This window comes from Shimia sp., from assembly GCF_965227725.1.
GTDB lineage: Bacteria > Pseudomonadota > Alphaproteobacteria > Rhodobacterales > Rhodobacteraceae > Shimia.
In genome coordinates this window covers 958,050-1,013,443 of the sequence record NZ_CBDDGH010000005.1, presented here as the reverse complement: position 1 = coordinate 1,013,443, position 55,394 = coordinate 958,050, and the positions used below count along the sequence as shown (strand labels likewise).

Sequence of the window (55,394 nt, the reverse complement as noted above, 5' to 3'; positions counted from 1 at the left end):
GTGTCTTTGTAGTCGATCTTCGGCGCGTTCTCACCCGAGAAAGGGCAGACTTTGCGACGGCGGAAAAATGGTTTTGCAGCCATAACTTAATGTCCTCTCTTAAGGTGATTAGGAGCGGCGCTCGCGGCGGTCGCCACGCTCGTCACGTTTCTGCATCTGAACCGAAGGACCTTCAGCGTGCTCATCAACCTTGATGGTCAGAACGCGCATCACGTCGTCATGCAGGCGCATCAGGCGTTCCATTTCCTGAACCGCTGCGGCAGGCGCGTCGGATTTCAGGAAGGCGTAGTGGCCTTTGCGGTTTTTGTTGATTTTGTAGGCCATGGTTTTCACGCCCCAGTACTCGCTCTCTACAACGGACCCGCCGTTGTCAGAAAGAACTGTACCGAAGTGTTCAACGAGGCTTTCTGCTTGCGCGTTGGACAGGTCCTGGCGCGAGATGAAAACATGCTCATAAAGCGGCATGTGCTCTCCATTCATTTTACAGGCGCATTTCAAAGAGCGGGGCATCTTGGCCTTTCGCACCCCACCCACGAGAGACTGCGCGGTTCAAGCTTTTGCGAAAGGATGGCGCTGTATAGCCGAATTCGGCGAAGGCGCAAGGGGAGAAATGGCTCTTTGGACCAAGTTTTCTTGGGGCTCAGAGAGGGCTTAGCGATGATTTAACCAAAAGCACAGGGATTTCGTTAATCCGCCCCATTCTCGCCTGAATTCACCCGGAAGTTTAGCGCAAAGGCGGGACAAACCGCAGAAACTGTCGCCGCAAAGGCGCATAGGAGACCGGGACAATGATGGCGATGACACAAATCGCAAATGAAGCACGCTCTCGCGTGGCTATGGTGGAAGGCAAGCGGCCTTCGCTTTCCGTACGCACAAGCGCTGTCGTGTTCGGCTTTGCTTTCATTTGGGCGGGTATCGGGCTTTGGCTGGTGCCGGGGCTGGATCTGACACCGATGATCCTGCTGTCAAAGATGGGCATTTCCATTCTGCTGGTGACCGCTGGAGTCGGGCTGACCCAGATTGCCACGCAAAAACCGCGTCAGGAGTTGCATTTTGATCAGCGTAACCGCCAGCTTCTGGTTTTTGAGGGATTGCCGCGTCGTCGCAAACATGTGGCGCAGGCCATCAACTACGAAGACATCGGGCGCGTTGATGTGAGTGACACACGCTTGACGGTGCTGGGCGCTGATGGGGGCGAAATTGTGGGGCTTCCGTTGGATGGGCCGCATGCCCGTTTGGACGCCATTGCGCAGCTGCGCAGCCAGACCATGTTGCCGCTTTAAGGGCAGCGGGTCGCGCGCCAATCCAGAATGTTAAGAGAGTGACTTGAGGTCGGCAGCCCGATGGGCTGGCGGCCTTTTTAATTTGTGCTGGCTTTGAAGGCTTGCAGGTGTGGCCCCGATCCCGATCAGGCGGAGGGGGGCTTTTGGTTTGCGGTTTCGTTTTTCTTCTTCTTTTCCTGATCATGGTGCCACTTGATGGCGTAGAACATACCAATGCCTAACACGATGATCTTAAAGGGAAAGAATACCAAAGGGAAAAGATCTACCCAACCCAGTTCCATTGCATATTTCCAATCTGTTTCAGGACGCTCTTTGCTTGAGAGGCGCTATCTCATGGCGGCGGCACTCAACATCCGCCACATTGACGCAGGCCCCACGGCAGGCTTGTGCGCTGCCTCATATAGGGAGGATGATCTGCCACCTCAACCGGACGCGGGCAGGGCGTTTGCAAGCGCTATATAAGGGGAGCCTTGACTTCGTGTGCGCGTTCCCTGTGCGGGTTTTAACGGCAGCGCGAGGTAAGTCGATGAAATGCGTCAAATTCAAACAACCTGAAGTGATATGGCTAGGCTGAAATTCGCTCACACTGGAAGCCTCTTATTTTATTGGGGAATGGCGCGTTTTGTGCGGTCATGCGGGGGTGTCTTCACGGAAATGTTCACAAAAGCACAGTGGTTGTGGGTTTACGTAGAATTGCGATTGGGAGAAGTCTCGGCACATTGCTAGTATCACATCGTTATTGATCCATTTTGGAGAGACCCCATGAAACGCACCCTTTTTGCCGCTGGCCTCGCATTGGCCGCCGTCACCGCAACCTCCGCTGTTGCCGCGCCTGAGAAATACGTGCTCGACGCATCGCACAGCCAGATCCTGTTCTCTTACAACCACCTGGGGTATTCCACGACCTGGGGCATGTTCTCCGGCTTTGAAGGTGAGATCATGTTTGACAAGGAAGATCCGTCTGCAAGCTCCGTGTCTGTGTCCATGCCTGTGAAATCCATGTTCACCGGTTGGGAAAAGCGTGACGCGCACTTCATGAGCGGTGATTTCTTTGATGCGGCGGATGATGAGCTGGTGAGCTTCTCCTCGACCGGCATCGAAGTGACCGGCGACAACACCGCCCTGATCACCGGTGATCTGACCCTGAACGGTGTGACCAAATCCGTGGTACTGGACGCGCAACTGAATGCAGCCAGTGAGCACCCAATGGCGAAAAAGCCATGGGCGGGTTTCAATGCGACCACCACGCTGAAGCGCACCGACTATGACGTGGGCAACTTCGCGCCGTTTGTGAGCGACGAAGTGGAAGTGCAGATTTCTGTTGAGGCGATGAAAGCGGAATAAACGCTTCCTACGCGAGAGTTTGAGAGGGCTGCCTGAGAGGGCGGCCCTTTTTTGTGTCTTTTAGGGCATTGTCGGAAGGTTCTGCAGTGCCTGAAGCTGATCACATAGGCCAGCCCCTGACCCTGGGTGGGGGTGAAGCCCCCTCCCGTGGGGAGGGCCCGTAGAGATGAACTGAGGCTGGTCGGCTGCGCCGCCCACGAGAGGATTGAGGTTTCGAGAACCTTGCGGCCAAGGTGGCGCTCTTACGTGCTGAGGGGGCAAGGTTTGTGCGTTGCGTTACAGAGCGAGAAACTACGCTGCTTTTGAGACGCAAAAAAAGGCCGCCCGGATTGGGCGGCCTTTGTGGTTGTGACGTGCGAGAAACTTACTGCCCGCGCGTTGCGGTCAGGTTGACGGTGACGGCGACGCCAAAGCCCAGCGAGCTTTCGTCGGTCATCGTATCCCCTACGTGAAAGCTGCGGCGATCAAGCTCCAGCGCGCCGGTCATTTCTGCGGAGTCGCCATCCAGTGTGAGCGTGAAGGGCAGGGTGGTTGGCACCTCATGTCCGCTGAGCGCCAATGTTCCTTCGGCGATGTAGCCTGTTTCGGCAGCCAGCAAGTCGGCGGTGAAGATCGCGGTGGGGTGCTCTGAGGCATTCAGATAATCCGCGCCAAGGGCCTGATCGGTGACTGACCCAAGGGTGAGCGAGCCGATGGCAATGGTCACAGTCACACTGCCGTGCGTGCCCTCGGTCGCGGTTTCGTCAAAGGCGATCTCGGCGGTCCAGTCAGCGAAGCTACCGATCACTTCGCTGCCAAATTGCTGCACAGCGATGCCGAGCGTGCCGGATTGCACCTGCCATTCGGAGGCCACTTCGGCGAGTTCCGCAGCGGGTTCGGCCCCTTCGGCTGGTGCAAAGATCCCAGAGAACGCGCCAACATAAAGCGCTGCGGCCCAGACGGTTGCGGCGCCAAGGAAAGGCAGGGTGTGGCCGGGCTGTTGGGCGGGCGTGTCCGACAGATCCGGGGTGCCGGGCAGCATGCGCTGGAGCGTTTTGTCTTTGTCCACGATGGCGTGTTTCAATGCGCCGCCAATATGGGCCAGCAGGGTCAGCACCAAGAGGAGCATGAAGACATAGTGCAAGGCTCCCAGAGTTTCGGCCAGCACAGGATCTTTGGGGATAAAGAACAGGGATTGCCCAAAGGGCCACCAGATCGGGGCAAAGCCGGTGGTCGCTGCGTGGTGCATCCAGCCGGTCAGAGGCACAAGCACCATTGCGCCATAGAGCACCCAATGCGCGGTCTCCGCGGCCAGCGCCTCAAGCCTGTGATCGCCGTTGAGCAATTTGGGGCGCGGCTGGGTGAAGGCCCAGAGAATACGCAGGACCGCCACCAAAAACGCGGTGAGGCCGATGGTTTTATGCAAAGAGAAGAGCGTGGCCTTAAAGGCGAGCTGCGCGCTGTCCTCATAGGGGGCCTGATGGGCGAAGTAGCCAACCGCCAGCGCACTGACGATCAGGAGGGCGGTGAGCCAGTGAAATGTCTTGGCGACACTGCCATAGCGGGCAGCGGTGTTGGAGCGCGACATGTAAAAACCTCTTATATACGTTGGCTCTAGAGTGGCGGTTGTGGGGCTGTGGCGCAACCGGCGCTCATGCACAAGTGAGGTGCGCGTCTGCGCAGTGCGGCGTGGGTTAACGCTCTATTGACGTTGCGTGGGGCTTTTCTGCGGGGTATGTCGGTTCAAATACCTTTGAGGAGAGCCAGAATGAGCCGTGCATTTGTATTTCCGGGCCAAGGGGCCCAGACCATTGGAATGGGCAAGGCGCTGGCCGAAGCCTATCCAGAGGCACAAGCGATTTTCAACGAGGTGGATGACGCGCTCGGGGACAACCTGAGCAAGCTCATCTGGGAAGGGGATCAGGAGACGCTGACCCTGACGCAGAATGCGCAGCCTGCCTTGATGGCGACCTCGCTGGCGGCGATGACGGCGCTTTATGTAGAGGGCATTGCGGTGACCGATGCGTCCTGTGTTGCTGGTCACAGCCTTGGCGAATATTCCGCACTGGCGGCGGCAGGTGCCATCAGCGTGGGCGACACCGCGCGCCTTCTTCGGACCCGTGGTCAGGCGATGCAGGCAGCGGTGCCTGTGGGTGAAGGCGCAATGGCGGCGATCCTCGGCCTTGATTTTGCAGCGGTGCAAGAAGTGGCTGAAGCGGCGGCTGAAGGAGAGGTCTGTCAGGCGGCCAATGACAACGACCCAACACAGGTTGTGGTGTCCGGTGCCAAGGCCGCTGTTGAGCGGGCGGCGGAGATTGCCAAGGAAAAAGGCGCACGCCGTGCGGTGATGCTGCCGGTCAGCGCACCGTTCCATTGCGCGCTGATGCAGCCGGCAGCCGATGTGATGGCTGAGGCGCTGGCAAATGTAGAGATCAAAGCGCCGGCGGTGCCGCTGTTTGCAAACGTGCGCGCGGCAGCGGTGCGCGATCCCGATGAAATCCGCAAGCTGCTGGTGGAGCAGGTGACCGGCTCTGTGCGCTGGCGCGAATCGGTGATCAATATGGCCGCGGATGGTGTGACGGAATTCTGGGAAATCGGCGCAGGTAAGGCGCTTTCGGGCATGATCCGCAAGATTGACCGCAACAATGCGGTGCGCGCGGTGGGGACGCCTGATGATGTGCTGGCGGCTGTGGCCAGCCTCAAATGATCCAACCCAAGCTGAAACGGCGTTTTCTGGCTGGGGCGGCGGCGCTTGGCGTCGCCGTTGTGACGGGCTGCACGCATTTGCAGGTGGCCTACCTCAATTCCTATGACAGCATTGCGTTTGAGCCTTCAGGGGATGACCTTTTGGTGTCAGGCACGCTCAATCAGTTCAGCCTTGCGTCGTTTGAGCAGGCGATTGCCGAAAATCCGGAGACCACGCGCCTTGTGCTGATGTATGTGCCCGGATCGGTGGACGATGAGACCAACCTGAAGCTCGGCAACCGGGTGCGTGATCTGGGTCTGGACACGCATCTGACTGCGGACAGCGAAGTGCATTCCGGCGGGACGGATCTGTTTCTGGCAGGTGTGGAGCGCTCCATGGAAGAGGGCGCGATCATCGGGGTGCACAGCTGGGCCGAAGGCAATCGCGCGGGGGCGGACTTTCCAAAGGATGACCCTGTTCACGAAAGCTATGTGAGCTATACCGCACGCATGTTGGGCAGTGCAGATTTCTATTGGTTCACGCTTGACGCGGCACCTGTAGAAGACACTTACATTATGACACCGGCAGACATTGCCAAATACGGGCTTTTGACCAAGCCTGTGGTGAAAAACTGAGAGAGACAGAACTATGTTTGATCTGACTGGAAAAACCGCGCTGGTGACCGGCGCATCGGGTGGCATCGGCGGCGCGATTGCCAAGGCGCTGCATGACGCGGGCGCAACCGTGGGCCTGTCTGGCACACGTGTGGAGCCGCTTGAGGCGCTGGCAGCTGAGCTGGGAGAGCGCGCGCATGTGCTGCCGTGCAACCTGAGCGACTCAGAGGCGGTGGATGCGCTGCCAAAGCAGGCCATCGAGGCGATGGGCAGCGTGGATATTCTGGTGAACAACGCGGGCATCACCCGTGACCAGATTTTCATGCGCATGTCTGACGAAGAATGGCAGAGCGTGATCGACGTGAACCTGACCAGCGCGATGCGCCTGTGCCGCGGTGTGATGCGTCCGATGATGAAATCCCGCTGGGGCCGGATCATCAACATCAGCTCTATTGTTGGTGCGACCGGCAACCCGGGGCAGGCGAACTATGCCGCCTCCAAGGCCGGGCTCGTTGGTCTGACCAAATCCATTGCTTATGAGGTGGCGAGTCGCGGAATCACAGCCAATGCTGTGGCGCCGGGCTTTATTGCGACAGCGATGACCGACAAGCTGACCGACGATCAGAAAGACAAGATCAACGGGCAGATTCCGGCGGCGCGCATGGGCACCTCCGAGGAAATCGCTGCGGCTGTGCTGTATTTGGCAAGTGCTGAAGCAGGTTATGTGACAGGCACCACCTTGCATGTGAACGGTGGCATGGCCATGTTGTGACCGTGCGCGGCCCGCGAAAACGGGCTGCAGCTGTCGCTGGGGAAAGCGTTTGCCTTGTGAGGTGGATGTGTTATAGGCGGCGAGTATTTTCCGGGTGCCCCCTAATTATGCAGAGGGCGGACGGAGACCTTCCGGGACGACCGGACCAGAACCGTCCCGGTTGGGGCACAAATCAGACCCATCTAAAATGATGGGAATTCAAACGGGCCAACACGCCCAAGACGAATGAGGAATTGACATGAGCGACGTCGCAGACCGCGTGAAAAAGATCGTTGTAGAGCACCTGGGTGTGGAAGAGGACAAAGTCGTTGAAGCAGCGTCCTTCATCGACGATCTGGGCGCAGACAGCCTCGACACCGTGGAACTGGTGATGGCTTTTGAAGAAGAGTTCGGCATCGAGATCCCGGACGACGCAGCCGAAACCATCCAGACCTTCGGCGACGCGGTCAAATTCATCTCCGAAGCTTCCTAAGCTCTTCGAGATAACTTTTGTGAAACGGCGCTTCCCTCAGGGAGGCGCCGTTTTGCTGTCGTGTCTGCGAGTTTGCGCGACGTTTTTTTTGCCTTGCTGTGTTCTTTGGGTGGTAAACTGGCCTCATAAAGTTTGCTGGAGGAGATTTCCGCAATGATGATTTACCCCACAATGGAACTTCTGGACGGTCGCTGCGTGACCTTGGACAAAGGCGATCTGGACAGCCCGCAGATTTGGCATGTGGACCCGGTGGAAACGGCCAAAGGGTTTGCCGCATCCGGCGCAGAATGGATGCATTTGACGGATTTCAACGCGGTTCAGGGCAGTGATCAAAATGCCGAGCTAGTTGAAGAAATTATTCGCGGGGCCGGGCTGCCTGTGCAATTGGGCGGCGGTATGCGCTCCCGTGAGCAGGTGGAGCACTGGATCGAGAAAGGCGCGGGCCGGATCGTGCTGGGCACCATGGCGGCCTATGACCCCAATACGGCGATTGAACTGGCGCATGCCCATCCGGACCAGATCGTGCTGGCGGTGGATGTCTGGCAGGGGCAGGTGATGACGGAAGGCTGGCGCAAGGCAGGGGCCTTTGACCCGATTGCCTATGTGAACGCCTTCTCCGAAGCGCCTTTCGCCGGCATCGTTGTGACCGATATCGATAGCGACATGACCGATGTTGAGGCGCAGCTTGGTCTGATCTCTGGCATCGCAGAGCAAAGCCGCTGGCCAGTGACCGCAAGCGGCGTGGTGCGCGGCGCGGATGATATCTCCCGCCTGAAGTATGATCCGAACATCCAGGGCGTTTTGATTGGGCGCGCCTTGTTCCACAAGTCGCTGACTGTGGAAGAGGCCCTTGAAGTGGCCAAGCCAGAACCGGAGGCGGTGGCGGAGTTCCTGTAACACCCGTTTCTGTCTCTGAGCACTTTGCGTTTTTACGGATTGCGCTGCCCGACCGCTCCCTTCCTCCCCTCTGTGGTCTCAACAGCAGCGCAATTCGGCCCTTCGGGGTAAACGCAAAGTGCCTTAAGCGTGCGATATCAGCAAAAGCCAGCGCACGCGCTCTTGCACGCCACAGGCAATCCAAGCTATTTGGGTGGGCAAATTGCCAAAGGCTAGGAGAGCAATGAAATGCGTCGAGTAGTAGTCACCGGTCTCGGTCTGGTCACCCCGCTGGCGTCGGGCGTGGAAGAAAGCTGGACACGTATTCTGGACGGTCAGTCCGGTGCGGGCACCATCACCCGTTTTGATCCTGAGCGTGTGACCACCAAATACGCCTGCGAAGTGCCCTATGGCGATGGCAGCGACGGCACCTTCAATCCTGATGATTGGATGGCTCCGAAAGAGCGCCGCAAGGTGGATGATTTTATTCTCTATGGTCTGGCCGCTTCGCAGATGGCTGTGGAAGATTCCGGCTGGAAACCAGAAGACACCGAGGCGCTGGAGCGCACCGGTGTGATGATTGGCTCCGGCATCGGTGGCCTGCAGTCGATTGAGCAGACCACTCTGCTGCTAAACGAAAAAGGCCCGCGCCGTGTGTCTCCGTTCTTTATTCCCGGCGCGCTGATCAACCTGATCTCCGGTCAGGTGAGCATCAAATACGGCTTTAAAGGCCCCAACCATGCGGTTGTGACGGCCTGTTCGACCGGCGCGCACGCCATTGGTGACGCGGCCCGTCTGATTGCTTCTGACGATGCGGATGTGATGGTTGCCGGTGGCGCCGAAGCGGCGATCTGTGAGATCGGCATTGCGGGCTTTAACGCCTGTAAGGCGCTCTCCACCAAATATGAAGATGACCCCAAGAAAGCCTCGCGCCCCTATGATGCGGACCGCGATGGTTTTGTGATGGGCGAAGGTGCTGGCATTGTGGTGCTGGAAGAATATGAGCACGCCAAGGCGCGCGGTGCGAAAATCTATGCCGAGGTGCTGGGCTATGGCCTGTCTGGTGACGCCTACCACATCACCGCACCTTCTGAGACTGGCGAAGGTGGCGAACGCTCCATGCGTGCCGCGCTGAAGAAAGCGGGTCTTGAGCCGAAAGATCTGGATTACATCAACGCGCATGGCACCTCGACCATGGCCGACACCATCGAGCTTGGCGCAGTTGAGCGCCTGATGGGCGAGCACGCGGGCAAGGTGACCATGTCGTCGACCAAATCCATGACCGGCCACTTGCTCGGCGCTGCGGGCGCGATTGAAGCGATCTTCTCGATCCTTGCGATCCGCGATCAGGTGGCACCGCCCACCATCAACCTCGACAGCCAAGCGGTTGAGACGCCTGTGGATCTGGCACCGAACCAGAAGCGTGAGCGCGAAATCAATGTGGCGCTGTCCAACAGCTTCGGCTTTGGTGGCACCAACGCATCGGTGATCTTCGGGAAGGTCGGCTGATGTGGCGCGCTGTCGCGTCTAACGCGCTGACGCTTTTGATTGTGGCGCTGTTCCTTCTGGGCGGCGTCATTCTCTTTGGGCAGTCCACTTACCGGGCCACGGGTCCGCTCACAGAGCCTGTGTGCCTGCGGGTGCAGAGCGGTTCGAACATGAGCCGTGTCTCGCAAGACCTTGAAAAAAGAGGCGCAATTGCCAACGGGATGCTGTTCCGTCTGGGGGCGGATTACTCCGACAAGGCCGACCAGCTGAAAGCCGGTGCATTTCTGGTGCCTGCTGGCGCGTCGATGGAAGAGATCGTTGACATCGTCACGCGCGGCGGGGCGAGCACCTGCGGCACCGAGATTGTCTATCGCGTTGGCGTGAGACGCAAGGTTGTGCAGGTGCGTGAGCTGGACCCAGCCACCGGCAGATTTGTGGAAGTGGCCTCCTTCAACCCTGCAGAAGAGACCGCGCCGTCTGAGTTCACCCGCGTGCGCGCGGAGTCGGACACACGCTACCGTATTGCCGTGGCCGAAGGTGTGACCAGCTGGCAGGTGATGGATTCTCTGAACAACATCGATCTGCTGACAGGCGAGATTGAGCGCCCTCTTGAGGGGAGCCTTGCACCAGACAGCTATGAGGTGCGTGTCGGGGACACTCGGGAAAGCGTGATTGCACGGATGCAGAAGGCGCAAGAGGTGCTGGTGGCAGCTGCGTGGGAAAGCCGCGCAGAGGGTGTGCCGCTGGATAGTGCCGAGGAGCTTTTGATCCTTGCCTCCATCATTGAAAAAGAGACTGGTGTGCCCGAAGAGCGCCGTCAGGTGGCCAGCGTGTTTGCCAACCGTCTGGACCGCGGCATGCGCCTGCAGACTGACCCGACGGTGATCTATGGTGTGACCGAGGGTGTTGGTGTGCTGGGCCGTGGATTGCGCCAAAGCGAACTGCGCCGCGAAACCCCTTGGAATACCTATGTGATCCAAGGGTTGCCACCCACACCGATTGCAAACCCGGGACGTGCAAGTCTTGAGGCTGCTGCCAATCCGGATCAGACGCCCTACATCTTCTTTGTGGCGGATGGGACCGGCGGACACGCTTTTGCGACGACCTTGTCGGAGCACAATCAGAACGTCGCCAAGTGGCGCCAGATCGAGGCCGAACGAGCCAACCAGTAAGGCCTGACACAGACAAAACCAAAAACGCGGCTCCCGATTGGGGCCGCGTTTTTTGTTTTTATGGCTCCGCAGGACCCAGAGAGAAATTTAGCAAATGTCCTCTGGGCGCATTTCCATCTCCACTTCGATGGGCGCTGGTTTCTGAAAGGTATTGGTGATGGCATCTGCCGCCGGACCTGCCTGCACAGTGATGAGCAGCAGCGCAGCGGCGAGCGCCAGTTTTCCGCGCCATGACAGCTTGGAAAGAAAAGTCGTACCCATGACTTGGTCCCTCAAAATGACACTTTGAGCACCCCACCTCACAAACCTCTACAAATCGATAAGGTCCGGAATGTGGCGCATTGCCCGGCATCAGGAAACACAGCGTTTCCGGGTTTGCAAAGCGGATGCGCAACGGTCTGCGCACGCTGCGTTAAGTGTCTGCAAAGGCGTGAAATATTGACTTGAGGCACGGTGCTTCATAGCGTTTGGGCCATGCTGGACCACCTCTGGTTGGCGGCTTTCTGCCGAAAGCGCGGGCCGGATGAGGACTTATGCGGAGGGGATCACTGCGCATGAGAGGCGATGAGCACCAATGACACATTATTTTCCGCCCCCGGGCGCGCGCACGCTTGATCCTGAATTGGGCGTGCTTCGGAAGACTTTGTCCGATCTTAACCAAGATCTGCTGCGTGTGCATAACGCGCTGCGCGCAGAGGATTGGGCACAGTTTGACGAGGCAACGCAGGTCTATGGGCATCTGCGGCAGTGCATCCGGTTGGCCTTATTGATGGAGGCAGACTTTGAAGAACGCGATGCAAAACAGGGCTATGCCGCCCGAAGCAGCCCCCTTGACCTCGATGCGGCACGAACTTCGATCCGGTGCCGCCTGGATCGCCTCCGAACCTGCCGAGGTTCAGGCGGCTTTTCTGGACAGTCTGAGTGAGGGGGAGCTGTTGGCGCTCCCCTTTTTGTTTGATTTCTGGGCGCTGCCGCATCAGCTGCCGCCCGAAGGCGACTGGAAGACCTGGGTGATCCTGGGAGGGCGCGGGGCAGGCAAAACGCGCGCGGGGGCTGAATGGGTGCGCAGCATGGTTGAAGGCGCGCGGCCGCAGGATCTGGGGCAGGCGCGGCGGGTGGCTCTGGTCGGGGAGACCATCGATCAGGTGCGCGAAGTGATGATTTTTGGCGAAAGCGGGCTGATTGCCTGTGCGCCGCCGGATCGGCGGCCTGTTTGGGAGGCGGCGCGGCGCAGGCTTGTCTGGCCCAATGGGGCGATTGCGCAGGCGTTTTCTGCGCATGATCCGGAGAGCCTGCGCGGACCGCAATTTGATGCGGCCTGGGTGGATGAGCTGGCAAAGTGGCGCAACGCGCAGGCGACGTGGGACATGTTGCAGTTTGCGCTACGGCTTGGCGAAAACCCGCAGCAGGTGGTGACAACAACGCCGCGCAATGTGGGTGTGCTCAAGAAACTGCTGAAGGTGGACAGCACGGTGCAGACCAGCGCGCCGACTGAGGCCAACAGGGCGTATCTGGCAGAGAGTTTCCTGCGAGAAGTCGAGGCGCGTTATGCCGGTACGCGGCTGGGACGGCAGGAGCTGGCCGGAGAGCTGCTGGAGGACATGGACGGCGCGCTCTGGACGCATAGCCAGCTGGAGGGCCTCAGATGCGAGGCACTGCCGGAGATGGACCGGATTGTGGTGGCGGTGGATCCGCCGGTGAGCGGCCATGCGGGATCTGATGAATGCGGGATCATTGTGGTGGGGGTCTGCACCAAGGGGCCAGTGCAAGAGTGGCGGGCCTGTGTGCTCGATGACGTGAGCGTGCGGGCCGCCAGCCCGGATGCCTGGGCGCGGGTGGCGCTGACGGCGATGGAAAGCTGGGGTGCAGACCGGCTGGTGGCAGAGGTCAATCAGGGCGGGGATCTGGTGCAAGCGGTCATCAATCAGTTTGACCCGTTGGTGCCTTACAAAGCGGTGCGCGCCAGCCGCGGAAAGGCTGCGCGGGCTGAGCCTGTGGCGGCGCTTTATGAACAAGCGCGTGTGACCCATATGGCCGGGCTTGAGGCGCTCGAAGATCAGATGTGTGAAATGACCACGCAGGGTTTCGTGGGGCAAGGCAGCCCGGATCGCGTGGATGCGCTGGTCTGGGCCTTGCACGAGTTGATCATTGCGCCATCGGCACATTGGCGGCGGCCGCGACTGCGTGAGCTGTGAGCTGCGCAACACCGACCGTGCGATCAGGAAGTCGCAAGTTAAGACAAATTTTAGATACCTGTCAGGGTCAAAGCGCGAAACGTCAAACGCCTGGCGGGATGCGACAGCGCAAGAGCCTTCAGAATGGGAGCGTCATAAATGCTAGGAAAGATCTTTCAGCGTGGCACAGAGCCAAAGGCTCCCGTGACAGCGACGCCTGAGAAGAAGGCAAGCGCCACGGGGCCGGTTGTGGCCTGGCACGGTGCGGGGCGTGTGGCCTGGAGCCCGCGCGATACGGTATCGCTCACGCGCACAGGCTTTGCGGGCAATCCGGTGGGATTTCGCTGTGTCCGGATGATTGCCGAGGCCGCAGCGGCCTTGCCTGTGGTCTTGCAGGACAGCCGCGCACGCTTTGACGATCATCCCATTCTGGCGCTTTTGGCGCGGCCCAATGGCGGGCAGGGACATGCAGAGTTGTTTGAGGCGCTTTACGGGCAGTTGCTGCTTTCGGGCAATGGCTATGTCGAAGCGGTTTCCGGTGCGGCGGAGGCGCCTGCAGAGCTGCATGTGCTGCGCTCTGACCGCATGAGTGTGATGCCGGGCAATGACGGCTGGCCGATTGCCTATGAGTACGCGGTGGGCGCGCGCAAACATCGGTTTGCGGTGGGGGATGTCTCTCCGATTTGCCATATCAAGATGTTTCACCCTCAGGACGATCACTATGGGTTGTCGCCATGCAGCCGGCGGCGATGGCGATGGATGTGCACAACAGCGCCTCGCGCTGGTCCAAAGCCTTGCTCGACAATGCGGCGCGACCTTCTGGCGCGATTGTCTACAAGGGGCATGAGGGGCAGGGCAGTCTGAGCAATGATCAATATGACCGGCTGGTGAGCGAAATGGAGAGCCACCATCAGGGCGCGCGTAATGCGGGGCGGCCGATGCTGCTGGAAGGTGGGTTGGATTGGAAACCCATGGGGTTTTCACCAAGCGACATGGAGTTTCAGAAAACCAAAGAGGCAGCGGCGCGGGAGATTGCCCTGGCCTTTGGCGTGCCGCCGATGCTGCTTGGTATCCCCGGAGACGCGACCTATGCGAATTATCAGGAGGCGAACCGCGCTTTCTACCGCCTGACGGTGTTGCCTCTGGCGAGCCGGGTCACGGCAGCGGTGGGGACTTGGCTGACGCAACATACCGGCGAGGCTTTGCAGCTCAAACCAGACCTCGATCAGGTGCCGGCCTTGGCACCGGAGCGAGAGGCGCATTGGACCCGCATCGCGGGGGCGGATTTTCTGAGCGAGGCGGAGAAACGCGCGATGCTGGGTCTGCCCGCACGCGCGGCTGAGGATGCCGATGCATGAGCCGCGCTACGGGTTTGAGCATTTTGACTGTGCGCCGGGACTGCGGCTTGAGGCGCATGAGCGGGTGGCGAAATTGCAGTTTGATAGTTTGAACCGCCGTTTGGACAAGATTGAGCAGCTGATGGAGCGCTTGGAGCGGCGGCTCTGGTTGACGGTATACGGCGTGGTTGGCGTGATCCTGTCTCAGGCCGTCCAGTCGCTGATGAGCGTGACGCCGTGAGGCGCGTTTGGCGAAGTGAGAGGGAAGCGGATGCAGCAACAGATGGAACTTGAAACCAAATTCGCGCGCGTTGGAAAGGGGCTGACGGTGGAAGACGGCAATGTGATTGCCGGATACGCCAGCCTGTTTGATGCGCCAGACCAGGGTGGCGATGTGGTGCAACGCGGTGCCTACGCCAAGTCGTTGAAGGCGCTCTCAAAAAGCGGACGTCAGGTGAAGATGCTGTGGCAGCACGATCCGCGTGAGCCGATTGGCATCTGGGATGAGGTGCGTGAGGACGGCAAGGGGCTGTGGGTCAAGGGGCGACTGCTGGAGAGCGTGGCCAAAGGCCGTGAAGCGATGGCTTTGATTGCGGCCGGTGCGATTGACGGATTGTCGATTGGCTACCGCACGCAGAAGGCGGCGAAGAGTGCAAAAGGCCAAAGGCTTTTGCAGGAGCTTGAGCTTTGGGAGGTGTCATTGGTGACGTTTCCGATGCTGCCAAGCGCGCGGCTGACCGCGAAGGAGGACGGCGCGATGCCTGCATTGCGGGCGATGGTGGCTGCGTTTGAAGACGCCAGCCGTGTGATGACAGCGCGTTAGAGCGCGCGAAACAACAGAAGCGAGAACAGGAAGATGTCGAAAACCGAGACCGAGTCTCGGATCGGAGAAGATGTGTCTTCGATCCAGGATGTGACCGATGCGGTGGAGAAATTCACCAGCGATCTGAGTGCCTTCACAGGTGACATTCAAGCAGAATTGAAACAGCAGAAAGAGCGATTGACCATGTTAGAGCGCAAATCCATTTCCGCGGCGCGGCCGCATCTGGCCGCAGCCACCGACTTTGACGCGCCCCATCAGAAGGCTTTTGACGCCTATTTGCGCACTGGGGAAGATGACGGGCTGCGCGGGCTTGAGCTTGAGGGAAAGGCGATGTCCTCAAGTGTGAACAGCGATGGCGGCTATCTGGTGGATCCGCAAACCGCAGAGACCATCAAATCCGTGCTCAACAGCACCGCGAGTATTCGCGCGATTGCCAATGTGGTGACGGTTGAGGCGGGCTCTTACGATGTGCTGATTGACAGCTCTGATGTGGGCGCGGGCTGGGCGGATGAGACCAGCGCGACCGCTGAAACCGGCACGCCCAATATCGAGCGCATCGCCATTCCGCTGCATGAGCTTTCCGCCCTGCCCAAGGCCTCACAGCGTCTGTTGGATGACAGTGCTTTTGACATTGAAGGCTGGCTTGCGGGTCGGATCGCCGACAAGTTTGCCCGCGCGGAAGCGGCGGCCTTCATCAACGGGGACGGCGTGGACAAACCCACCGGGATCATGACCCATCCCACCGTTGCCGAAGCAAGCTGGAGCTGGGGCAACATCGGTTATGTTGCCACGGGTGCGGACGGGGATTTCAACGGTGCGGATGCGCTGGTGGAATTGGTCTATGCGCTTGGGGCGCAGTATCGCGCCAATGGCAGTTTCGTGATGAATTCCAAGACCGCCGGAGCGGTGCGCAAGTTGAAAGACGCGGACGGGCGCTTCCTGTGGTCAGACGGGTTGGCGGCGGGGGAGCCGGCGCGATTGCTCGGCTATCCGGTGCTGATTGCCGAAGATATGCCTGACATTGCCAGCGGCGCAGATGCCATTGCCTTTGGAGATTTTGCGGCGGGCTACACTGTGGCGGAGCGGCCTGATCTGCGCGTGCTGCGCGATCCCTTCAGCGCAAAACCGCATGTGCTTTTCTATGCCACCAAACGCATTGGCGGAGACGTGAGCGATTTTGCGGCGATCAAATTTTTGCGGTTTGCCTTGTCGTAATTCCCGGGTGGGCGCGGGGGTGATCCTCCAAGCCCCGGGCGCGCGTCGGACTGCGTCACGTTGTCTGGCTTACCCCCTCCGTTGAAGCGACGTGAGGACGCGCGCCCTTCTGACCGTTGGCGAGAATTTTGGAGTTATTCCATGATGTTAATCGAAGAAGCTTCGGTGCCTGTTTCGGTGTTGCCGGTGGCTGCATTCAAGGAGCATTTGCGGCTTGGCAGCGGCTTTGCGGAAGACGGTTTGCAGGACGGCGTGCTGGAGAGCTTTCTGAGCGCGGCGATGAGCGCTGTGGAAGCGCGCACCGGCAAAATCCTGATCCGGCGGACCTTTGGCTGGACGGTTTATGGCTGGCGCGATGGGGTGGCGCAGGGGCTTCCGGTGGCGCCGGTCACGCAAATCCTTGAAGTGACGCTGACAGATGCGCAGGGCGTCGCGGTGACGGTCGCTTCAAGTGCCTACCAGCTTGTGCAGGATGCGCACCGCCCATCAGTGCGCGGTGTGGCCGGCGCCTTGCCCGGGATCCCTACCAACGGCAGCGTGACCCTGCGCTTTGAGGCGGGGCTTGGCGCAACCTGGGAGGAGATCCCTGCAGACTTGCGGCAGGCGGTTCTGCTGTTGGCTGCGCATTACTATGAGTTCCGGCAGGAAACCACGCTGAGTGAAGGCTGTATGCCGTTTGGTGTGACCAGTTTGCTGGAGCGCTATCGTTCGGTTCGCTTGGGTCTGGGGGCAGACCAATGAGCCCGGCGGTGAAAGCGGTGACGCTGTCTCGCAAGCTGGTTCTGGAGCGGCCCTTGGCGGCACCGGACGGCGCTGGCGGATTTGCCCGCACATGGGAAGCTCTTGGAACGGTCTGGGCCGATGTGCGCCTGCGCAGCGGGCGGGAGCGTGATGGCGGGGACATGTCGCTGAGCAGCGTGCGTTACAAGATCACGCTGCGCGGGGCGCCGGTCGGGTCGCAGATGCGCCCGACGCCGGACTGCCGGTTTCGCGACGGGGCCAGGATTTTCACAATCGAGGCCGTGGCGGAGTCGGATGGTCTTGGGCGCTACCTGATTTGCCACGCCACCGAGGAGGAGGCGCAATGAGCTACGGAGCAGGCGCAGCGCTTCAGGCGGCGGTGTATCAGGCGCTCCAGGCGGATGTGGTTCTGGATGGGCTGGTGAATGGCGCGATCTATGACGCGATGCCTGTCGGTCAGGTTCCGGAGCTGTTTGTCTCGCTGGGCGCAGAGACCGTGCGGGACCGCTCTGATCAGTTGAGCGGCGGCGCAGAGCATCGTTTTGTTGTCTCCGTTATCTGCGAGGCGACAGGATTTGCGCGCGCCAAGACCGTAGGGGCGGCGATCAGCGATATTTTGACTGGCAATCGGCTGCCCTTGGCGCGTGGGCGTGTGGTGTTTCTCGTCTTTGATCGCGCAACGGCCAGACGGGACACGCAGAAAAACCTGCGTCGGCTTGATCTGCGGTTTCGGGCGCGGGTTGAGGACGATCAAAGCTAAGTTTCGGAGAGAGATGATGGGTGCACAGAGCGGCAAAGATCTGTTGATCAAGGTGGATCTGACCGGGAGTGGTCAGTTTGAGAGCGTGGCGGGGCTGCGCGCGACGCGGATCAGTTTTAACGCGGAAAGCGTGGATGTGACCTCGCTTGAAAGCCAGGGTGGCTGGCGGGAGTTGTTGGCAGGGGCCGGGGTGAAATCGGCCGCGCTGAGTGGATCAGGCGTGTTCAAAGACGCCACCACGGATGAGCGCGCGCGCCAGATCTTTTTTGATGGGGAAACACCGAATTTTCAGGTGGTTATTCCGGATTTCGGCATTGTGGAGGGGGCGTTTCAGATCACCTCCATTGAGTATGCGGGCAACCATGACGGCGAAGCGACCTATGAGATGGCAATGGCCAGCGCCGGGGCGCTGAGCTTTGCGGCGGCGTAACGATGGCTAATCCGTTTGCAGGTGAAGTGACGCTGACGATGAACGGGCAGCGGCATGTGCTCAAGCTCACATTGGGGGCGCTGGCGGAGCTGGAGGCGCAGCTTGGCGAAGACACGCTGGTGGCCTTGATTGCGCGGTTTGAAAACGGTGCCTTTGCGAGCCGGGATGTGCTGGCGCTGATCCTAGCCGGGCTGCGCGGTGGCGGATGGGCCGGAGTGAAAGACGAGCTGATGCAGGCGGATATTGCAGGTGGGCCGATGGAGGCGGCGCGGGTGGCCGCGCAGTTGTTGGTCGGCGCTTTTGGTGCGCCGGAGGTTCATGGCGCGCGTGAGACTGATGGCGCGGTTTGACTGGCCAGCACTGATGCGCGCCGGCATTGGCGGATTGCGTCTGACACCCGTGGAGTTCTGGGCGCTCTCGCCAGCGGAATTGTCACTGTTGTTGGGAGAAGGGCGCGGCCAGAGCGCGCTCACTCGCGCAGGCTTTGACGCCTTATTGCGCGCCTATCCAGACAGAAATGAGGAGCCAGAAGATGGATGATTTTGACGCCTTTGACGGACAGATTGAGGCGTTGGAAGGCAGCCTCGGCGATGCGGCGGCGATGGTGGCCGGCTTTGATGGGGCGCTGCGACGGATGCAGCAGTCTTTGAGCGCGACAGGTCAGGATGCGGCGAGCCTTGAAAAGAGCATGAACCGCGGGCTTCGCAAAGCCTTTGATGGTCTCGTGTTTGATGGCGCCAAGCTCTCAGACGCGCTGAGCAATCTGGCGCAGAGCATGGTGAATGCAGCGTATCGCAGTGCGGCGCGACCGGTTCAGGATCAGCTTGGGCAGGTCATCACCAGTGGTGTCGGCAGTTTTCTGGGGGATCTGTTGCCGTTTGCGGATGGGGCAGGTTTCACACAGGGGCGCGTGATGCCCTTCGCCAATGGGGGCGTTGTGAGCGGGCCGGTGAGCTTTCCCATGCGTGGCGGGCGCGGCTTGATGGGGGAAGCGGGCCCCGAAGCAATTTTGCCACTGTCGCGCGGGCCGGATGGAAAGCTTGGCGTGCGCAGCGCGCAGGGCGCGGCACCGGTGCAGGTGGTGGTGAATGTCTCAACGCCGGATGCCGAGAGTTTTCAGCGCTCCAAAGGGCAGATCGCGACGCAGATAAGCCGGGCTTTGGCTCGGGCGCAACGCAACAGATAGGAGGGCACGATGAGTTTTCATGAGGTGCAATTTCCCACGACGTTGAGTTTTGGCTCGGTGGGTGGGCCGCAGCGTCGCACGGAGGTGGTGACGCTGGTGAATGGGTTTGAGGAGCGCAACACGCCTTGGGCGCATTCGCGGCGCAGCTATGATGCTGGGTTGGCGATGCGTTCTGTGGATGATCTGGGGACGTTGATTGCGTTTTTTGAAGCGCGGCAAGGGCAGCTCAACGGGTTTCGCTGGAAAGACTGGTCGGACTACAAATCATGCCCAGTGTCTCAGGATGTACGGTTTGACGATCAGGTGATTGGATCAGGAGATGGCGGTAATGCGCTGTATCAGCTGACTAAAACCTATGTGTCTGGCGCGCAGAGCTATGCGCGGCCGATCCATAAACCGGTAGAGGGCACTGTGCGGGTCGGCGTGGACGGTGCTGCGCTTGTGGAAGGTGACGACTTCACAGTGAACAGCGAGACGGGCGAGATCACATTGATCTCCCCTCCTGCTGTCGGCTCTGAGGTCACCGCAGGGTTTGAGTTTGATGTGCCGGTGCGTTTTGACACGGATCAGATCCAGACCAGCGTTGCGAGTTTCAAGGCCGGGGATGTGCCCAATGTGCCGATTGTTGAGGTGCGGGTCTGATGGCATTTCAAACAGAGCTGTTAGCGCATCTTCAAAGCGGGGCCACAACGGTTGCGCGCGCCTGGGGGATTGAGCGGAGTGACGGTGTTCGGCTGGGGTTTACAGATCATGACCGGGATCTGAGCTTTGAAGGCTTTGCCTTCCGCGCCTCCACGGGATTGACGGCAAGCGCTCTTGAGCAAGGCACCGGGCTGGCTGTGGACAACAGTGAGGCGGTTGGGGTGCTCAGCGATGCTTCCGTGCGCTCCGAAGATATCGCAGCGGGGCGTCTGGATGGGGCGGAGATCACCTGTTGGTTGGTGAACTGGGCGATGCCCACTGAGCGCAGTGTGATGTTTCGCGGCTCCATCGGGGAGATGCGACAGGCCGGTGGCGCTTTTGTGGCCGAGCTGCGCGGGTTGTCAGAACGGCTGAATATGCCGCGTGGGCGCGTCTATCAAAGGGCATGTACCGCCGTGTTGGGGGATGCGTCCTGCGGGGTAGATGTGACTGACCCTGCGATGGTGACTGAGCTGGTGGTGGAAGAGTTGCGCGACCGTAGCGTGTTTCGGTTCAGCACTCTGTCTGGGTTTGATCCGGGGTGGTTCACACATGGCCAGCTGCGCGTGCTGAGCGGGGCGGCAGACGGGCTAACGGGGTTGATCAAGCGCGATACCTTTGAGGGTGGCTGGCGCGTGGTTGAGCTGTGGGAGCCGATGCCGATTGCGCTGTCTTCCGGTGATCAGCTGCGTCTGATTGCGGGCTGCGACAAGCGGTTTTCAACCTGCGGGGCGAAATTTAGCAACAGGCTGAACTTTCAAGGGTTTCCCGACATTCCCGGAGAAGACTGGATCACCAGCTATCCCACCAAGAGTGGCAGCAACACCGGAGGCAGTTTGCGATGAACACAGCAGACGGGGCACAGGTGGTGGAAATCGCCCGGCGTTGGATCGGGACGCCCTATCGCCATCAAGCAAGCCTGATGGGCGCAGGCACCGATTGTCTGGGGCTTATTCGCGGCGTGTGGCGCAGGCTTTACGGCCAAGAGGCCGCTTTGGTGCCGCCTTACACAAAGGATTGGGCGGAAGCGCGGAATGAGGAAGTGCTCTGGCAGGCGGCGGCAACTTATTTGCTGCCTAAGTTGCTCGCTGAGGAGGCTGTGGGAGATGTGCTGTTGTTTCGTATGAAATCGGGCGCTGTGGCCAAGCATCTTGGCATCGCAGGGCGCGTGGGGGCGGAGGCCAGCGTGATCCATGCCTATGGTGGACATGCGGTGGTAGAAAATGCGCTGAGCCTGCCTTGGCGTCGACGTATCGTTGGGCGTTTCGCGTTTCCTGCACCCGAGAAGGATCTTGCAAAGACAGCAGCCAGTAAGGAGTGCAGCACATGGCGACGGTGATTTTGGCTGCGGCAGGCGCGGCTGTTGGAGGATCGCTTGGTGGGACGGTTGCCGGGATCACGACGGCGGCGGTTGGCCGTTTTGCGGGCGCAACAGTTGGCAAGCTGATTGATCAGAGCCTGCTGGGAGGCGGGGCCGATGTGGTGGAAACCGGCAAAGTCGAACGTTTTCGCCTGACTGGATCTGCAGAAGGCGCAGCACAGGCGCGTGTTTTTGGGCGGGTGCGCCTGCCAGGGCAGGTGATCTGGACAACACGTTTTCTGGAAACCGTCACTGAGACAGAGGCGAGCGGCGGCAAGGGACGCCCCAGCCAGCCCAAGACGCGCAGTTACAGCTATTCGGTGTCTCTGGCGATCGCCCTGTGTGAGGGAGAGATTGCCCGCGTGGGGCGGATTTGGGCGGATGGTATTGAGCTCTCCCCAGAAGATATCACCTTTCGTGTGCACAGCGGCAGCGCCGATCAACTGCCCGACCCCAAGATTGAGGCGGTGGAAGGCGCAGGCATGGTGCCGGCTTATCGGGGGACCGCTTATGTGGTGATTGAAGACCTTGAGCTGGCACCCTTTGGCAATCGTGTGCCGCAGTTCAGCTTTGAGGTTGTGAGACCGACGCCAAAGTCTGTGCCGTCACATGCCTCAGACTATGCCGAGACCGTGCGTGCTGTCGCCTTGATGCCGGGGACAGGTGAGTACGCCTTGGCCAAGTCTCAAGTCTATTTGCAGAGCGAAACCGGTGAAACGCGGGCGGCGAACGAAAACACACCGGCGGGAAAGACAGATTTTTGCGCGTCAGTGGAAGCGCTGACCGAAGAGTTGCCAAACTGTAAGGCCACATCGCTGATCGTCAGTTGGTTTGGCAATGACCTCCGTGCGGCAGAGTGTGAGCTGAGGCCCAAGGTCGAGCAGAGTGACGTGGATGGCGAGAAAATGCCATGGCGTGTTGCAGGCGTTCCTCGGGCGCAGGCGCAGGCAGTGGCGCGCGTCGCGGGGCGACCGGTTTATGGGGGAACGCCTGCGGATGCAGCGGTGATTGAGGCGATACGCCATTTGCAGAGCGCTGGGCAGGACGTGATGTTTTACCCGTTCATTCTGATGGAGCAGCTGGAGGGCAATGGGCGCAGCGATCCCTGGAGTGATGCCATAGACCAGCCGGTGTTGCCTTGGCGGGGGCGTATCACGCTTTCCAAAGCTCCGGGGCAGCTTGGAACGACAGATGGCACAAGTGCGGCGGATGCGGAAGTCGCAGCGTTCTTTGGCACAGCGCAAGCTTCAGACTTTCAAGTGTCGAGCGATGGCGTGAGCTATAGTGGGCCGGAGGAGTGGTCTTATCGGCGGTTTATACTGCACAATGCCGCGCTATGTGCCGCGGCGGGAGGCGTGGATGCCTTTTGCATCGGCTCGGAAATGCGCGCCCTGACCCAGATTAGTGGGGCCAGTGGATTTCCGGCTGTTGAGCAGTTGATCGCCCTTGCGGCGGAGGCGCGTATCCTGCTCGGATCAAACGTCAAAATTGGCTACGCGGCGGATTGGTCAGAGTATTTTGGCTACCACCCGCAGGATGGCAGCGGGGATGTGTACTTTCATCTAGACCCCCTCTGGGCGGATGCGGAGATCGATTTTGTCGGGATCGACAACTATATGCCGCTGTCAGATTGGCGTTATGAGGCGGACCATAGTGATGGGGAGCGCTGGGATGCGGTTCACAATCTCTCCTATCTGAAGACACAGATTGCGGGTGGGGAAGGGTATGACTGGTATTACCCGTCGCGCGCGGCGCGGGATGTGCAAAGCCGCAGTCCGATTGAGGATGGGGCCTTTGGCGAACCTTGGGTCTATCGCTACAAAGACATCAGGAATTGGTGGTCCAACCCGCATCATGAGCGCATCGGAGGCCAGCGTCAGACCACTCAGACAGCATGGGTGCCAGCTTCAAAGCCAGTCTGGTTTACGGAGATAGGCTGCGCGGCAATCGATTTGGGTACAAATCAGCCCAATAAGTTTCTGGATGAAAAATCCTCTGAATCCGCTTTGCCGTTTTACTCCAGAGGGTTGCGGGACGACCTTATGCAGCAGTCTTATATGCAGGCACTGCATGAGTATTGGAAGCAGCCAGCCAACAATCCGGTCTCTGAGGCATATGGCGGGCCTATGGTTGATACCCAGCGCATGTTTGCCTGGGCATGGGATGCACGTCCGTTTCCCGCCTTTCCCAATGAACGGGAGATTTGGACGGATGGTGGGAACTATGCCAAGGGGCATTGGCTCAATGGGCGGGCCACAAACCGCACCTTGGCATCGGTTGTTGAGGAAATCTGTATTGCTGCTGACGTTGAGCACTATGATGTTTCGCAGCTCTACGGTGTTGTGCGTGGCTATGTGCAGAGTGACGTGGCAGATGGGCGCGCCGCTTTGCAGCCTTTGATGTTGCGCCATGGTTTTGATGCGCTGGAACGCGATGGCGTCTTGTGTTTCGTGATGCGGGGCTTGCGTGGCGAAACAGTGTTGAACACAGATGATTTGGCGCTTTCGAGTGACATCGATGGGGATTGGGAGCTGAGCCGCGCGCCCGATGCGGAAATGGCGGGCCGTGTGCGGTTGAACTTCACCTTGGCAGAGCGGGACTTTGATGCAGCTTCAGAGGAAGCCATTTTGCATGATGAAGCCACCTTTGCGGTGGCTCAAAGCGAGGTGACGGAGGTTTTGACGCGTAGTGAGGGACGGCAGACCGCTGAGCGCTGGCTCGCAGAGTCCCGCGTCGCCAGAGACCGCGTGAAGCTGGCTCTGCCTCCGAGCCGGATGGAGCTTGGCGCGGGGGATGTGGTCGCGCTAGGCCAAGATGGCATGGAGCAACAGAGCTTTCGGCTTGATCGCGTGACGCAGCAAGGGGCGCAGGTTCTGGAAGGGGCACGCATCGCGCCTTCTATCTATGTCCCCTCAGAGACGGAAAGTGATCCGCCCAGAGGCAGTGGGTTTGTGCCGCCGGTGCCAGTGCAGTCGCTTTTTCTGGATGTGCCTTTGATGACGGGGGACGAAGTGCCTCATGCGCTTCATATCGCCTGCACCGGCAAACCGTGGCCGGGCAGTGTGGTGGTTTATTCCAGTGATACGGACGAGGGCTACGCGCTCAATCAGCTTCTGGACACGCCTGCCTTCGTTGGGATTACCAAATCGCCGCTACTGTCTGCTGATGCAGGGCTGTGGGACCGCAGCGCTGGGCTGGAGGTCGAGATGATCCAAGGTACGCTTCAAAGCCTCCCGCGCCTTGAGCTGCTGAATGGTGGCAATCTCGCCTACATCGGCGATGGCACATCCGGGGGCTGGGAGGCTTTTCAGTTCCAGACTGCTGAGCTGATCGGGGAGCGCCGATACAGGTTATCAGGTCGCCTCAGAGGGCAGCTTGGGACAGAAGGCGATGTTTCAGCATCCTGGCCGGAAGGAAGTTGGCTTGTGGTCATGTCTCCGGCGGTGACACAGATTGATTTGCCGCGCCAATACCGGGGTGCCGAGCGCAATTACCGTATCGGCCCCGCGCAGCGCGCGTTGTTTGATCCGACATACACCCACTATGTGGAAGCCTTTGAGGGGATTGGTCTTCGCCCCTATGCCCCTGCGCATCTCAAGGCGCAAAGGGACGCCGCAGGTGACCTCACAGTGAGCTGGATCAGACGTGCCCGACTTGACGGAGACAGTTGGGAGGGGCTGGATGTGCCTTTGGGAGAAGAGAGCGAAGCCTACTTGATCAAAGTCTTTGTTGGAGAGGTCCAGATGCGGGAGGAACAGGTGCAGACACCGAGCTGGATGTATTCTCTAGTGGATCAGCAGGCAGACGGCATTGGCGCTGGTGGGCGCATTGAGGTGGCACAGATCTCAGCCATTTTTGGTGCGGGCAGCGCAGCGCAAATCGCTGTTTAGCCTTAATCACGAGAAAATGAGGTGTTCCATTCCATTTGGTTTTATGTGCATTCACACCTTTGAATTTGGCGCTTGTTGATTACCTAGTGTAGTCTGACAGGGACAGAAAGGTGTGACCATGGCTGAGATGCAACCAAAAGTAACCGAGCTGGACCCGGTTTGGCAGCAGATCACGCGTGAAGCCCAAGAGGCCGTGCGTGAAGAACCTCTGATGGGTGGTTTGGTACACGCTTGTGTATTGCACCATCACTCCATTGAACGCGCGCTGAGCTATCGCTTTGCGGCGAAACTCTCGTCCAATGAGATGTCGATGGTGATCCTGCGCGAGATTGCGGATGAAGCTTTTGCCGCGGATCCTGCTCTCGCAGCGTCTGCGCGTGCGGATCTTATGGCGATTTATGAGCGTGACCCAGCTTGCCACCGTTTGCTGCAGCCGATTCTTTATTTCAAGGGCTATCAGGCGGTGCAGGCCTACCGTATCGGCCATTGGCTCTGGGAGCAGGGGCGCTATGACCTGTCCTACTTTATCCAGATGCGCACCAGCGAGATTTTTGGCATCGACATTCATCCGGCTGCCAAGATCGGCAAAGGCATCATGATTGACCATGCCCATTCCATTGTGATCGGCGAAACCGCTGTGGTGGGAGACAATGTCTCCATGCTGCATTCGGTGACGCTGGGCGGGACCGGCAAAGAGGAAGAAGACCGTCATCCCAAGATTGGCGACGGCGTTCTGATCGGCGCAGGTGCCAAGGTGCTTGGCAACATTCGCGTGGGCCATTGTAGCCGTATCGCTGCGGGTTCTGTGGTGCTTCAGGAAGTGCCGCCATGCAAAACCGTCGCGGGTGTTCCTGCGAAAGTGGTTGGTGAGGCTGGGTGTGACCAGCCTGCGGTCAGCATGGATCAAGTGCTGTCCGAAGAAGGTAAGATCAAGGTTTAACCTTAGAGAAGTTTCCCAGGGCGGCTTGTGATTTCTTTTGCGAAATCAAGCCGCTCTGCTTTGTTCGTGATCTTCGTTTGCAGCCTTTTTGGAAGGCACAAATTCAAACGCATCCACCAATGATCCAAACTGTACCTGTGTGGAACGGGTCGATTTGAAAGGTTGGTGCGCAGTAGGGGCTGGCTCTGCGATCATCGCCGCGCTGCTCTCTGATGTACTCTCTAGATCTGTTGAAACCTTCGCCACGACGGCTTGAAGTTTCGAAATTTGATCATGGAGGTCTGCGATCTGGCCTGACAGCTCTTGGTTCCGTTTGGCGTAAATCCGGTATGCCGAGGCAAATCCGATCATGCAGGCAACTGGGGCGATACCTGCGCCAAAGGTTCCCAATGGCAAAAGATGCGACCAAAAGGGGGACGCGCTGGGCAGTGGGATGAATGCTGACAGCGCGGCGGCTGCCGCTCCTGCGAGAGAAACCGCGCCGGCCACAGAAGTCAGCACTGCGCTTCTGGACGCGCGCTTGTGGGGCGCTATGGCTCTTGAAAATCGTGTTTCTGACACAAGTCTCTCCTGACGCTTGGCCCAACCCATGTGATGCGTAGCGACGTTATATGGAGGGTCTTATCAGATGTTTAAACTTGTGCCGGTTTACAAGTCGGCCCAGCGGAGAACCGCGTGAAGAGAGCCGCTCTCAGCGTTATTCCGCTGGAATACGGGCTCATTCGAAGGTGAGAGGGGCAAAAGTGCCACCTCACCTCCAACAAAGCGACGCTCAGGCGAGCATCGCCATTGGATTTTCGAGATTGTCGACGATGGATTGCAACAACTGCGCGCCCAAAGCGCCGTCGATCACGCGGTGGTCGACAGACAGGGTGACAGACATCACGGTGGCCACGCTGATTTGTCCGTCTTCATCAAAAACCGGTTTCTTCGCACCGGCTCCAACGGCGAGGATTGCGCCATGAGGCGGGTTGATCACGGCGTCAAAGTTGTCGATTCCAAACATGCCGAGGTTGGAAATCGCAAAACTGCCGCCTTGGTACTCATGTGGGGCCAGTTTGCGGTCTCGGGCACGGGCGGCGAGGTCTTTCATCTCGGCTGATAGGGCGGACAATGACTTCATTTCCGCGTCTTTGAGCACCGGGGTGAACAGGCCACCTTCGATGGCGACCGCAACGGCCACATCGGAGGGTTTGAGTTTCAAAATCCGGTCGCTCGCCCATACGGCATTGGCATCCGGCACCTCTTGCAGGGCCAATGCACAGGCTTTGATGATAAAATCATTGACCGAGAGCTTTGCGCCGCGTTTTTCCAACTGTTTGTTCAATTGGCTGCGGAAGGCCAGAAGTGCGTCCAGCTTGATGTCGCGCCGCAGGTAGAAATGCGGAATCGACTGTTTGGCCTCCGTCAGGCGGGCGGCGATGGTTTTGCGCATGCCATCAAGCGCGACTTCTTCAAAATCGCGGTCTGCGTACATGCGCAGGACGGTATCTGCTTCGGGGCCGCTGGCCATTGGGGCGGTTTTTGCAGCTGGGGCGGCTGAAACGCTTGCCGGCGCTTTGGCTGCGGCTGGTGCGGCGCTTGCGCCTTCTACATCAGCTTTTACGATCCGACCGCGCGGGCCGGAGCCTTTGAGTGTGGCCAAATCAATGCCTTTGTCGGCCGCTATCCTGCGCGCGAGCGGGGAGGCAAAGATACGGTTGCCATCGGAGCTGACAGGAGCGGAAGGCGCAGGGGCGCTGGAAGCGGGCGTTTTTTGGGCCTTGGGTGCCTCTGCAGGCGCTGCAGCCGGCGCAGCGGCAGGTGCGGCGCTGCCAATGTCATCGGCACTTTCGCCATCTTCGAGCAAAATGGCGATGACGGCGTTAACCTGGACCCCTTCAGAGCCTTCCGGAACCAGAATTTTGCCAACAACACCGTCTTCGACGGCTTCAAACTCCATTGTGGCTTTGTCGGTCTCGATTTCCGCGAGCAAATCACCGGAGGAGACCGTGTCCCCTTCTTTCACAAGCCATTTGGCCAAAGTGCCTTCTTCCATCGTGGGGGAAAGCGCGGGCATGAGGATTTCTATGGGCATCTGCGTCTCTCCTCAGCGATAAGTCACTTGTTTCACTGCCGCGATGACCTCATCGGTGGTCGTCAGCGCCAGTTTTTCGAGGTTTGCGGCGTAAGGCATGGGCACGTCTTTGCCTGTGCAGTTGATCACCGGGGCGTCCAGATAATCAAAGGCGCGCTGCATGATGGTGGCCGAGAGGTGGTTGCCGATAGAGCCCACCGGCCAGCCTTCTTCAACGGTCACACAGCGGTTGGTTTTCATCACCGAGGCAATCACCGTGTCATAATCAATCGGGCGCAGGGTGCGCAGGTCGATCACTTCGGCGGAAATGCCGTCTTCAGCCAGCTTCTCAGCCGCCTCAAGCGCATATTGCATGCCGATGCCGAAGCTCACGATGGTCACATCAGAGCCTTCACGCCAGATGCGCGCCTTGCCAAAAGGAATGGTGAAGTCCTCGATGTCAGGCACGTCAAAGCTGCGGCCATACATGATCTCGTTTTCCAGGAAAATCACCGGGTTCGGATCGCGGATGGCGGATTTCAGCAGGCCTTTGGCGTCTGAGGCCGAATAAGGCATCGCCACCTTCAAGCCCGGAATTTGGGCATACCATGCGGCATAATCCTGGCTGTGTTGCGCGCCAACACGGGCAGCGGCGCCATTGGGGCCGCGGAAGACCATGGGGGCGCCCATCTGACCGCCGGACATATAGAGCGTTTTGGCCGCCGAATTGATAATTTGGTCAATGGCTTGCATCGCAAAGTTGAATGTCATGAATTCAACAATCGGCTTCAGCCCACCAAAGGCGGCACCGACCGCAATACCGGCAAACCCATGCTCGGTGATTGGCGTGTCAATCACCCGTTTGCTGCCAAATTCATCCAAGAGACCCTGGCTGACCTTATAGGCGCCCTGATATTCGGCCACCTCTTCGCCCATGAGGTAGACATCGCCGTCGGCGCGCATCTCTTCGGCCATGGCGTCGCGCAGGGCCTCGCGCACGGTCTGAGACTTCATGGGGGTGCCTTCGGGCCAATCGGGGCTCAGATCAGGCGTGGGGGCCTCAGGCGCTGCCACAGTGGCAGGTGCGGCGCTGCTGGCCTCTGAGGCATCAACTGCGGGTGCAGTGGCCTCAGCAGGAGCTGCGGCGGCTTCCAGCGTGCTGACGTCTTCGCCGTCTTCGGCAAGGATGGCGATGGCGGTGTTGACCGCGACACCTTCGGTGCCCTCAGCCACCAGAATTTTGCCAATGACGCCTTCGTCAACGGCTTCAAATTCCATGGTGGCTTTGTCGGTTTCAATCTCGGCCAAGATGTCGCCGGATTGTACCGTGTCGCCTTCCTTGACCAGCCATTTGGCCAAGGTGCCCTCTTCCATGGTGGGCGACAGGGCTGGCATGAGAATTTCAGTAGCCATGATAAATGTCCTCTCGTCCGGGGCTTAGGCGTAAATGTCTGTCCAGAGCTCGGCCTCATCAGGCAGCGGGCTCTCTTTGGCAAAATCAGCGGAGGCGTTGACGATGGCTTTGATCTCTTTGTCGATCGCCTTCAGATCATCCTCGCTGGCGTGGTTGCCGGTCAGCAGCATTTGACGCACGTTTTCAATGGGATCACGTTCCTCGCGCATCTTCTGCACCTCTTCGCGGGTGCGGTATTTGGCAGGGTCAGACATGGAGTGGCCGCGATAGCGGTAGGTCTTCACCTCAAGGATGTAAGGCCCTTTGCCCGCGCGGCAGTGTTTGATCGCGCGTTCGCCCGCGTCTTTCACCGCAAGCACATCCATGCCGTCGACCATTTCGCCCTGGAATGCCAAAGGCTTCGCCGCGCTTGTAAATGTCGTGCGATGAGGTGGAGCGGGCCTGAGCGGTGCCCATGGCGTATTGGTTGTTTTCGATCACAAAGACCACGGGCAGATCCCAGAGGGCGGCCATGTTGAAGGTCTCATAGACCTGGCCCTGGTTGGCGGCGCCGTCCCCGAAGTAGGTGAAGGTCACGCGGCCGTTGTCTTTGTATTTGTCGGCAAAGGCGAGGCCTGCGCCAAGCGGCACCTGTGCGCCGACGATGCCATGGCCTCCGTAGAAATGTTTTTCCTTGGAAAACATATGCATGGAGCCGCCTTTGCCTTTGGAATAGCCGCCCTCACGCCCGGTGAGTTCGGCCATCACGCCATTGGCGTCCATGCCGCAGGCCAGCATGTGGCCGTGATCGCGGTAGGAGGTGATGCGTTTGTCGCCTTCCTCCGTGGCGGCCTCCAGCCCCACCACAACGGCTTCCTGACCGATGTAGAGATGGCAGAATCCGCCAATCAAACCCATGCCGTAAAGCTGACCGGCTTTCTCTTCAAAGCGCCGGATCAGAAGCATGTCGCGATAATATTGTGTGAGCTCTTCACCCGAGACGTTGGGCTTTTTCGCCGCACGTTTCGCCGCCATCGTGGTTCCTCCCAAGTGCTAAATGGTTTAACTTTAAACCATACTTGGGAAAATGGTAGCGGAAGCCCGAAGCGGTGGCGAGCGAAAAAAGCGTTTGGTTTTCAGGAAGCTGTGCAGCGGGGCCGGGAGCCGTATTCTTGAGCAGCGGACTGCTGGACTAAGTCTTTGAAGTCAGAGAGATTTGCCTAAGCTTTTTAAGCTCTCCCTGTAGGCGCGGCACTCAGCGGATCACCACTTCGTCGGCGCGGATCATGCCCAGCACGTCACGCACCTGTTGGTCCAGAAGGTCCAGATCCAGATAGCTGTCTGACAGGCGGCGGGTGAGGTTTTCCATATAAGCAACCTCCGCCTGAGCGAGGGCTAGCTCTGCCTCAAGCTGTTGCTTCTCCGCGAGGATTTCGACACGGCGGAACAGGCCGTAGTCGCCCTGCACGGCGGCAAAGGTAAAGTAGATCGCCAGCGCAAACGCCAAACCAAAAAACACAACAGCACCAAGAGCTGGGCGGGGGGATGTACCTGTCATTTTTGCCTCTAATGCGCCTTTTGCGGCGTCTTTGGACCAATGTAGCTTAGGTGATTCTTGCTGTGAAACTCTTAAGACAATGTCAGAAAAAATTGCCGCAAGGCGTTGTTTTTATACCTCTGTGGGCGGGATGACAACGTTTGGCAGCATAAAACATCAGGGGTTAATATCGGCCAAACGCGGCGCACGTTACTCAAATTTAGTTAAAAAACAGTATATTAAGGCGCAGCTGATTTTGCACCTCAAAAATGTCGAAGAATTTTTATTTTGAAACGGGGGGCGTTAACTTTTGGCGGATTTTGCGGAATCGGCGAAAATTCGATGTTCGGTATCACGTCGGTATCCCTACGGTATCGCGTAGGTGCGATTTTTCGGCGGTTTGTGGCGGCGCTGATCGCGGACACAAGGGGCGTTGCGCAAAGGGTCTCTTAGGGAACTGAGATCGCCCTCCATCCCGCAGAATCGCGGCTGGGAAGAGGTGGCATGAAAAAAGGCGCTCCAATGAGGAGCGCCTTGGAATCTTGATAGGCCTGCGGCCCTTAGCCTGCGATGGAGGCCTGATAGATGGTCTCAATAGAGTCCGCGATGGTGCCGTTGAACTCTTCTTCGGTCTGCTGGGCAGAGAGGCCTTCGGTCAGGGCGCGGGAGAAGCTTGCGATCATGCCGGTGTTTTCCGACAGGCGTGCGTTGGCTTCTTCGCGGCTGTAGCCACCGGAGAGGGCAACCACTTTCATCACGCGCGGGTGGTCCACCAGGGTTTTGTACTGGTTGGCCGTGTTGGGCAGGGTGAGCTTCAGCATGACCTGCTTGTCCTCTGGCAGGGCGTCGAGCTCTGCTGTCAGCGCGCCGAGCAGGATGTCTTCGGCTTCGGATTTGTCAGCGATGGAGATGGTCACCTCTGGTTCGATGATCGGCACGAGGCCGTGGCCGAGGATCTGTTTGCCCACTTCGAACTGCTGGGACACAACCGCCTTGATGCCGGCCTCATTGGCGGCAGAGATCACGGAGCGCATCTTGGTGCCAAACACGCCTTTGGCGGCCGCACGCTCACAAAGCGCGTCAAGCTCTGGCATCGGCTTCATCACCTGACAGCCGTTTTCTTCGTCTGCGAGACCTTTGTCGACTTTCAGGAAGGGCACAACGCCACGCTGCTCCCAGAGGAAGGTCGGGGACGGCTGGCCGTCGATGTCGCGGTCCATGGTCATTTCAAAGAGGATCGCGCCGACCACTTTGTCGCCGGTAAAGGCTGGGGCCTGCGCAATACGGGAGCGCATGGCGTGGATCATGTCGAACATTTCCGCGTCCGAGCTGTAGGCGGTTTCTTCAACGCCGTAGAGGCGGAGCGCCTTGGGTGTGGAGCCACCGGATTGGTCCAGCGCGGCGATAAAACCGTTTCCGGCGGAAATCTTTTCGGCTTGTGCTTGATTAGACATTGGTGTCCCCGGTCAAAATCTGTTGAGAATAAAGGGTTATGTCCCCATTACCCCCGCTATAGGCGAGCGGGGTCGGGACTTCAATTATGGTGGCGCTATCGAGGTTTAATTTGAGGCTCGATTTAAATCAGCGCCAGCCATGAGGGGCGATTGTGCCCAAGCTGCCTAACTGCGCAGCGTTTACTGGTTCAGGGCTGCCACGCCGGGCAGCTCTTTGCCTTCCATCCATTCAAGGAACGCGCCGCCTGCGGTGGAGATGTAGCTGAAGTCCGCCGCTGCGCCGGAGGCGTTCAGGGCTGCCACAGTGTCACCGCCGCCTGCCACAGAGACCAGCGCACCGGATTTGGTGAGCGCGGCGGCTTTGATTGCAGCCGCGTCGGTGGCGGCATTGAAAGGCTCGATCTCAAAGGCGCCCATGGGGCCGTTCCAGATCAGGGTTTTGGAGGCTTCAAACACCTCGGCCACGGCGGCCACGGTGGCCGGACCCGCATCCAGGATCATCGCATCCGCCGGGCAGGCATCAGAGGCGACGGTTTCATTGGCGGCATTGGCGGCAAATTCGCGCGCGACCACAACGTCGGTGGGCAGCACGATGTTGCAGCCGGCCTCTTTGGCTTTGGCGAGGATCTCAGACGCGGTGTCGGTCATGTCGTGCTCGGCCAGAGATTTACCAACGTCGATGCCTTGAGCGGCCAAGAAGGTGTTGGCCATGCCGCCACCGATCACAAGGTGATCCACTTTGGCCACAAGGTTGCCGAGCAGCTCCAGTTTGGTGGAGACTTTTGCGCCGCCGACAACGGCGGTCACGGGGCGCACAGGGGTGGCCAGCGCGCCTTCCAGTGCGGAGAGTTCGGCCTGCATCAGGCGGCCCGCGCAGGCGGGCAGGGCGTGGGCGAGACCACAGGTGGAGCTGTGGGCACGGTGGGCGGCGGAGAACGCATCGTTGCAGAAGACATCGCCAAGGGCGGCCATTTGTGCGGTCAGCTCGGCGTCGTTCTTGGTTTCACCGGCGTGGTAGCGGGTGTTTTCAAGGAGCAGCACCTGACCTTCAGGCAACGCCTCAACGGCGGCCTCAGCAGCGGCACCAACGCAATCGGCAGCAAAGAGCACGGAGGTGCCAAAGGCCGCTTCAAGTGCGGGCACCAGTTGCTGCAGGCTCATCTCCGGCACGCGCTCGCCTTTGGGGCGGCCAAAATGCGCCAGAAGGATCGGCTTGCCACCGGCTGCCAGAATGTCGCGCACGGTTGGCACAATGCGGTCGATGCGGGTGGTGTCGGTCACAATCCCGTCAGCCACAGGCACATTGATGTCCACCCGGGTCAGCACCCGTTTGCCGTTCAGATCCATTTGATCGAGGGTTTTCCACGCCATGATCGAAATCTCCAAAGAAATTATGTTGTGGTCTACCTAGCGTACTGGCGGGCTGGGTCAACGATCACTTGGCATTCGCGGCGCAGATGATTAACTAGCGCCCAAGAATTCAGATGAGGAGCGCCCCAATGGCCGAGATCAAAGACCCCGAGAACACCATCCTGATGGAACTGAAAGACGGCACCGTTGTGATTGAGCTGCTGCCGGATGTGGCACCGGGGCACAGCGAGCGCATGAAAGAGCTGGCGCGCTCCGGTCAATATGACAACGTCGCGTTCCACCGTGTGATCGACGGTTTCATGGCGCAGACCGGCGACGTGGCCAACGGCAACATGGAAAAAGACTTCAACATCCGCATGGCGGGCACCGGTGGCTCTGATCTGCCAAACCTGAAGGCGGAATTCTCCAAGCTGCCACATGACCGTGGCACTTTGGGCGCGGCGCGCAGCCAGATGCCTGACAGCGCGAACAGCCAGTTCTTCATCAACTTCTCCGACAACCACTTCCTGAACGGTCAGTACACCGTTTATGGCCGCGTGATTGAGGGCATGGAGCATGTGGACGCGATTGTACGCGGTGAGCCGCCTGCCAGCCCGGACCGCATGATCAGCGTGAAGGTGGCTGCTGATGTCGACGCTTAAGCTTGCAGCCGCTTTTGCCGTGCTGGCCAGCCCTGCGCTGGCCTCCGGCATCGAGATCGAGGTCGCAGGCGAAGGGGCCAATGGCACCATCGTGATCGACCTGTTTGAGGATGTGGCACCACAGCACGCGGCGCGCATTGCGGACCTGGCCAGCAAAGGTGAATACGACAATGTGGCGTTTCACCGGGTGATCCAGGGCTTCATGGCGCAGACCGGCGACGTGCAGTTCGGCGACGTCTCTTCCGAAGATTACGACGCCCGCTACTCGGGCCGTGGTGGTTCCGATCAGCAGGATCTGCCTGCGGAGTTTTCCGACCTGAGCTTTGAGCGCGGTGTGGTTGGCATGGCGCGCAGCCAGAGCCCAAACAGCGCAAACAGCCAGTTCTTCATCATGTTTGACGAAGGCACTTTCCTCAATGGGCAGTACACCGTTGTGGGCAAAGTGACCGAAGGCATGGATGTGGTTGACGCAATCAAGCGCGGCCACCGTCAGAGCGGCGCCATCACCGGCGCGCCGGATGTGATGAAAAAGGTCACCGTGACAGAGTGATCTGCGAACAGATCTGCGACGGGGCTATCCGTTGCCGGTTGAGACATGACAACGCCGACCACAGAGGGCTCTGTGGTCGGCGTTTTTGTTGGGTTTGCAGCGGGCTCAGTGCGCGGTGACGGCGCGCATGTCGAGCTGTGGTTGCCAAGCGGTTTGGATGATCGGCTTGTCGCTGTTGTTGACGATGACATGCGGTTGCTCGTGCACGGAGATGCTGAGCTTGGTGGCATCGTGCTGGGCGGTGATGGTCAGGCGGGCACCCTTGTGGGCGGGCACGGCACGGTCCAGAAGGAAGGCGGTGCGGCCCCAGTGGCCGTCTGTATCATCGTCGGTGCCAAGCCCGTTGCTCACGGTGATGCCCGGTGCGAGCACCATTTCAAAGCTGAGGCAGACCGCGTGGATTGTGCCGCTGCCTGCGCTGGTGAGCTCGGTTGTCACGCGGTCCGGATCAATGCTCGGGTTGGCAAAATCAAAATGGAAGAGATCGGTGGTAGGGCCAAGAGGGCGCAGGCCGCAGGCGGTGAAGTCATTGGGGGTGACCTGCGCGACGGAGGCAAAATGGTGGAAGGCGCTGAGGTCAAAGCCTTCGGCCTCCTGCGGACGCCAGAGGTTGACGAGTTTCTCGCTTTCCACGAGCTGCGCGCGGACGGTGCCGCTTTCGGGGATGGCGCGGGCGCCGGGCTTGGCGAGGGTGGCCATGGCATGGGCCAGTGTGGCCAATGCGCCTTCGCCCAGAAGGTTGCTGTCCACAATCTCAGACAGCACAACATCGGCGCGTTCCGGCATGTCTTCGCCAATGACGATGTTGTGGGACCATTTGGAGATCACGGTGATCTTGTGGCTGAGACCATTGGCGGCGATCACGCGCTTGGCGGCTTCGGCGATCATGGGCTGCTGCTCACAGGCGTAGACATGTTCTGCGCCAGCGCGCGCTGCCAGCATGGCGGTGAGGCCTGCGCCGGAGCCGATGTCGAGCACGATGTCGCCGGGTTTCACCTTGGCGGCGATGGCCTCGGCATAGGCGGCGTTGCGGGTTTTGTCGGCCATCATGGGGAAATGCCAGCGCGGGACAAACATCTGATGCAGCTGTTCGCGCAGAAGCTGGGCCTCGTGGTGGTGCGGATCAAGCTCAAGCGCCTCAGACAGAAGCTTTGAAGCGGCAAGGCCGCCGTCGCCCAGCGGGGCGTTCTGGGCTTGGGCCACAAGCGCGTCGGCTTGTTCTTTGGTGGTGTCCGGGGCGTGGAAGGGGGGCACTTTCTGTGCGGTCGGGGCGGGCTGATTTTCCAGCAATTTTAGGATCCCTGATTTTCGTCAAAACTAAATCAAGGCTTAGAGATACGTGGTTAAGGAGAGGTGAAGTGATGCAGGGCAAATGGTGCGCCAAAGCCCCACTCACAGAGATGTGTCTAAGGAGCTGAAATTTATCTCACCACAGGTAGGAGCGGGGCGCGGGCCGGTGCGGCAGCGCGCGCCACTATTTCACGTTTCGTTAGTCATCCGTGCTGGCGAGTTTCCAGAGCACAGCGCCAATTGCGGCCCCTACAAGCGGGGCCACCCAGAAGAGCCAGAGCTGGGCAAGGGCAGGGCCGTCTGCAAAGAGCGCAACGCCGGTGGAGCGGGCCGGATTGACGGAGGTGTTGGTCACCGGGATGGAGATTAGGTGGATCAGGGTCAGGGCCAAACCAATGGCGATGGGACCAAAGCCGATGGGCGCGCCGTGGGACGTGGCCCCAAGGATGATAAAAAGGAAGGCCGCTGTCATCACAATCTCGGTGATCAGCGCGGAGATCATGGAATAGCCTTGCGGAGAGGCCTCGCCATAGCCGTTGGAGGCAAAACCACCTGCGCCTGCGAAATCCGGTGCGCCGGAGACAATCAGATAGAGCACAAGCGCGGCGGCGATGGCGCCCACCACCTGTGCGATCCAATAGGGGATCAGGTCTTTGCCCTCAAACCGACCCGCAATCATCAGGCCAAGACTGACCGCCGGATTGAAATGCCCGCCGGAGATATGGCCCACCGCATAGGCCATGGTAAGAACGGTGAGGCCGAAGGCCAGGCTGACACCGAGCCAGCCGATACCCACATCGGCAACGCCAGCGGCGAGGACCGCGCTGCCACAGCCGCCGAGAACAAGCCAAAAAGTGCCAATAAATTCTGCAAATAATTTGTTGAACATAACGTACCTCATAAATCACATGGGCGTGATGGTAGGAGGCGCGGGCTTTCAAAGGAAGCCTTTTGTCAGAGGCACTTGGGGCGTGAAGTTGGTGCAGCGGCACAGAGCTCAAAGAAAAACCGCGATTATAGATCTTATACCAATATTGGGCCGCTAAGAAAAATCGGCGCTCTTGTCTGGGAGGATTTCATATGTGAACAAAACCTCGTCCCGGTCATCTCCCCTGTTTTGGTTCAGAACATTCAAAATTTGCATACAAGCAAAATAGCCATTTTTATTTTCAATACAGACAATTTCACCTTCTTTCGGTTGAACGTTTCTGTTGCTGTAGTCCAGCTTGGTTGCGTCTTTGATTTCTGAAAATGTTCCAGTGCCAGTCGCTATTGCAACCCGCCTAATATTTTCTGGATACGAATAGAAGTGCACTGATTCATTTCCTGCTCTAGAAAACTTAAGCGTAAATTTTGAATCACCCTCGCCAATTTCAAAGTCACCGTTGTTTGAATTGTAGTTGAATGTGATACGGCCCTTTATTCGTCTGGAATAGTTTGTTGCTTTGAAGGGCCACCACACCCCCAAGAGGGTCGTGATACCACCAACCATGACGACTAAAGGTTCCATTTGGAAAGCGCAGTCTACATTCTCAAGTATGAGCCAGAGGATAGACAATGCGATAAACAGAAAGGCCAAGATAGTAAGGGCTTTTCGTTGATTTCGTTGATAGCGATATAGGGTGTTGTGCAAGTCTATAACCTCTGTATTTTGATGGGGGCCTAGTTCAAGCCAACCTTCCTGTGGCGATGAAACTGCTTTGTGGACTTATCTGAATTGCAAAAAGAAAAACCGCCGCGGCCCGGAGGCGACGGCGGTGCATGTTTCCCAATGGGAAGATCTTTACTTGGCGCCTTTGGCAACCGGTGCGGCAGCAGGGGCTGCGGCGGCGACCGGAGCGGCTTTGCCGCCGGTCAGCGGGTCTTCCTGACGCTGCACGGAGCCTTCGAAATGCGCGCCGCTTTCGATGGCGATGGTCTTGTGGATGATGTCGCCTTCCACACGGGCGGTGGAGGTGAGGCGGACTTTCAGGCCGCGCACGCGGCCCACGATGCGGCCGTTGATGACCACGTCATCGGCAATCACTTCGCCTTTGATGGTGGCGGTTTCGCCAACGGTCAGCAGGTGGGCGCGGATATCGCCTTCAACGGTGCCTTCGACCTGAATGTCACCGGTGGTTTTCAGATTGCCGGAGATGTGCAAATCAGAGGACAGCACGGAGGCTGGCGGCTTTGCCTTTGGCGCGGATTTGAAATCGCTCGCTTTGGCAGGGGCCGCAGGAATAGCGGATTCGGCAGCGGGGGAGGCCGGAGTGTCAGATTTCGGTGCGGGGTCGTTGATTTTGCTTTTAGAAAACATCTCTTCCAGCCTTGATAAATGTCATCGGGTTCACAGCACGGCCATTGACGCGCACCTCATAGTGTAGATGCGTGCCGGTCGAGCGTCCAGAGTTGCCCATATCACCAATGCGGTCTCCGCGCGAGATTCTTTGACCAACTTTTACGCGGATTTTCGCCAGATGCGCATAACGTGTCTCAATTCCGTGCTCGTGCCTGATTTTTACCAGGCGGCCGTAGCCGGATTGCCAACCCGCATGCACCACCACGCCATCAGCGGTGGAATGGATCGGAGTGCCGTAGCGGGCGGCGAAATCGGTGCCTTTGTGCATCCGGCCCCAGCGCATGCCAAAGCCTGAAGTGTAGCGGAAGGCAGACTTCACAGGGTTGGCAAAAGGCACGGTTTCAGCGGCAATGCGGTACATGTTGAGCTGGTCAAGCTGTTCCAGCAGACGGTTGGCACGCAGGGTTTCGGCGGTCAGCTCGCCGCCTTTGGAGGAAAAGCTGAGGGGCAGCAACGGGCCGCCCTGACCGCTATAGCCGCGACGGACCTCATCCATCAGACTTTTGGGGTCGAGCCCTGCGGCGGTGAACATCTTGTTCAAAGGCTCGACAGAGACGGTCATGGCGTCTTCGAGCTGGCGGAAGATCTGGTCGTTCTTCTCTTCCATAAGAAGCAGCTCGCGCTCCATTTCATCTGCGGCTTCAGAGGCAGCGCGGGCGTCGGCCACCAGCTGGTCACGCTCTGCTGCGGTTTCGGTCAGCGCAGTGGCGAGCACATCCAGCATGTCGTTGCCCAGCGGCGAGGTGCCGATGAGCGCGGTCTGGGTTTCGGCTTCGGCCTGATCGCGGGCCACCACTTCGTCGCGCGCGGCCTCACGTTCCTGCATGGTGCGGCGCAGGGTGGCCTGAATGACTTCGATGCCGGTTTCCAGCTCGCGGCGGCGGATTTCGGATTCAAGCAGTTGCGACTGCATCATGGAGACCTGCTCCAGTGCGGTGTTAAAACGCGCCTGTGCCGAGAGCGCCTCATCGGTGCGCGCGTCACGTTCTGCGGAGAGATAATTGAGGCGCTGCTCATAGGTCATCTGATCGCGCTTGGCCTGCTCACGGAAATTGCCGGAGCCGATGCTGTCCATCAGCAGAATCGCAGTTGCGATGATGGTCCAGGCGACAATGGCAGAGGAGCCAAGGAAGGCGATCAGCTGGGTGCTGGGCCGCAGACGGATGAAGCGGGTGTCGTTGTCTGATCTGAGGAAAAGACGTCGTTCCGGAAAAAAGCGTTCAAGCACCGAATGCAATCGGATCGCGAGGCGTGTTCTCACGTTAGTACCCTTCGTATTGTCCCATCCCCGAACGCCTCACCCCCGAGACATTCATGTTCTGACATCTGTTAACCGATATCTTGCGGCAAAGTCTTAACGGCGCGATGGGGGCGCGGCAAGGATTTTGACCTTCTGGTACAGGGCACGGCGCATATGCGCGTATTGATCGGCGAATTGTCGCCGAGATCGGCGATGGCGCGTCCAAGCGTCGCGCCATTAACCATGTTTTCGAAGAGGTTAGCAGATGTGCTAGCGCGCGTAGGCCGGTGGTTCTTCGTCGGCGAGAGGCCAGTAGAAATCCGGTGGCAGACCGGCGTCGGCACGTTTTTCCTCGTTAAACGGCGGCTTGAGCGCGCCGTGGAAATAGCGCTGCACGAGGGCGTGAAATTGCTCTTTGGGGTCAAGCGCGTGGCGGCCGCAGAGGAAGTTGAACCATTTGGAGCCATAGGCCACATGGCCGACCTCTTCGGCATAGATGATGCGCAGGGCTTCCAGCGTTTGCTCGTCTTTGGCGTTCTCAAAGATCTTGATCATGCCCGGCGTCACATCCAGCCCGCGCGCCTCAAGCACCATGGGCACAACAGCGAGGCGACCCAGAAGATCATCGGCCGTGTCCTCGGCGGCGCGCCACATGCCGGCGTGAGCAGGGAGCGCCCCATAAAAGCTGTCTTTAGCTTCAAGGCTGTCGCACACCAGATTGAAATGATTGGATTCTTCGGCGGCGGATTTCACCCAGTCGTCATAAAACCCAAGCGGCATTTCGGTGTCGGTGAAGCGCGCGATGATGTCCCAATGCAGGTCCACCGCATTGAGCTCGATATGGGCGACGGCATGCAGCATGGCGATGCGCCCCTGCGGGCTGCCGGGGCGGCGACGGGGCACGTCACGCGGATCGAGAAGCGCGGGCTCTGCCGGGCGGGCCGGCTGCATCGGCGGCGTGGCCTTGCCAATGGGCAAAGGCGCACCGGCCTCACGGGCGGCAAACCAAGTGGCGGCATGTTGTTTGGAAAGGGCCGTTTTGGCGCGGCCATCGGCGGTGGTGAGCACCTCCACCGCCATGTCTGCAAGAGATTGCACCATCAGAGCGCCTTCACCGCCTCGAGCACCTCTTCGGCGTGGCCGGGCACTTTGACCTTGGGCCATGTGCGCGAGATCTTGCCGGTGCTGTCAATCAGAACGGTGCTACGGACAATGCCCATGAAGGTTTTGCCGTACATCTTTTTCTCGGCCCAGACGCCAAAATCCTCGCAAACAGAGCCGTTTTCATCGCTCAAAAGAGGCACGGTAAGCTCTTGTTTGGCAACAAACTTATCGTGACTTGCCATGCTGTCCTTGGAGATGCCAAATACCTTGACCCCTGCGGCTTCAAATTCTGCCAGCAGGCCGGAGAAAGCGACGGCTTCCTTGGTGCAGCCAGAGGTGTTGTCACGGGGGTAGAAAAACAGCACAACCGGCGCAGGGCGCAAGGCAGAGAGAGTGACCTCTGCACCGCCTGTGGACGGCAAGGTGAAATCGGGGGCCATCTCATTGACATCAATCATGGTCACACTCCTTGTTATGGGCCACCAGGGGGCATGTCTGCCGGGGTTGGGTCAAACAGCGCCAGGCGTTATAGTTTGTTGATACAGGCTTCCGAATATCAGAACACACAGAGGCATCAACCCTGACAAAGATCAGTCTGGATACTTCCCCGGAAGGGGACGCGCCTGTGCAGGCCGATGAGGACGCAGACGCCGCGCACCACGATGGGACCGCACTGGAGGCGGAGACATCGGAGGATGCGGCGCGCGGACAGGATGCGGATGCGCCGGAAGAGGCTGTGTCTGATGCTGCGTCTGATGCTGTGCCGGAAGAGGGCACGCTGAGTGAACCGGAGACCTCAGCCGCGTCGACGGAATCCGATGAGGAAGAGGGCGAGGATGAGGGTGAGCCAAAGGGCCGTGTGCGCCGGTTTGGCATACTCGCGCTTTTGAGTCTTGCGGTGCCTGCGCTGTTGATTGCGGCGGCAGGGGTGGTCCTTCTAAGCAGCGGGCCGATCATTGCGCCGGAATGGCTGCGCAGCAAGATTGAGACCGAGCTGAGCCGCCAACTGGCCTCGATTGATGTGCGGATCGAGGATGTGGCGCTGGAATTTGAGCAGGACTGGGATCCGAGTATTCTGATGCGCGGGGTGCAGGTTCTGCCGGAGACCGGCGGCGGCGCGGTGAATGTGGAGCGGATCAATGTGCGCCTTGCCTTTGCGCCGCTGATGGATCGGCAGGTCTCGTTCCGCGATGTGCGTGTGTCGGGCGTGACGCTCACCGGTGTGCGGCAGATGGATGGCCGCCTGCGGATTGTGTTGGGGCAGGTTGCCGGGCAGGGCGCGTTGCAGACCGATACGGATGTGTTCACCTTTGGCGAGCAGATCGAAGAGTTTCTGGAATTGCCGACGCTGGCGCATCTGGATGCCTTTGTGATCGAGGATGTCACGCTGCGGCTAGAGGATCTGCGCGCGCGCAAGGCGTGGACCGTGGATGGCGGGCATGTCACCCTGCGGCGTGAAGGCGATACGGTGGAGCTGTCATCGCAAATGACGGTGCTGGGCGGGCGCAGCTATGCCAGCACAATCGAGGCCTCGCTGACCACGCGCTATGGCACTCTGGCCACGGATTTTGGGCTGAACTTTCAGGACATTCCAAGCGAGGATTTTGCCTCTCAGGCGGCGGCGCTGCGCTGGTTGCAGATCTTGCGGGCACCGATTTCGGGCGCGCTGAGGGCGAGCCTTGATGAGCAGGGCCACCTTGGCGACGTCAACGCCACGCTGCAGCTCGACGAAGGGGTTCTGCAGCCCGGTGGCGAGGTGCGGCCGGTGCCCTTTGAGAGCATGCGCAGCTATCTGACCTATGAGCCTGCGCGCAGCGCAATCCGCTTTGATGAGCTGTCGCTGGCCAGCGATCTGGTGCGGGTGTCTGCCTTTGGGGAGGCGTTTTTGCGCGGCCCGGAAGGCAGCGTGCCGGATGAGTTTCTGGTGCAGCTGACGCTGAACGAGTTCCGCGCCAATCCGCGCAATCTGGACGATGACCCGATCGCGCTGGAGCGCAGTTTTGCGGATTTCCGTCTGAAGCTGGATCCGTTTGAGCTGGATCTGGGGCAGCTGGTGGTGCGTCAGTCGGGAAATCAGGTGGTGCTGGATGGGCGTTTGGGCGTGGATGGGCCGCATTGGGATTATGCGCTGAATGGCAAGATGGATGAGGTGCAGGCCACCAATGTGCTCTCGGTCTGGCCCAAAAGTCTGGAGCCAAAGCCGCGCAAATGGGTGGCGGAGAACATCCGGCAGGCGCGGATCAAGAATGTGGATCTGGCGGTGCGGTCTCGCGGGGCGGAGCCACCTGATCTTTACGTCGGCTTCCAGTTTGAGGACGCGGTGGTGCGGGCGGTGAAAACCATGCCGCCGATTGAGGGTGGCGTGGGCTTTGGCATTGTCAAAGACAACAAGTTTCAGGTCGCCGTGGAAGAGGGCTATGTGGAAGCGGATCAGGGAGGCCGGATTGATGTGACCGGATCAAGCTTCACCGTGCTCGATATGCGGCTGAAACCCTCTCCGGGGCGGGCGGATGTGAAGGCGGAAGGCCCAATCACCGCGGTGCTGTCGCTTCTGGATCGCGAGCCGCTGAAGCTCTTCACCAAGGCCAAGCTGCCGGTGGATTTTGCCCCCGGGCGCGCGGTGCTGGCCGGGCATGTAGAGATGCTCTTGAAGGATAAGCTGCCGGCTGAGGAAGTGCATTACGACATTTCCGGCGATCTGCTGGATGTGACCAGCACGCATTTCATTCCCGACAAGGAGATGAAGGGCAATTTCACGGTGCATGCGACGCCGGAGCGGGTGGATGTGCAGGGAAAGGGCACTCTGGCGCAGATCCCTGTCACCGCGCATTGGCATATGTTTGGCGGCAAGGAGAACGAAGGGCGCAGTTGGCTGACGGGGACGGCGGAGCTGAGCGAAGCGGCTCTGGAGGCATTTGAGGTTGGGTTGCCCAAGGGCACCGTCTCTGAGGTTGGCACGCTGAATTATGACATGGAGATCGTCCGTGATGTGCCGCCCAAGCTGACGTTGACCTCAGATCTGGTGGGCGTGCGCATGTCAGTGCCACCCATTGGCTGGCGCAAAGCGGCAAAGACACCCGGCAGCCTGGCCATCGAGATGACAGTGAAGGAGCCGCCCACCATCGACAGCGTGCGGTTTGAAGCGCCGGGGCTGGCGGCAGAAGGCGATATTACCATTGCCCCAAGCGGCGGGCTGGGGGTGGCCACCTTGGACAAGCTGACCGTTGGACGCTGGCTGAGCGGCTCGGGGCGGCTGCGCGGACGCGGCACGGCGCCCCCTGCGCTTGAGCTGACCAGCGGACGTCTGGACATGCGCAATATGCCCGACACCGGCGGCAGCGGTGCAGGTGGTGCGGCAGGGGCTGCCAATGCCAGCGGGCCGATCACTGCGCAACTTGATGAGGTGGTGGTGACCGATGGCATCCGGCTTGCGCCGATGTCAGCTGAGCTGAGCACGCAGGGCGGGTTGTCCGGGCGGTTTTCCGGCAATTTCAACGGCGGACCTGCGGTGAGCGGGCTGCTGGCGCCCCATGCCAACGGCACGCAGGTGCAGGTAAAATCCAGTCAGGGCGGGCAGATTGCAGCCTCGATGGGGGTGATCAAAGCCGCCAAGAACGGCGACATGACGCTGGATCTGATCCCGCGCGGCGCCAAGGGCGAATATGATGGCCAGCTGAGCATCAAATCGGTGCGGGTGCAGCAGGTGCCGGCGATTGCGGCGTTGCTGAATGCGATCAGCGTGGTGGGGCTGATTGATCAGCTTAATGGGCCGGGGCTGTTTTTCTCAGATGTGTTTGCCAAATTCCGCATCACTCCTGCGCAGCTGATTGTGGGGGAAAGCAGTGCGGTTGGTCCGTCTATCGGTCTCTCGGCCAATGGCACCTACAGTTTTGCGCAGCAATGGTTTGATATGCAGGGCACAATTTCGCCGATTTACGCGGTGAATGTGGTGGGGCGGCCCTTTGCGCGGCGCGGAGAGGGGTTGATCGGGTTCAACTACCGGATGCGCGGTCCGGCCTCCGATACATCCATTTCGGTCAATCCACTCTCGGCCTTGACGCCGGGCTTCTTTAGAGAGATTTTCCGCCGTCCGCCACCGGACCTGAGCAACTGACTCGCCAGCCCCTCCAACTGACACAGCATACGGCGCAAACTCTGATGCAGCTTTCTGATTTTGACTTCGACCTCCCGGAGGCTTTGATTGCCACACGCCCTGCGGAACCGCGCAGCTCTGCGCGGCTTCTGGTGGCCAAGGGTGATGAGATCATCGACGGGGTGGTGACCGACCTGCTGGAGTGGCTGCAGCCCGGTGACCGGCTGGTGTTAAACGACACCAAGGTTATTCCGGCGCGCCTGTCGGGCTATCGTGTGCGCAGCGGGCCTGAGGGCGAGACCCAGGCGCGGATGGAGGTGACCCTTCTGGAGCCGCGCGCCGGTGGCGCTTGGGCTGCGCTGATCAAGCCGTTGAAGAAAATCCGCGAGGGCGAAGAGATCATCTTTGCTGCCGGTCTGAAGGGGCGGCTGCTGTCCAAGGAAGACGGGCAGGGCGTGGTGCAGTTTGATCTGCAGGGCGATGATTTTGACGCCGCTTTGGAGGCGGCGGGCAATATGCCGTTGCCCCCCTATATCGCCGCCAAACGCGCAGCGGATGACAAAGACAAGACAGACTATCAGACTGTCTGGGCAAAACACTCCGGCGCGGTGGCCGCGCCGACGGCCTCGCTGCATTTTGACGAGGCGCTTTTGGTGGCGCTGAAGGCGCGCGGTGTGCGCTTTACCCATGTGACCTTGCATGTGGGGGCGGGGACGTTTCTGCCGGTGAAGGTCGAGAACGTCAAAGAACATAAGATGCACGCCGAATGGGGCCGTGTGACCGAGGCGGCGGCGGCGGAGATTGCCGCCACCAAAGCCGCTGGCGGGCGGGTGATCCCGGTGGGCACCACTGCGCTGCGTCTTATTGAAAGCGCCGCAGAGGGCGGAGAGATTGCGCGGTGGGAAGGTAATACGGATATTTTCATCTATCCGGGGTTTAAATTCCATGTGGCGGATGCGTTGATGACCAATTTCCACCTGCCCAAATCGACCCTGATGATGCTGGTCAGTGCGCTGCTGGGCCAGGACCGGATCCGCAATGTCTATGACCATGCGGTGAAAGAGGGCTATCGGTTCTTCTCTTACGGGGATGCGTCGCTGTTGCTCCCCTAAAGGGGGGCGTCGCAGCGCTGATGGTGTAGGGGCCAGCCCCCACACACAGGTTGTAATGGGGGGCAGCCCCCATACGCAGGTTTGAGCGGGGGCCAGCCCCCACGCCCCCGGGATATTTCGGGAATGAGAAAACGGCTCTGGTGGCAGGGCAGGCGCAGGCGATAGTGGTGCTGCGCTGATAAATAATTCAGGCTGCGTGCAAAACGACATCTGTTTGTCGTGATTGACAGCGATAGGGTGCACGCGGCATTTGCAAATGGATGCAAAGGTGAGAAGGTCTCAGAATGGTTGAGTTTTTTAAAGGCGCCTGGGCGTTGCTTCTGGGGATGTTGCTCTTGATGGTGGGCAACGGCATGCACGGCACGCTGCTGGGTATTCGCGGCGAGAGTGCGGGGTTCTCCACCTTTGAGATGTCGATGGTGATGTCGGCCTATTTTGTCGGCTTTCTCGGCGGCAGCCGGATGACCCCGGAGATGATCCGGCGGGTTGGGCATGTGCGGGTCTTTGCGGCGCTTGGCTCGATGATCTCGGCGGTTTTGATTCTGTTCCCGACGCTGGAGCATCCGATTGCCTGGATTCTGGGGCGGGTGATCATGGGGTTCTGTTTCTCCGGCGTGTACGTGACCGCGGAGAGCTGGCTCAACAACGCCGCGAGCAATGAGACGCGCGGCAAGGCGTTGTCGCTTTACATGATCGTGCAGATGATCGGGATTGTGACCGCGCAGGGGCTGATGACCGTGCCGGATGCCACAGGCTTTTTGCTGTTTGTGATCCCCTCGGTGCTGGTTTCGATTTCCTTTGCGCCGATTTTGCTGTCGATTTCGCCGACACCTGCGTTTGACACCACCAAACCCATGAGCCTGAAAGAGCTGTTTCACAACTCCCCGCTTGGGGTGGTGGGCATGTTCCTGCTGGGCGGGGTGTTCTCTGCACAGTTTGGCATGTCGGCGGTGTTTGCCACCCGTGCCGGGCTGACCCTGACCGAGCTCAGTGTGTTCATTGCGGCCTTCTATGTGGGGGCGACGATCTTCCAATATCCGCTGGGCTGGCTGAGTGACCGGATGGACCGCCGCCGCCTGATCATGATTGCCTCTGTGATTGGCGCAGCGGGGGGCGCAATCGGTTTTGTGGCGGGTGACAACTACTATCTGCTGTTGATCGCGGCGCTGGTCATTGGCGGGTTCTCCAACCCGCTCTATTCCATGCTGATTGCCCACGCCAATGACTTCCTTGACTATGAGGATATGGCTGCGGCCTCCGGGGGCTTGGTGTTTGTGAATGGGGTTGGCGCAATTGCCGGCCCGATGATCACCGGTACGGCGATGGATCTGGTGGGGCCGAGCGGCTTCTTTATCTACCTCGTGTTCCTGCTCGCGGCCCTTGCAGTCTATGCGCTTTATCGCACAACGCGCCGTCCGGCGGCGGCTGTGGAAGACACTGGCAGCTTCACCGCAGTGATGCCCCATGCCTCCCCATTGGTTGTTGAAGTGGCGCAGGAAGTGGCCATTGAGACCGCTATGGAAGAAGAACAGGAGGCGGCTGCCGGATAAGGCGAGCGTGGCATTGGGGCACCTGTGTTGCCCCAATCGCGCCCTGTGTCGCACCGTTGCAATTTGTGACTGTTCAGCTCTCGAAGTTTCTGTGTAACATTTTTATTACGAAGCTCCTTGGGGGGGAGCAATTTGAGAAGGAGTGGGGGCATGGTTCGTCCCGAAGAAGTTCTTTCGTTCTGGCTTGATGAAGTTGGTCCGAAGGGGTGGTATGAGGTCTCTGATGTGTTGGATGAGACCATCCGAAATAAGTTCATGAGCACATGGGAAAAGGCGCGTGATGGCGGGTTGGGTCAATGGCTGACCTATGCCAGCGGCACCTTGGCCTATCTGATCGTCACAGATCAGTTCCCGCGCAATATGTTCCGGGGCAGTGGCACCGCTTTTGCCACGGACCGGAAGGCGCTCTGTGCGGCGAAATCAGCGCTGCACAAGAAGTGGGATCAGAGGATTGACGGCCCGGCGCGGCAGTTTTTCTTTCTGCCGCTGATGCACTCGGAAAACCTGTGTGATCAGGAGCAATGTGTGCGGATGTTTGTGGACCGTATGAAAGATTGCGAGAGCAACCTTTTGCATGCGCAGGCCCATCGCGAAGTGATCCGCCAGTTTGGCCGGTTCCCGTATCGCAACGCAGCACTGGCGCGGCCCTCAACAGAGCTGGAAGCCGCTTATGTTGAAAAAGGCGGCTATGGCCACACCGTGCGGCTTTTGCAGGCCGCACAGTAAGCCACAGCAGGCTTTATGAGCCTTCGTTGATCGGCGCGTCACCGGTTTGTCGCAGGTGGCAAGCAGCAAGCTTGCCCAAGCCCGCGCTTGCCCGCGCCGACAGCTGCTCCACACCTGCACTCATCAGACGGTCTGGCGTCTCCGCCAGCGTGCGCAGGTTGCTGTTGATGTCCTCAAGTTGGGATTGCAGCGCATTGGCGCGGGCCTGAAGGGCGGCGGAGCCCGGCAGGTTTTGCGCGGCCCCTTGCTCAGACAGGGCGGCGAGATCGCTGCGCAATCCGCTGACCTCTGCTTGCAGGTTTGCGACCCGCTCCTGCATCGGTTTCACAATCTGCAGATTTTGCGCGAAGCTTTCGACCACACGTTCGGCGGTGCCTGACAGCTGCCAGAGCAGAAATAGGCACAGCGCCACAAGAATGAGGGTGGCGTTGAGCAGGGCAAGCAGCAGGTCTTTTATGGTTTTTTTCATGGGAGCGCTCCGGGGATTGCGGGGGATTGCGGGGGATTGCGGGACTATCTGTTGCGCGCAATGTGCGCCGAAAGCGACGCGATCTCTAGCGGAAATTTGCCCGTCATGCGCGCGGGCGGCTTTGTTGAAGCGGGGTGAGAATCCCAGTAGGCTCCGATCTTGAAGCAAGACTTGGCAGGCGAGGAGCAGCACCATGGCAGAGAAGACCTTTGATATGATCGTCATTGGTGCGGGGCCGGGCGGCTATGTTGCCGCGATCCGGGGCGCGCAGCTGGGGCTGAAAGTTGCCATTGTCGAGCGCGAACACATGGGCGGGATCTGCCTGAACTGGGGCTGTATTCCGACCAAGGCGATGTTGCGTTCTGCCGAAGTGTTTCACCTTATGGAACGGGCGGCGGATTTTGGCCTGAAGGCGGAGGGCATCGGCTATGACATCGACGCGGTGGTCAAACGCTCACGCGGGGTGGCCAAACAGCTGAGCAGCGGCGTGGCCTTCCTGATGAAAAAGAACAAGGTTGAGGTCTTTATGGGGGAGGCGACGCTGCCCGCCAAAGGCAAAGTCTCCGTGAAGACCGACAAGGGCGTTGAGGCGCTGAGTGCGAAGAACATCGTGCTGGCCACCGGCGCGCGGGCGCGAGAACTGCCTGGGCTTGAGGGTGATGGCAAGCGGGTCTGGACCTACAAGGACGCGCTGGTGCCGCCGCATATGCCCAAGAAACTGCTGGTGATTGGCTCCGGTGCAATCGGCATCGAATTTGCGAGTTTTTATAACACGCTGGGCGCGGAGACCACGGTTGTCGAAGTCATGGACCGCGTTTTGCCGGTTGAAGATGCTGAGATAAGTGCTTTTGCCAAAAAGCAATTTGTCAAACAGGGCATGAAGATCCTTGAGAAATCCATGGTCAAGAAACTGGACCGTGCCAAGGACAAAGTGACCGCGCATATCGAGACCGGTGGCAAACTCACGACGCAGGAATTTGACACGGTGATCTCTGCCGTGGGGATTGTCGGCAATGTGGAGAACCTCGGGCTGGAAGCGCTGGGGGTGAAGATTGACCGGACCCATGTGGTGACCGATCAATATTGCGCCACTGGTGTGGAGGGGCTCTATGCGATTGGCGATATCGCGGGGGCGCCGTGGTTGGCGCATAAGGCGAGCCATGAGGGCGTTATGGTCGCGGAGCTGATCGCGGGTGGGAAGCCCCATCCGGTGAAACCCGAAAGCATTGCGGGCTGTACCTATTGTCATCCGCAAGTGGCGAGCGTGGGCTATACCGAGGCCAAGGCCAAAGAGCTGGGCTATGATGTGAAAGTCGGGCGTTTCCCTTTCATTGGCAACGGCAAGGCGATTGCTTTGGGCGAGCCTGAGGGCATGGTGAAGACGGTGTTTGATGCCAAGACCGGCGAGCTTCTGGGCGCACATATGGTGGGGGCGGAAGTGACCGAGCTCATTCAGGGCTATGTGGTCGGGCGGCAGCTGGAGACCACGGAAGCGGAGTTGATGGAGACTGTCTTCCCGCATCCGACGCTGAGCGAGATGATGCATGAAAGCGTGCTCGATGCCTATGATCGTGTGATCCACATCTGATTGTAAGAACAAGAGAATTTGAGATGCGCCTCCGCTCTGACGGAGGTGTTTCAAGGAGTGTTTGGGTGAGCAGAACACAATGGTATTGGCCGGTTGTGGTGATCTGGCTCGCGGGCATTGGCGCGGCGGGGCAGTTTGCCAAGATCAGCGTGACCTTTGACCAGATTGGTTTGCTCTATCCCGAAGCGGGGGCCAGTTTGGGCTTTGCGCTGTCGATCCTTGGCACGGCGGGGATTTTGTTGGGGGTGGTCTCTGGCGTGTTGGCAAGCCGCATCGGCATTCGCCGGACGTTGATTGGCGGTTTGGCGTTGAGCGCGGTGGTGTCTTTGGTGCAGGCGATGGGGGTGTCGTTTGACGCGTTCCTTGTGAGCCGTGTGATCGAAGGGCTGGCGCATCTGGCGATTGTGGTGGCGGCTCCGACCTTGATCGCGCGTGTTGCGCCGGAGGAAAAGCGCGCCTTTTCGCTGACGCTGTGGGGCACGTTTTTTGGTGTGGCCTTTGCGCTGTTTGCCTGGGTCGGACGGCCCTTGGTGGCAAGCTATGGTGTGCAGGCGATGTTTCTGGCCCATGCGATCTGGATGGCGGGCAGCGTGGTGGCGGTGAGCCTGCTCAAACTGCCAGAGGATGCGCCAAGCGCGCCGGGCGGGCTGAGCCTTCGCGGGCTGTTGAGGCGGCATTGGGAGATTTACCGCTCGCCGTTTTTGAATGCGGCTGCGGTGGGCTGGCTGTTTTACACCTTCTGTTTTGTGAGCCTGCTGACCCTGATCCCGCCCTTTATCGCACCGGAGTGGCGGACCTTCACCGTAGGGGCGATGCCGTTTATGAGTATGGTGACTTCGATGACGCTGGGTGTGTGGCTGCTGCGCTATCTTTCTGTTTTGCAAGTGATTGTCTGCGGCTTTCTGGCCTCTGCGGGGGCAGCGGCCATGTTGCTGATCCTGCCGGGCGCGCCTTTGGTGTGTTTGATCTTTGCCGGGGCGCTTGGCCTGATCCAAGGGGCGAGCTTTGCGCTCGTGCCTGTGCTAAACGAGACTGCCGCTGACCGGGCGGATGCCAATGGGGTGTTTGCGCAGGCGGGCAATCTGGGCAACACGATTGGCACGCCGATCCTTCTGGGTGTTCTGGCGGTTTCGGGCTATGGCGGGATGATTGTGGTGATCCTTGCGGCGCTTTTGGCGGGGGCGTTTGCGCATCTGGGATTGGCCCGCGCCCGTGCGCGAAAAAGCGTCATCCGGTGAGGGGTTCAAAACGTAATCAACCCTGATTATGTGTGGGCCTTGCGAACGGGCTTGGCGAATGGTTTTGTTCTCTGTATGTTCGCGATAACTGAGGGGCAGTGAGTCCGTGGGGCCGCTGTCTGCTGCCGCAGCCGTTGGGGGTATTGATGGCCGAGCTGAAAAATATCGAGGTGCGCGGGGCGCGCGAGCACAATCTGAAATCCATCGACGTGGATATTCCGCGCGATCAGCTGGTGGTGATCACCGGCCTGTCGGGCTCCGGAAAATCCTCGCTGGCCTTTGACACAATCTATGCGGAAGGGCAGCGGCGCTATGTCGAGAGCCTGAGCGCCTATGCGCGCCAGTTCCTTGATATGATGGAAAAGCCGGATGTGGATCACATCAGCGGCCTGTCACCGGCGATTTCGATTGAGCAGAAGACCACCTCCAAAAACCCGCGCTCCACAGTGGGCACGGTGACGGAGATTTATGACTATCTGCGTCTGCTGTTTGCCCGCGTGGGCACGCCCTATTCGCCTGCCACCGGCCTGCCGATTGAGGCGCAGCAGGTGCAGGACATGGTCGACCGGATCATGGGCCTTGAGGAAGGCACACGCGGCTATCTGCTGGCCCCGATTGTGCGCGACCGCAAAGGCGAGTACCGCAAGGAGTTCCTTGAGCTGCGCAAGCAGGGCTTTCAGCGGGTGAAGGTGGATGGGGAGTTCTATGAGCTCGACACGCCGCCGACGCTGGATAAGAAATTCCGCCATGACATTGACGTGGTGGTCGACCGTCTGGTGGTGCGTGAGGGCATGGAGACCCGGCTGGCGGACAGCCTGCGCACCGCGCTGGATCTGGCCGACGGCATTGCTGTGCTGGAGACCGCCCCCAAGGAGGGCGATCCGGAGCGGATCACCTTCAGTGAGAAATTTGCCTGTCCGGTCAGTGGCTTCACCATCCCTGAGATCGAGCCGCGGCTGTTTTCCTTCAACGCGCCCTTTGGGGCCTGCCCTGATTGTGACGGCTTGGGTAAGGAGCTGTTCTTTGATGAGCGGCTGGTGGTGCCGGATGTCACGCTGAAGGTCTATGACGGGGCGTTGGCACCGTGGCGGAAGGGCAAATCGCCTTACTTCCTGCAGACCATTGAAAGCCTCGCCAAGCACTATGGCTTTGACAAGAACACCCCGTGGAAGGATCTGGACAAGAAGGTCCAGCAGGTTTTCTTGTATGGCTCCGGCGATGAGGAAATCGAATTCCGCTATGACGAAGGCGGGCGCGTTTATCAGGTGTCGCGGGTGTTTGAAGGCGTGATCCCCAATATGGAACGCCGCTATCGCGAGACCGACAGCAACTGGATCCGCGAAGAGTTTGAGAACTATCAGAACAACCGTCCCTGCGGAGCTTGCCGCGGCCACCGTCTGCGCGAAGAGGCGCTGGCGGTGCGGATTGCGGAGAAACATGTGGGCCATGTGGTGCAGCTGTCGATCCGCGAGGCGCTGGCCTGGATTGAGAGCGTGCCTGCGAGCCTGACGCCGCAGCGGCAAGAGATCGCGCGGGCGATTGTGAAAGAAATTCAAGAGCGCCTTGGGTTCCTGAATAACGTGGGATTGGAATACCTTACGCTGTCTCGTTCAAGTGGCACTTTGTCTGGCGGGGAGAGCCAGCGGATCCGTCTGGCCAGCCAGATCGGCTCTGGCTTGACCGGGGTGCTCTATGTGCTGGATGAGCCCTCCATCGGCCTGCACCAGCGTGACAATGACCGGCTGTTGACGACGCTCAAGAACCTGCGCGATCAGGGCAATACCGTGATTGTGGTGGAGCATGATGAAGAGGCAGTGCGCGAGGCGGATTATGTTTTTGACATAGGCCCGGGGGCCGGGGTGCATGGCGGGCAGGTGGTCTCCAAAGGCACGCCAGCAGATATTGCCGCCGATCCAAAATCGCTGACCGGGCAGTATTTGTCCGGTGCGCGGGAGATCGCGGTGCCCACGGAGCGGCGTGAAGGCAACGGCAAGACCGTGAGCGTGGTGAAGGCCACGGGCAACAACCTCAAGAAGGTCACGGCGGACTTCCCGCTGGGCAAATTTGTCTGTGTGACCGGTGTGTCTGGGGGTGGTAAATCCACGCTGACCATTGAAACCCTCTTTAAAACCGCCTCCATGCGCCTCAATGGCGCGCGCCAGACCCCTGCGCCCTGTGAAACCATCAAGGGTCTGGAGCATCTGGACAAGGTGATCGACATTGACCAGCGTCCGATCGGACGCACGCCACGCTCCAACCCGGCCACTTACACTGGGGCGTTCACGCCGATACGGGACTGGTTTGCCGGGCTGCCGGAGGCCAAGGCGCGCGGCTATAAGCCGGGGCGGTTTAGCTTCAACGTGAAAGGCGGGCGCTGTGAGGCCTGTCAGGGCGACGGGGTCATCAAGATCGAGATGCACTTCCTGCCGGACGTGTATGTGGAATGTGAGACCTGCAAAGGCGCGCGCTACAACCGTGAAACGCTGGAGATCAAGTTCAAAGGCAAGAGCATTGCCGATGTGCTGGATATGACCGTGGAGGAGGCGCAGGAGTTTTTCAAAGCGGTGCCGAGCATCCGTGACAAGATGGACGCGCTGATGCGGGTTGGTCTGGGCTACATCAAGGTGGGCCAGCAGGCGACGACCCTGTCAGGCGGTGAGGCGCAGCGCGTGAAGCTCTCCAAAGAGCTGGCGAAGCGCTCCACCGGTCGCACGCTCTATATTCTGGATGAGCCGACCACCGGTTTGCATTTCGAGGATGTGCGCAAGCTTTTGGAAGTGCTGCATGAATTGGTCGATCAGGGCAATACGGTTGTGGTGATTGAGCACAATCTGGATGTGGTGAAGACCGCGGATCACATCATTGATATTGGCCCGGAAGGTGGTGACGGCGGTGGTAAGATTGTCGCCAAAGGCACGCCGGAAAAGGTCGCCAAGGTCGCGGCCAGCCACACCGGGCGTTATCTGAAAGACATGCTGGCTCCTAAGAAGAAGGTGGCGGCGGAGTAGCGCTGGCGCTGAGGGAGGTTTGCAATGTTAGGTAGGGGGCGTTGCCCCCTCGGCCTGCGGCCTTCACCCCCAGGATATTTGACGAATGAGAAAAGGGCGGCCCTTCAGCGGGCCGCGCTGGTCTGAAGCCTGTGTTTGGGTCAAATGCGGGAGGCGGCTTTGGGCGTGTGTGCTGTGTCGGCCAGCCGGAGCGGCAGGATGAACATCAGCAGGAAGCCAAGATTCAGCACTGCGTTGAACCACGCGCCTGCGGCGATGGAGCCGAGGCTGTCGACCACAAACCAACTCCAGATCCCGTAGGAGATGATTTTGCCGCCGGTTTGTGGGTCTTTGACATAGACCAGCGTGATGACTTGCCACAGTGTCACGCCGAGGCCGACGAGCACGCCGCCACCGATGGCTGCGAGAAC

Annotated in this window: 55 protein-coding genes and 2 pseudogenes (2 of these 57 cut by a window edge); 36 read left to right on the top strand and 21 right to left on the bottom strand. The window is 59.5% G+C overall.

The window, feature by feature from the left end:
- Positions 1–83 carry the beginning of a 30S ribosomal protein S18 gene (gene rpsR / locus ACO07T_RS15275; protein WP_009805008.1) on the bottom strand. The gene continues 145 nt to the left of window position 1, outside the view, so only the first 83 of its 228 coding nucleotides appear in the window; its start codon is at positions 81–83; its stop codon lies off the left edge, out of view.
- A gap of 25 nt (positions 84–108) precedes the next feature.
- Entirely contained in the window at positions 109–465 is a 357-nt protein-coding gene (gene rpsF / locus ACO07T_RS15270; protein ID WP_058240946.1) for a 30S ribosomal protein S6, read from the bottom strand.
- Between the two features lie 323 nt (positions 466–788).
- Between rpsF and ACO07T_RS15265 the strand changes: the two genes are divergently transcribed.
- Complete coding sequence (locus tag ACO07T_RS15265) at positions 789–1,283, top strand: hypothetical protein (RefSeq protein WP_422050102.1); 495 nt, start codon at positions 789–791, stop codon at positions 1,281–1,283.
- Between the two features lie 125 nt (positions 1,284–1,408).
- Here ACO07T_RS15265 and ACO07T_RS15260 read toward each other — a convergent pair whose 3' ends face one another.
- Entirely contained in the window at positions 1,409–1,564 is a 156-nt protein-coding gene (locus ACO07T_RS15260; protein WP_209062201.1) for a hypothetical protein, read from the bottom strand.
- A 481-nt stretch (positions 1,565–2,045) separates the two neighbouring features.
- Between ACO07T_RS15260 and ACO07T_RS15255 the strand changes: the two genes are divergently transcribed.
- Complete coding sequence (locus ACO07T_RS15255; RefSeq protein WP_209079025.1) at positions 2,046–2,627, top strand: YceI family protein; 582 nt, start codon at positions 2,046–2,048, stop codon at positions 2,625–2,627.
- 364 nt (positions 2,628–2,991) lie between these two features.
- Here ACO07T_RS15255 and ACO07T_RS15250 read toward each other — a convergent pair whose 3' ends face one another.
- Complete coding sequence (locus ACO07T_RS15250; protein ID WP_422050101.1) at positions 2,992–4,194, bottom strand: cytochrome b/b6 domain-containing protein; 1,203 nt, start codon at positions 4,192–4,194, stop codon at positions 2,992–2,994.
- A 180-nt stretch (positions 4,195–4,374) separates the two neighbouring features.
- Between ACO07T_RS15250 and fabD the strand changes: the two genes are divergently transcribed.
- The 7 genes from fabD to mltG all read left to right on the top strand — a co-directional run bounded on the left by fabD (position 4,375) and on the right by mltG (position 10,686).
- Positions 4,375–5,313 (top strand): ACP S-malonyltransferase, encoded by a 939-nt coding sequence (gene fabD, locus ACO07T_RS15245; RefSeq protein ID WP_209086239.1) that lies wholly within the window; start codon positions 4,375–4,377, stop codon positions 5,311–5,313.
- The gene (locus ACO07T_RS15240) at positions 5,310–5,927 is read left to right on the top strand and encodes an alpha/beta hydrolase (protein ID WP_422050100.1); all 618 of its coding nucleotides are present in this window, start codon (positions 5,310–5,312) and stop codon (positions 5,925–5,927) included. The genes fabD and ACO07T_RS15240 overlap by 4 nt, the downstream gene beginning before the upstream one ends.
- 13 nt (positions 5,928–5,940) lie before the next feature.
- Positions 5,941–6,678, top strand: coding sequence for a 3-oxoacyl-[acyl-carrier-protein] reductase (fabG, locus tag ACO07T_RS15235; RefSeq protein ID WP_209062213.1), 738 nt, complete (start codon positions 5,941–5,943; stop codon positions 6,676–6,678).
- Positions 6,679–6,916: 238 nt separating this feature from the next.
- Entirely contained in the window at positions 6,917–7,150 is a 234-nt protein-coding gene (locus tag ACO07T_RS15230) for an acyl carrier protein (protein ID WP_058240599.1), read from the top strand.
- Positions 7,151–7,303: 153 nt separating this feature from the next.
- Complete coding sequence (locus ACO07T_RS15225; RefSeq protein ID WP_209062215.1) at positions 7,304–8,047, top strand: HisA/HisF-related TIM barrel protein; 744 nt, start codon at positions 7,304–7,306, stop codon at positions 8,045–8,047.
- Positions 8,048–8,275: 228 nt separating this feature from the next.
- Positions 8,276–9,535 (top strand): beta-ketoacyl-ACP synthase II, encoded by a 1,260-nt coding sequence (gene fabF, locus ACO07T_RS15220; RefSeq protein WP_209079019.1) that lies wholly within the window; start codon positions 8,276–8,278, stop codon positions 9,533–9,535.
- Positions 9,535–10,686, top strand: coding sequence for an endolytic transglycosylase MltG (gene mltG / locus ACO07T_RS15215; protein ID WP_422050099.1), 1,152 nt, complete (start codon positions 9,535–9,537; stop codon positions 10,684–10,686). Before fabF ends, mltG begins: the two co-directional genes overlap by 1 nt.
- Before the next feature lie 87 nt (positions 10,687–10,773).
- Here mltG and ACO07T_RS15210 read toward each other — a convergent pair whose 3' ends face one another.
- Positions 10,774–10,947: a hypothetical protein gene (locus tag ACO07T_RS15210; RefSeq protein WP_209062221.1), complete on the bottom strand. Its 174-nt coding sequence runs from the start codon at positions 10,945–10,947 to the stop codon at positions 10,774–10,776.
- Positions 10,948–11,480: 533 nt separating this feature from the next.
- On the opposite strand from ACO07T_RS15210, the gene ACO07T_RS15205 reads away from it, so the two are divergent.
- The 17 genes and pseudogenes from ACO07T_RS15205 to cysE all read left to right on the top strand — a co-directional run bounded on the left by ACO07T_RS15205 (position 11,481) and on the right by cysE (position 26,223).
- Positions 11,481–12,881, top strand: a complete 1,401-nt coding sequence (locus ACO07T_RS15205) for a DNA-packaging protein (RefSeq protein ID WP_422050098.1) — start codon at positions 11,481–11,483, stop codon at positions 12,879–12,881.
- A 138-nt stretch (positions 12,882–13,019) separates the two neighbouring features.
- A pseudogene (locus ACO07T_RS15200) lies at positions 13,020–14,218 on the top strand (phage portal protein).
- Positions 14,211–14,438 (top strand): GTA head formation protein, RCAP_rcc01685 family, encoded by a 228-nt coding sequence (locus ACO07T_RS15195; protein ID WP_422050097.1) that lies wholly within the window; start codon positions 14,211–14,213, stop codon positions 14,436–14,438. The pseudogene ACO07T_RS15200 and the gene ACO07T_RS15195 overlap by 8 nt, the downstream one beginning before the upstream one ends.
- Positions 14,439–14,480: 42 nt before the next feature.
- Positions 14,481–15,020: an HK97 family phage prohead protease gene (locus ACO07T_RS15190; RefSeq protein WP_422050096.1), complete on the top strand. Its 540-nt coding sequence runs from the start codon at positions 14,481–14,483 to the stop codon at positions 15,018–15,020.
- Between the two features lie 33 nt (positions 15,021–15,053).
- Positions 15,054–16,235, top strand: a complete 1,182-nt coding sequence (locus tag ACO07T_RS15185; RefSeq protein WP_422050095.1) for a phage major capsid protein — start codon at positions 15,054–15,056, stop codon at positions 16,233–16,235.
- Positions 16,236–16,376: 141 nt separating this feature from the next.
- Positions 16,377–16,976, top strand: coding sequence for a head-tail connector protein (locus ACO07T_RS15180; RefSeq protein WP_422050094.1), 600 nt, complete (start codon positions 16,377–16,379; stop codon positions 16,974–16,976).
- On the top strand, positions 16,973–17,323 hold the full coding sequence (locus ACO07T_RS15175) for a head-tail adaptor protein (RefSeq protein WP_422050093.1): 351 nt from the start codon (positions 16,973–16,975) through the stop codon (positions 17,321–17,323). The genes ACO07T_RS15180 and ACO07T_RS15175 overlap by 4 nt, the downstream gene beginning before the upstream one ends.
- On the top strand, positions 17,320–17,736 hold the full coding sequence (locus tag ACO07T_RS15170) for a DUF3168 domain-containing protein (protein WP_422050092.1): 417 nt from the start codon (positions 17,320–17,322) through the stop codon (positions 17,734–17,736). The genes ACO07T_RS15175 and ACO07T_RS15170 overlap by 4 nt, the downstream gene beginning before the upstream one ends.
- 16 nt (positions 17,737–17,752) lie before the next feature.
- Entirely contained in the window at positions 17,753–18,166 is a 414-nt protein-coding gene (locus tag ACO07T_RS15165) for a phage major tail protein, TP901-1 family (protein WP_422050091.1), read from the top strand.
- 2 nt (positions 18,167–18,168) lie between these two features.
- A complete protein-coding gene (locus ACO07T_RS15160) occupies positions 18,169–18,516 on the top strand; it encodes a gene transfer agent family protein (RefSeq protein WP_422050090.1) in 348 nt (115 codons plus the stop codon).
- A complete protein-coding gene (locus ACO07T_RS15155) occupies positions 18,485–18,706 on the top strand; it encodes a rcc01693 family protein (RefSeq protein ID WP_422050089.1) in 222 nt (73 codons plus the stop codon). The genes ACO07T_RS15160 and ACO07T_RS15155 overlap by 32 nt, the downstream gene beginning before the upstream one ends.
- Complete coding sequence (locus ACO07T_RS15150; protein WP_422050088.1) at positions 18,699–19,352, top strand: phage tail tape measure protein; 654 nt, start codon at positions 18,699–18,701, stop codon at positions 19,350–19,352. Before ACO07T_RS15155 ends, ACO07T_RS15150 begins: the two co-directional genes overlap by 8 nt.
- 9 nt (positions 19,353–19,361) lie before the next feature.
- Entirely contained in the window at positions 19,362–19,994 is a 633-nt protein-coding gene (locus ACO07T_RS15145; RefSeq protein WP_422050087.1) for a phage distal tail protein, Rcc01695 family, read from the top strand.
- Positions 19,994–20,878, top strand: coding sequence for a DUF2163 domain-containing protein (locus tag ACO07T_RS15140; protein WP_422050086.1), 885 nt, complete (start codon positions 19,994–19,996; stop codon positions 20,876–20,878). The genes ACO07T_RS15145 and ACO07T_RS15140 overlap by 1 nt, the downstream gene beginning before the upstream one ends.
- Positions 20,875–21,372 carry a peptidase gene (locus ACO07T_RS15135; protein ID WP_422050085.1) on the top strand — a complete coding sequence of 166 codons (498 nt, stop codon included), beginning with the start codon at positions 20,875–20,877 and terminating at the stop codon, positions 21,370–21,372. The genes ACO07T_RS15140 and ACO07T_RS15135 overlap by 4 nt, the downstream gene beginning before the upstream one ends.
- On the top strand, positions 21,360–25,283 hold the full coding sequence (locus ACO07T_RS15130) for a baseplate multidomain protein megatron (RefSeq protein WP_422050084.1): 3,924 nt from the start codon (positions 21,360–21,362) through the stop codon (positions 25,281–25,283). Before ACO07T_RS15135 ends, ACO07T_RS15130 begins: the two co-directional genes overlap by 13 nt.
- Positions 25,284–25,401: 118 nt before the next feature.
- Positions 25,402–26,223 carry a serine O-acetyltransferase gene (gene cysE / locus ACO07T_RS15125; protein WP_209086300.1) on the top strand — a complete coding sequence of 274 codons (822 nt, stop codon included), beginning with the start codon at positions 25,402–25,404 and terminating at the stop codon, positions 26,221–26,223.
- Positions 26,224–26,268: 45 nt separating this feature from the next.
- Here cysE and ACO07T_RS15120 read toward each other — a convergent pair whose 3' ends face one another.
- From ACO07T_RS15120 to ACO07T_RS15100, 5 genes and pseudogenes are all read right to left on the bottom strand, one after another.
- Positions 26,269–26,712 carry a hypothetical protein gene (locus ACO07T_RS15120; RefSeq protein WP_422050083.1) on the bottom strand — a complete coding sequence of 148 codons (444 nt, stop codon included), beginning with the start codon at positions 26,710–26,712 and terminating at the stop codon, positions 26,269–26,271.
- 283 nt (positions 26,713–26,995) lie between these two features.
- The gene (locus ACO07T_RS15115) at positions 26,996–28,300 is read right to left on the bottom strand and encodes a pyruvate dehydrogenase complex dihydrolipoamide acetyltransferase (protein WP_422050082.1); all 1,305 of its coding nucleotides are present in this window, start codon (positions 28,298–28,300) and stop codon (positions 26,996–26,998) included.
- Between the two features lie 12 nt (positions 28,301–28,312).
- On the bottom strand, positions 28,313–29,692 hold the full coding sequence (locus tag ACO07T_RS15110) for a pyruvate dehydrogenase complex E1 component subunit beta (RefSeq protein ID WP_422050081.1): 1,380 nt from the start codon (positions 29,690–29,692) through the stop codon (positions 28,313–28,315).
- Positions 29,693–29,716: 24 nt separating this feature from the next.
- A pseudogene (gene pdhA, locus ACO07T_RS15105) lies at positions 29,717–30,707 on the bottom strand (pyruvate dehydrogenase (acetyl-transferring) E1 component subunit alpha).
- A 220-nt stretch (positions 30,708–30,927) separates the two neighbouring features.
- The gene (locus ACO07T_RS15100; RefSeq protein WP_209079000.1) at positions 30,928–31,230 is read right to left on the bottom strand and encodes an FtsB family cell division protein; all 303 of its coding nucleotides are present in this window, start codon (positions 31,228–31,230) and stop codon (positions 30,928–30,930) included.
- Positions 31,231–31,309: 79 nt separating this feature from the next.
- On the opposite strand from ACO07T_RS15100, the gene ACO07T_RS15095 reads away from it, so the two are divergent.
- Positions 31,310–31,501 (top strand): hypothetical protein, encoded by a 192-nt coding sequence (locus tag ACO07T_RS15095; protein WP_422050080.1) that lies wholly within the window; start codon positions 31,310–31,312, stop codon positions 31,499–31,501.
- 268 nt (positions 31,502–31,769) lie between these two features.
- Here ACO07T_RS15095 and ACO07T_RS15090 read toward each other — a convergent pair whose 3' ends face one another.
- The gene (locus tag ACO07T_RS15090) at positions 31,770–32,663 is read right to left on the bottom strand and encodes a fructose bisphosphate aldolase (RefSeq protein WP_422050079.1); all 894 of its coding nucleotides are present in this window, start codon (positions 32,661–32,663) and stop codon (positions 31,770–31,772) included.
- A gap of 180 nt (positions 32,664–32,843) precedes the next feature.
- Positions 32,844–34,034 (bottom strand): phosphoglycerate kinase, encoded by a 1,191-nt coding sequence (locus ACO07T_RS15085; protein WP_422050078.1) that lies wholly within the window; start codon positions 34,032–34,034, stop codon positions 32,844–32,846.
- A 128-nt stretch (positions 34,035–34,162) separates the two neighbouring features.
- Between ACO07T_RS15085 and ACO07T_RS15080 the strand changes: the two genes are divergently transcribed.
- Both ACO07T_RS15080 and ACO07T_RS15075 read left to right on the top strand, forming a co-directional pair.
- The gene (locus ACO07T_RS15080) at positions 34,163–34,675 is read left to right on the top strand and encodes a peptidylprolyl isomerase (RefSeq protein WP_209062278.1); all 513 of its coding nucleotides are present in this window, start codon (positions 34,163–34,165) and stop codon (positions 34,673–34,675) included.
- Entirely contained in the window at positions 34,662–35,225 is a 564-nt protein-coding gene (locus ACO07T_RS15075; protein WP_422050077.1) for a peptidylprolyl isomerase, read from the top strand. Before ACO07T_RS15080 ends, ACO07T_RS15075 begins: the two co-directional genes overlap by 14 nt.
- 105 nt (positions 35,226–35,330) lie before the next feature.
- Here ACO07T_RS15075 and ACO07T_RS15070 read toward each other — a convergent pair whose 3' ends face one another.
- The 7 genes from ACO07T_RS15070 to ACO07T_RS15040 all read right to left on the bottom strand — a co-directional run bounded on the left by ACO07T_RS15070 (position 35,331) and on the right by ACO07T_RS15040 (position 41,658).
- Positions 35,331–36,479, bottom strand: a complete 1,149-nt coding sequence (locus tag ACO07T_RS15070) for a 50S ribosomal protein L11 methyltransferase (protein WP_422050514.1) — start codon at positions 36,477–36,479, stop codon at positions 35,331–35,333.
- A 235-nt stretch (positions 36,480–36,714) separates the two neighbouring features.
- The gene (gene aqpZ, locus ACO07T_RS15065) at positions 36,715–37,404 is read right to left on the bottom strand and encodes an aquaporin Z (protein ID WP_209062284.1); all 690 of its coding nucleotides are present in this window, start codon (positions 37,402–37,404) and stop codon (positions 36,715–36,717) included.
- A gap of 153 nt (positions 37,405–37,557) precedes the next feature.
- Positions 37,558–38,148 (bottom strand): hypothetical protein, encoded by a 591-nt coding sequence (locus tag ACO07T_RS15060; protein WP_422050076.1) that lies wholly within the window; start codon positions 38,146–38,148, stop codon positions 37,558–37,560.
- Between the two features lie 150 nt (positions 38,149–38,298).
- Positions 38,299–38,814, bottom strand: coding sequence for a bactofilin family protein (locus ACO07T_RS15055; protein ID WP_209062286.1), 516 nt, complete (start codon positions 38,812–38,814; stop codon positions 38,299–38,301).
- Complete coding sequence (locus ACO07T_RS15050; RefSeq protein ID WP_422050075.1) at positions 38,804–40,117, bottom strand: DUF5930 domain-containing protein; 1,314 nt, start codon at positions 40,115–40,117, stop codon at positions 38,804–38,806. The genes ACO07T_RS15055 and ACO07T_RS15050 overlap by 11 nt, the downstream gene beginning before the upstream one ends.
- A 249-nt stretch (positions 40,118–40,366) precedes the next feature.
- Complete coding sequence (locus ACO07T_RS15045; protein ID WP_422050074.1) at positions 40,367–41,197, bottom strand: ferritin-like domain-containing protein; 831 nt, start codon at positions 41,195–41,197, stop codon at positions 40,367–40,369.
- On the bottom strand, positions 41,197–41,658 hold the full coding sequence (locus ACO07T_RS15040; protein ID WP_209062292.1) for a peroxiredoxin: 462 nt from the start codon (positions 41,656–41,658) through the stop codon (positions 41,197–41,199). Before ACO07T_RS15040 ends, ACO07T_RS15045 begins: the two co-directional genes overlap by 1 nt.
- A gap of 167 nt (positions 41,659–41,825) precedes the next feature.
- On the opposite strand from ACO07T_RS15040, the gene ACO07T_RS15035 reads away from it, so the two are divergent.
- The 4 genes from ACO07T_RS15035 to ACO07T_RS15020 all read left to right on the top strand — a co-directional run bounded on the left by ACO07T_RS15035 (position 41,826) and on the right by ACO07T_RS15020 (position 48,681).
- Positions 41,826–45,314: a hypothetical protein gene (locus ACO07T_RS15035; protein ID WP_422050073.1), complete on the top strand. Its 3,489-nt coding sequence runs from the start codon at positions 41,826–41,828 to the stop codon at positions 45,312–45,314.
- A gap of 44 nt (positions 45,315–45,358) precedes the next feature.
- Positions 45,359–46,405: a tRNA preQ1(34) S-adenosylmethionine ribosyltransferase-isomerase QueA gene (queA, locus tag ACO07T_RS15030; protein ID WP_422050072.1), complete on the top strand. Its 1,047-nt coding sequence runs from the start codon at positions 45,359–45,361 to the stop codon at positions 46,403–46,405.
- A 284-nt stretch (positions 46,406–46,689) separates the two neighbouring features.
- On the top strand, positions 46,690–47,955 hold the full coding sequence (locus ACO07T_RS15025) for an MFS transporter (RefSeq protein WP_422050071.1): 1,266 nt from the start codon (positions 46,690–46,692) through the stop codon (positions 47,953–47,955).
- A 150-nt stretch (positions 47,956–48,105) separates the two neighbouring features.
- Positions 48,106–48,681 carry a DUF924 family protein gene (locus ACO07T_RS15020; RefSeq protein WP_422050070.1) on the top strand — a complete coding sequence of 192 codons (576 nt, stop codon included), beginning with the start codon at positions 48,106–48,108 and terminating at the stop codon, positions 48,679–48,681.
- Between the two features lie 13 nt (positions 48,682–48,694).
- Here the strand turns inward: ACO07T_RS15020 and ACO07T_RS15015 are convergent, their stop codons facing one another.
- Entirely contained in the window at positions 48,695–49,150 is a 456-nt protein-coding gene (locus ACO07T_RS15015) for a hypothetical protein (protein ID WP_422050069.1), read from the bottom strand.
- A gap of 193 nt (positions 49,151–49,343) precedes the next feature.
- Between ACO07T_RS15015 and lpdA the strand changes: the two genes are divergently transcribed.
- From lpdA to uvrA, 3 genes are all read left to right on the top strand, one after another.
- Positions 49,344–50,738, top strand: coding sequence for a dihydrolipoyl dehydrogenase (gene lpdA / locus ACO07T_RS15010; RefSeq protein ID WP_422050068.1), 1,395 nt, complete (start codon positions 49,344–49,346; stop codon positions 50,736–50,738).
- Between the two features lie 65 nt (positions 50,739–50,803).
- Complete coding sequence (locus ACO07T_RS15005; RefSeq protein WP_422050067.1) at positions 50,804–51,976, top strand: MFS transporter; 1,173 nt, start codon at positions 50,804–50,806, stop codon at positions 51,974–51,976.
- A 146-nt stretch (positions 51,977–52,122) separates the two neighbouring features.
- A complete protein-coding gene (gene uvrA / locus ACO07T_RS15000; protein ID WP_209086346.1) occupies positions 52,123–54,984 on the top strand; it encodes an excinuclease ABC subunit UvrA in 2,862 nt (953 codons plus the stop codon).
- 140 nt (positions 54,985–55,124) lie between these two features.
- On the opposite strand, the gene ACO07T_RS14995 is transcribed toward uvrA, so the two are convergent.
- A protein-coding gene (locus ACO07T_RS14995) for an excinuclease ABC subunit A (protein WP_422050066.1) crosses the window boundary here: on the bottom strand, positions 55,125–55,394 show its 3' portion. It continues 177 nt past the right edge of the window; only the last 270 of its 447 coding nucleotides appear in the window; its start codon lies beyond the right edge, outside the window — the gene reads right to left on this strand; it ends in the stop codon at positions 55,125–55,127.

Excerpts from the sequence above, each read along its gene's own strand:
- rpsF (WP_058240946.1), bottom strand. The coding sequence starts at position 465 with ATGCCGCTTTATGAGCATGTTTTCATCTCGCGCCAGGACCTGTCCAAC.
- ACO07T_RS15265 (WP_422050102.1), top strand. The coding sequence starts at position 789 with ATGATGGCGATGACACAAATCGCAAATGAAGCACGCTCTCGCGTGGCT.
- ACO07T_RS15260 (WP_209062201.1), bottom strand. The coding sequence starts at position 1,564 with ATGGAACTGGGTTGGGTAGATCTTTTCCCTTTGGTATTCTTTCCCTTT.
- ACO07T_RS15255 (WP_209079025.1), top strand. The coding sequence starts at position 2,046 with ATGAAACGCACCCTTTTTGCCGCTGGCCTCGCATTGGCCGCCGTCACC.
- ACO07T_RS15250 (WP_422050101.1), bottom strand. The coding sequence starts at position 4,194 with ATGTCGCGCTCCAACACCGCTGCCCGCTATGGCAGTGTCGCCAAGACA.
- fabD (WP_209086239.1), top strand. The coding sequence starts at position 4,375 with ATGAGCCGTGCATTTGTATTTCCGGGCCAAGGGGCCCAGACCATTGGA.
- ACO07T_RS15240 (WP_422050100.1), top strand. The coding sequence starts at position 5,310 with ATGATCCAACCCAAGCTGAAACGGCGTTTTCTGGCTGGGGCGGCGGCG.
- fabG (WP_209062213.1), top strand. The coding sequence starts at position 5,941 with ATGTTTGATCTGACTGGAAAAACCGCGCTGGTGACCGGCGCATCGGGT.
- ACO07T_RS15230 (WP_058240599.1), top strand. The coding sequence starts at position 6,917 with ATGAGCGACGTCGCAGACCGCGTGAAAAAGATCGTTGTAGAGCACCTG.
- ACO07T_RS15225 (WP_209062215.1), top strand. The coding sequence starts at position 7,304 with ATGATGATTTACCCCACAATGGAACTTCTGGACGGTCGCTGCGTGACC.
- fabF (WP_209079019.1), top strand. The coding sequence starts at position 8,276 with ATGCGTCGAGTAGTAGTCACCGGTCTCGGTCTGGTCACCCCGCTGGCG.
- mltG (WP_422050099.1), top strand. The coding sequence starts at position 9,535 with ATGTGGCGCGCTGTCGCGTCTAACGCGCTGACGCTTTTGATTGTGGCG.
- ACO07T_RS15210 (WP_209062221.1), bottom strand. The coding sequence starts at position 10,947 with ATGGGTACGACTTTTCTTTCCAAGCTGTCATGGCGCGGAAAACTGGCG.
- ACO07T_RS15205 (WP_422050098.1), top strand. The coding sequence starts at position 11,481 with ATGCAAAACAGGGCTATGCCGCCCGAAGCAGCCCCCTTGACCTCGATG.
- ACO07T_RS15195 (WP_422050097.1), top strand. The coding sequence starts at position 14,211 with ATGCATGAGCCGCGCTACGGGTTTGAGCATTTTGACTGTGCGCCGGGA.
- ACO07T_RS15190 (WP_422050096.1), top strand. The coding sequence starts at position 14,481 with ATGGAACTTGAAACCAAATTCGCGCGCGTTGGAAAGGGGCTGACGGTG.
- ACO07T_RS15185 (WP_422050095.1), top strand. The coding sequence starts at position 15,054 with ATGTCGAAAACCGAGACCGAGTCTCGGATCGGAGAAGATGTGTCTTCG.
- ACO07T_RS15180 (WP_422050094.1), top strand. The coding sequence starts at position 16,377 with ATGATGTTAATCGAAGAAGCTTCGGTGCCTGTTTCGGTGTTGCCGGTG.
- ACO07T_RS15175 (WP_422050093.1), top strand. The coding sequence starts at position 16,973 with ATGAGCCCGGCGGTGAAAGCGGTGACGCTGTCTCGCAAGCTGGTTCTG.
- ACO07T_RS15170 (WP_422050092.1), top strand. The coding sequence starts at position 17,320 with ATGAGCTACGGAGCAGGCGCAGCGCTTCAGGCGGCGGTGTATCAGGCG.
- ACO07T_RS15165 (WP_422050091.1), top strand. The coding sequence starts at position 17,753 with ATGGGTGCACAGAGCGGCAAAGATCTGTTGATCAAGGTGGATCTGACC.
- ACO07T_RS15160 (WP_422050090.1), top strand. The coding sequence starts at position 18,169 with ATGGCTAATCCGTTTGCAGGTGAAGTGACGCTGACGATGAACGGGCAG.
- ACO07T_RS15155 (WP_422050089.1), top strand. The coding sequence starts at position 18,485 with ATGGCGCGCGTGAGACTGATGGCGCGGTTTGACTGGCCAGCACTGATG.
- ACO07T_RS15150 (WP_422050088.1), top strand. The coding sequence starts at position 18,699 with ATGGATGATTTTGACGCCTTTGACGGACAGATTGAGGCGTTGGAAGGC.
- ACO07T_RS15145 (WP_422050087.1), top strand. The coding sequence starts at position 19,362 with ATGAGTTTTCATGAGGTGCAATTTCCCACGACGTTGAGTTTTGGCTCG.
- ACO07T_RS15140 (WP_422050086.1), top strand. The coding sequence starts at position 19,994 with ATGGCATTTCAAACAGAGCTGTTAGCGCATCTTCAAAGCGGGGCCACA.
- ACO07T_RS15135 (WP_422050085.1), top strand. The coding sequence starts at position 20,875 with ATGAACACAGCAGACGGGGCACAGGTGGTGGAAATCGCCCGGCGTTGG.
- ACO07T_RS15130 (WP_422050084.1), top strand. The coding sequence starts at position 21,360 with ATGGCGACGGTGATTTTGGCTGCGGCAGGCGCGGCTGTTGGAGGATCG.
- cysE (WP_209086300.1), top strand. The coding sequence starts at position 25,402 with ATGGCTGAGATGCAACCAAAAGTAACCGAGCTGGACCCGGTTTGGCAG.
- ACO07T_RS15115 (WP_422050082.1), bottom strand. The coding sequence starts at position 28,300 with ATGCCCATAGAAATCCTCATGCCCGCGCTTTCCCCCACGATGGAAGAA.
- ACO07T_RS15110 (WP_422050081.1), bottom strand. The coding sequence starts at position 29,692 with ATGGCTACTGAAATTCTCATGCCAGCCCTGTCGCCCACCATGGAAGAG.
- ACO07T_RS15100 (WP_209079000.1), bottom strand. The coding sequence starts at position 31,230 with ATGACAGGTACATCCCCCCGCCCAGCTCTTGGTGCTGTTGTGTTTTTT.
- ACO07T_RS15095 (WP_422050080.1), top strand. The coding sequence starts at position 31,310 with ATGTCAGAAAAAATTGCCGCAAGGCGTTGTTTTTATACCTCTGTGGGC.
- ACO07T_RS15090 (WP_422050079.1), bottom strand. The coding sequence starts at position 32,663 with ATGTCTAATCAAGCACAAGCCGAAAAGATTTCCGCCGGAAACGGTTTT.
- ACO07T_RS15085 (WP_422050078.1), bottom strand. The coding sequence starts at position 34,034 with ATGGCGTGGAAAACCCTCGATCAAATGGATCTGAACGGCAAACGGGTG.
- ACO07T_RS15080 (WP_209062278.1), top strand. The coding sequence starts at position 34,163 with ATGGCCGAGATCAAAGACCCCGAGAACACCATCCTGATGGAACTGAAA.
- ACO07T_RS15075 (WP_422050077.1), top strand. The coding sequence starts at position 34,662 with ATGTCGACGCTTAAGCTTGCAGCCGCTTTTGCCGTGCTGGCCAGCCCT.
- aqpZ (WP_209062284.1), bottom strand. The coding sequence starts at position 37,404 with ATGTTCAACAAATTATTTGCAGAATTTATTGGCACTTTTTGGCTTGTT.
- ACO07T_RS15055 (WP_209062286.1), bottom strand. The coding sequence starts at position 38,814 with ATGTTTTCTAAAAGCAAAATCAACGACCCCGCACCGAAATCTGACACT.
- ACO07T_RS15045 (WP_422050074.1), bottom strand. The coding sequence starts at position 41,197 with ATGGTGCAATCTCTTGCAGACATGGCGGTGGAGGTGCTCACCACCGCC.
- ACO07T_RS15040 (WP_209062292.1), bottom strand. The coding sequence starts at position 41,658 with ATGATTGATGTCAATGAGATGGCCCCCGATTTCACCTTGCCGTCCACA.
- queA (WP_422050072.1), top strand. The coding sequence starts at position 45,359 with ATGCAGCTTTCTGATTTTGACTTCGACCTCCCGGAGGCTTTGATTGCC.
- ACO07T_RS15025 (WP_422050071.1), top strand. The coding sequence starts at position 46,690 with ATGGTTGAGTTTTTTAAAGGCGCCTGGGCGTTGCTTCTGGGGATGTTG.
- ACO07T_RS15020 (WP_422050070.1), top strand. The coding sequence starts at position 48,106 with ATGGTTCGTCCCGAAGAAGTTCTTTCGTTCTGGCTTGATGAAGTTGGT.
- ACO07T_RS15015 (WP_422050069.1), bottom strand. The coding sequence starts at position 49,150 with ATGAAAAAAACCATAAAAGACCTGCTGCTTGCCCTGCTCAACGCCACC.
- lpdA (WP_422050068.1), top strand. The coding sequence starts at position 49,344 with ATGGCAGAGAAGACCTTTGATATGATCGTCATTGGTGCGGGGCCGGGC.
- uvrA (WP_209086346.1), top strand. The coding sequence starts at position 52,123 with ATGGCCGAGCTGAAAAATATCGAGGTGCGCGGGGCGCGCGAGCACAAT.